Origin of the sequence: Flavobacterium succinicans LMG 10402 (assembly GCF_000611675.1) — a bacterium.
GTDB lineage: Bacteria > Bacteroidota > Bacteroidia > Flavobacteriales > Flavobacteriaceae > Flavobacterium > Flavobacterium succinicans.
Map to the genome: position 1 here is coordinate 115,344 of NZ_JATV01000008.1, position 56,473 is coordinate 171,816.

A 56,473-nucleotide genomic window follows, 5' to 3' on the forward strand; every position below is an offset into this window, starting at 1 on the left:
AAACTAACTTAAAAGCACGTCACGATAATTACTTGACACAATTGTTACGTACTGCTGCCTACGGCGCTTTGCCTGCTAGTTTAGGAAATGGTTTAATCGCTTATGCTAAAGAAAATGAAGCGAAAAGAGCTGAAATATTGCCAAGATTAACCGCAGCTATTGATGGCGCTTACGAAAGTTTATACGCTCCTTTAGAAAAAGAAGTGTTAACTGCACAATTGAATTTATATGCTGCTAAAGCGGCTGAATATGGATTAGCTCCAAAAGTGGCTGAAATGAAAGCTACTAACAATGGTGATTTCACAAATGACGTAAATAAAGCAGTGACTTCTAGTATTTTTAGTTCAAAAGAAGCTGTAGTGGCATTCTTGAAAGATCCTAAAGCCGAAACGATTACAAACGATCCTTTGTATGTTATTTCTAGCGATTTGGTGACCAAAATCAGAGCAAAATCTCCGGAACAAGCCAAAGCTGATGATGATTTTGCTATTGCTTTCCGCAAATTGGTTGAAGGTTTGAGAGAATCAAAATTGAATACGATTCAGTATCCAGATGCGAATTCTACTTTGCGTTTGACTTACGGAAAAGTTAAGGCGTTGCCTGCTGATAAACGTAATGATGCGAAAGTAAACAATTATACTACCATGGCTGGAATGGTAAACAAATACAAAGCAGGTGATGCAGAATTTGATTTGCCTTCACGTTTGTTAGAGTTGAACAAAGCCAATGATTTTGGTCAGTATGCTGACAAAGCAGGATACATGCCAGTAAATTTCTTGACAGATAATGATATTACAGGTGGAAACTCAGGTTCACCAGTATTGAACGGAAAAGGAGAATTGATTGGTGTTGCTTTTGATGGTAACATTGAAGCTATGGCTGGTGATGTTATTTTTGATAAAAAATTACAAAGAACCATCAATTTAGATATTCGTTTTGTGCTTTGGATTATTGATAAATATGCTGGAGCTCAAAATATTATTGATGAAATGACTATCGTAAAATAGTTCAAAATAAAATTGAAGGCAAGAAAGAATGTTGTGGCTCTTTAGCCCCGATAGCAGTGAAAATCCTCTAGACTCGTGACCAAACGAGGCTAGAGATTACTTCGTCAGTTCGCTTCGCTCGGGTGTAGCGGATAGAGGGACGATGACAACCAGAACGCCCATTTTTTCTGCTCCTAAAAACTTTAATAGATAAGACCGTCTTGATTAATTTCGAGGCGGTTTTGTTTTTGGGTATAGGTGTCAAACAAGAAGTCTAAAGTGTGTGGAATGACATTGGCCTCGATTTTGGGGTAATTCATAGGCAAGGTGAGCCAATTTTCTATAATCAAATCGAAATCTTGATCGACTTCATAAATGACGGGAATGCCCATTTTTTTTAAAGCAGCTGCGTTGCATTCCTGCTCGTAATGTTTACGAATGGGGATGGAAAGGATTTTTTTGCGTAGGTACAATGCCTCCGAAGGTGTTTCAAATCCGCCACCAGTGATGATGCCTTGGCATTTGATTACACTTTTGTTGAACAGCGCTTGGTCTACAGGATAATAAGTGATGTTTTTGACTCTATGCTTTGTTTTGACATCGCTTAAAAACCAGTGAAAGTGCTCGTTGGGTAATTTATGGAAGGCTTTTTCTAAACACTCTTTTTGAAAAGACGGTAGATAAACGGTGATATGTCCGCCATTTTTTGGGTCGGCGTGTAAGATTTCGTCTTTGATGATGGGAGGTAAAATGAAATCATCGTAGCGTTCAAAATGCAATCCAATATTTTGAGGAGCGGGCGCATAATGTCTGAAAATTAATTCACCGATTACATCTTTTCTTTCGGGTCGAGGAGTTAGTTTTGAGGTGAAACTGGCTTGATGACCAAAAGATACCGAGTGTTTTTTTTGTAATTTACAAGCCAATGAAGTGATAGAATCAAAATCATTGATGATGACATCGTATTGGTCTAGTGGTAGCGAGCGAGCGTCTTTGTAGATTTGATTGGGCTTTACTTTTTTGGCAATATTCCAATAATCTAGTCCACCGCATTGGCTGTAATGAAGACTCAATCCGTTGCTTCTGTATTTAATCGGAATGCTTGGATTTAAGGAAGCATAAGTGCCGCTTAAGAGAAAGTCAACTTCGCCATATTTTTGCAGATAAGGGTAGAGTTGAATGGCTCTGCTAATGTGACCGTTTCCTGTGGCTTGAATGGCGTAGAATATTTTCATTTTACGGATTAGGATAAGATTTTGACCACGATGTCGTTCTTTGTTTTTTCTTCGGAAGTGTCGGCATCTTTGTAATGTTCTTTAAGGTATTGGTAGATGCTCCATTTTCCTTTTTTGTATTCCAAAGCGGTTAGATTTTCGACCCAATCACCACTATTGAGGTAAGTAACTTGTCCGTGTTCGTTTTCGATGGTCTTCATTTGAGGTTTATGGATATGGCCACAGACCACGAAGCTGTAGCCTTTTTCTATGGCGATTTCGGCAGCAGTGGTTTCGAAATTACTGATAAATGCGACCGCTTTTTTTACACTGTCTTTGATGGTTTTGGAGTAGCTTCTTTTTTCTTTACCCAACAATTCTCGGAACCAATTGATACAACTGTTGATTAGAATCAACAAATCATAACCTTTGCCACCCAATTTAGCAAGGATTTTGGCATAGCCTCTGGTGGAAGAATCGAACACATCCCCGTGAAAGAACCACGTTTTTTTACCATCGATTTCTAAAATCAATTTGTCGACCAACTCAAAATTCCCTAAAACAAAATCTGAATATTTACGAAGGGCTTCATCGTGATTTCCTGTAATGTAGATGACTCTTGTGCCTAAATTCGATAGTTTTATGATTTGTCTCAAAACATTCATGTGTGCCACCGGAAAATAACTTTTGCTAAAATTCCACATATCGATAATATCGCCATTGAGAATTAAGATTTGCGGTTGAATGGATTTGAGGTATTGTAGTAATTCTTTGGCTTGGCAACCATACGTGCCCAAATGCACATCACTAATTACGACTAGAGGAATTTTTCGTTTACTTTTCATATAAAGTTTTTACGAAAATAGGGTAGTAGTGTTAGGGGAATGTGATTTTAATTTTTTCTTTGTATTATTTATTTCGTCATAGTTTATCTTGAATGTAAATTATGCGTCTGTTTACTCTAAAATTTATTTATTTTTGAAGAATGAAAAAATCAGTACTTTTTTTTATTCTATTTCCTCTTTTTATGGTTTCACAATCCAATTTGGATACAGGCGAAAAGTTATTTGAAGCCGGAAAGTATGCACAAGCAGCATCTTTGTTTGAATCAGTTTTGAAAACAAATCCAAATGATTTGAAAGCGATAGAATATCTTGGCGATATCGCAGGAAAACAAAAACAATGGGATAAAGCGCTAGGTTACTACAATAAGTTGAAAAAAGTAAAACCCAATGAAGCCGATTATCATTACAAATGTGGTGGAGTTATGGGTATGAAAGCCAAAGAGGTGAATAAATTCAAGGCTTTGGGAATGATTGGTGACATTCGTTCCTCTTTTGAAAAAGCCATTGCTCTCGAGCCTAAACATATTGAGGCGAGATGGGCTCTCATCGAACTCAATTTGCAATTGCCTGGAATTGTTGGTGGTAGTCAGTCGAAAGCAATACAGTATTCTAATGAGTTATTAAAAATTTCTCCTGTTGACGGTTATTTGTCACGTGGGCATATTGAGGAGTATTTCGACCGCAATTCGGCTGCTGAAATTCAATACAAAAAAGCGCACGAAATTGGCAATTCAAAAGTTACTTTTCAAAAATTATATCAATTATATTTGAAAAAATTAAACAACCCCAAGAAAGCACAAGAACTGAAATCCCCCTAGCCCCCAAAGGGGGAACTCATAACATTATAAATAAAATAGGAATAATTATACTCATTCATTATGAAATCGCCATGATTCCAAATCACAAACAAAGATGAAGAATGGCGATAGCATATTCCTTTCAAAAACAAATATTATCTACATATGAATTCAAATACAAACAATACAGCTGCTGTTTCCCCTTCGGGGGCTAGGGGGCTTCATTTTATAGCTATTGGCGGAAGTGCAATGCACAATTTGGCTTTGGCTCTTCACAACAAAGGATATCAAGTAACAGGTAGCGACGATGCTATTTTCGAACCTTCAAAATCTCGCTTGGAGAAAAAGGGAATTTTGCCTGCTGAGTTGGGTTGGTTTCCTGAAAAAATCACTGCTGATATTGAAGCGGTAATTCTAGGAATGCACGCAAAAGCCGATAATCCAGAATTATTAAAAGCGCAAGAATTAGGATTGAAAATTTATTCTTATCCTGAGTTTTTATACGAGCAGTCCAAAAATAAAACACGTGTTGTAATAGGAGGTTCACACGGAAAAACTACGATTACCTCAATGATTTTGCACGTGATGCACTATCATAACATAGAAGTTGATTATATGGTAGGCGCCCAATTGGAAGGCTTTGATACTATGGTGCATCTTACAGAAGAAAATGATTTTATGGTTTTGGAAGGGGATGAGTATTTGTCTTCACCAATTGATAGAAGACCAAAATTTCATTTGTACCAACCGAATATTGCTTTGATTTCTGGAATTGCTTGGGACCATATCAATGTTTTTCCGACCTATGAAAATTACGTGAATCAATTCGAGATTTTTATTGACAAAATCACCAATGGCGGGATTTTAGTGTATAATGCAGAAGATTCAGAAGTGAAAAGAGTGGCCGAAGCAGCTACGAATCCGATTCGCAAAATGGCGTATTCCACTCCAAATTATGAAGTAAAAGATGGAGTGACACTTTTAGAAACGCCAGAAGGTCCTATGCCAATTGAAGTTTTTGGAGCGCATAATTTGAACAATCTCGCTGGAGCCAAATGGATTTGTCAAAATATGGGTGTTGATGAAGCTGATTTTTATGAAGCGATTGCCAGCTTTAAAGGAGCTTCAAAACGATTGGAAAAAATTACCGAAGGTAAAGGGAAAGTGGCTTACAAAGATTTTGCGCATTCGCCAAGTAAAGTGGCTGCAACTACAAAAGCCGTAAAAGAACAATATCCTGAACGTACTTTGGTAGCTTGTTTGGAATTACACACTTACAGTAGTTTGAATGCCGAATTCTTGAAAGAATATGAAGGAGCCCTAGAATATGCTGATATTGCCGTGGTATTCTATTCTCCTGATGCCGTAAAGATTAAACAACTCGAGGAAGTGACGTATGAACAAATAGCTAAAGCTTTCAATAGAGAAGACTTAATCATTTATACTAATCCAGCCGAATTCAAGACTTTTTTATTTAATCAAAATTTAGAGAATTCCGCACTATTGCTAATGAGTTCTGGAAATTATGGTGGGTTGAATTTTGATGAAGTTAAAAATTTAATGTTGTAGAGTCGAATACATAAAATATTAATAAGGTGTCAGTTTTTGGCACCTTTTTTTATTTCTGGTATTGAAAGTGTCCTACTATCTTGTATTTGAATAAGCAATCTTCTAGGACTTGTCCGTATCCTACATTATGAACAATCAAAGGGCGTAAACCATCACTTGTTTTCTTATGAGTTACAATTCCTATGTGAGGAAGTTTTCCGTTAATCATCCAAGTGACAATATCTCCAGTTTTGTAATCCTGAGCGTTATCGGACACTAATAGTTTTTTGCCTTTTCTTTCAAAGAAAACTTCCAAATTTGGAACTCTTCTGTGGTCAATGTTGGTGTCGGTTTTCTTCATTCCCCATTTTTTTAGATTGGGATATTTTGAAAAATTTGCCTTCATATCCACGTGTACTTCTTTTTGCAAATCAATATTGAGTTTTCTATAGGCTCTTATTACTACATCGGTACAAACGCCTTTGTTTTTGGGAACATCTCCATTTGGATATTTTATAGAACAATATGTCGGATCATATTTGACATTCGGATTTATAATTGCTAGCGCAGCTTCCGAAAGTTGTATGGAAAAGGGTTTTGTATTTGATGTAAAAGCTGGATTTGTAGTAGTAGTCGAAAAATAATTTAGTAAGAAAATTAAATAAATTGCTTTCATTTTTTTACTTTTATTATAAAACGATGTTTTTTCAAAACTAGTATAGTGTTCAATTTTAATTATTTACCATTTGGAAGAAACTAATTTCCCTATTACCCATTGGTCTGAAGACGACAAACCTCGCGAAAAAATGATGCTCAAAGGTAAAAGTGCTTTAAGCGATTCCGAATTGGTAGCCATTTTGATTGGTTCAGGAAGTAGAAATGAATCGGCAGTGGGACTGAGTAAACGTATTTTAGCTAGCGTCAATAATAATTTGTCTTCTTTAGGAAAACAATCTTTGGCTCAGTTGATGGAATTTAAAGGGATAGGCGAAGCCAAAGCCATTACGATTGCAGCCGCTTTAGAATTAGGAAGACGAAGAAAAGAAGAGAATCCTCTCGAATTGGTAAAGGTAACTTCGAGTAAAGTGATGTATCAAGAAATGTATCCTATCATAGGTGAGTTAGCTCACGAAGAATTTTGGGTTGTATATCTTAATAATTCGAATAAGATTATTTTTAAAGCACAACTAAGTAAAGGAGGAATTACAGGGACGATTGTTGATGTGCGATTAGTATTTAAAATAGCATTAGAGCAAAATGCTGTAGCTATTGTTTTGGCACATAATCACCCGTCAGGAAAACTCCAAGCCAGTGAAGCCGATATTCAGGTAACTAAAAGAATTAAAAATGCTGGCCTACAGTTGGATATTCCTGTCTTAGACCATATAATTATCACTGAACATAGTTATTTTAGCTTTGCTGATGAAGGAATTTTATAATTAACGTATTTAATATGGACATTTGTCTTATATTTGCAGACAAATGTCTTTTTTATGGAAGCGATTAAATTAAATTCAAACACAGCTATTAATGCGATGGTTCGTTCTTTTGTTTCAAAGTTAGAACAAACTAGTGGCTACAAAGTTTTAAATAAAAAATTGACGTATGCTGATTTCTTAAAGAATAAAATGCTAATTGTTCACGCCATTCGCGAAGGGATTCCCTATGAATTTTTTAAATTGATTCAAGAACAAACTCCATTTAATGAAGAAGATTGGGCACTCTTTTTAGGGATCTCTACAAAATCTTTACAGCGTAGTCGTGCCAAGGATAGTTTTGTTTTCAAACCTTTACAATCCGAAAAAATATTAGAATTAGCCGAAGTAACCACTGTTGGAAGAGCAATTTTTGATTCAGAAGAACAGTTTTATAGCTGGCTAAACCTTCCTTCCTATGCTTTAGGTAATCTAAAACCAATTGAGTTATTGCGAGATTCTTACGGCAAAGAATTGGTCTTGCAAGAAATGATAAAAATCGATCAAGGTATTTTTGTGTAATGGAAGTTTTTCGACTAGCCCGAAAGAGATATCCCATAGAATTATCTGGAAAAGGCGCTTCAATGTGCGGTGCCAGATGGAATTCTAAAGGAACTGAAATCATTTACACAGCAGAAAGTAGAGCTCTTGCCATGGCAGAAGTTGTTGTGCATTTGTCATTAGCTACTTTGCCAAGTGATTTTGTAATGCTAACCATTTCTATTCCTGATGTTGTTGAAATTCAAGAAGTCAAAATTGTTGATTTGCAATCGGATTGGAATGTGTTTCCGTCCTCTTTTCATACCGCTGGAATAGGAGATCGTTTTATTCAACAAAATGATTTTGCGATACTCAAAGTACCTTCAGCAGTGGTCAAAGGAGATTTTAATTTCTTAATTAATCCGTTTCATCAGGATTTCAAACAAATTCAAATTACAGATCAGATTGATTTTCCTTTTGATAAACGAATATTCAAATAATAGTATGCTTTTAAAAAATATAACCGATGTCTTTTTTGATTTAGATCACACGCTTTGGGATTTTGACAAAAATTCTGAGATGGCTTTTGATGCTATTTTTAAAAAAAATCATCCTGATATAGATACAACTTTATTTATAGAAAAATATATTCCAATTAATCAAGCATGTTGGAAATTGTATCAAAAAGATCAAATTTCGCATAATCAATTGCGTTATGACCGTTTGAAATTGTCATTTGATGCCATGGATTATGCCATTTCTGACGCTGCAATTCATCAAATGGCAATTGACTATATTGAGTTGTTACCCGAAAATAATTTTTTATTCGAAGGAACTATTGATATTTTAGAATACTTGCATAAAAAATACACCTTGCATATTATTACCAATGGCTTTGCTGATGTTCAGGATAAAAAAGTTAGAAATTCTAATTTAGAAATTTACTTTAAAACTATTACCAATTCAGAAATGGCAGGTGTTAAGAAGCCGAATCCTATTATTTTTGAGCATGCTCTAGATGTAGCAAACACTAAAAAAGAGTATAGTGTAATGATTGGTGATTGCCTCGATGCTGATGTAAATGGAGCCCTCAATGCAGGTTTGGCGGCTATATTTTTTAATCCCAGCCAAGTGATTGTTAGTTCCGAAATCTTGCAAATAAAACAATTGTTAGAATTGAAAAATTTCTTGTAAATTTATAAAATTAGTAATGAGGTTTTTTCCTCATTTTTTACCCTAAAAATAATGATAATGAAAGTACGTTTTTTATTTCTTTTTGCACTTTTTACTAGTGTTGCTTTTGCCCAATCCATTAATAATTTTAAAGCCGTTATTGTTCCTTTGAAATTTGATTTTCAAAAAAATAAAAACGAGTATCGATTGTCAACGATGACTAAGCATAATTTGTCTAAAGCTGGTTTTGAAGTGTATTATAATGAAGAGCCAAATTCTTATGATAAATGTAGTTTATTGTATGTAGATGTCATTAATTTAAAATCATTTTTAGCCACTAAGATGTATTTTGTGCTAAAAGATTGTAATGGAAAAGAAATATTTAGATCAGCAACTGGCTATTCAAAAGAAAAAGAGTATCCGTTGGCTTATAAAGAGGTTTTAGAGGAAGCTTTTGCTTCTTTGTATGCTCGTAATTATAAATACGAGGGTAGTACTGCGGTGGTGGACTTGAATCCTAGTACTTCAAACGTTGCAGTACCAGCACCTATAGTTGCAACAAGTGCTGTTGTGCCTGCTGTCGTACCGATTTCTACAACTGCTGCTGCTGCAGGAGCAGAGGTGTATTATGCTCAACCTACAAGTAATGGATATCAATTGGTTGATACTACACCAAAAGTGATTATGAAATTATATAAAACCTCTAAGAGCGATTATTTTACAGCAATAAAAGGAAACGTGCAAGGGGTTTTGTTTTTAAAAGACAATAATTGGTTTTTTGAATACTATCAAAATGAACAACTAATGTCTGAAAAAATAGCGATTAAGTTTTAGTTAGTTTAGAATACCAACCGAACAAATAAAAAAACGAGAATGCTGATTAATCAAAGCATTCTCGTTTTTGTTTTATTTTATTTACTTCTAACCTCTAACTTCTAACCTCATTAGTATCCATACTTCTCCTTCCATCTATTCTTCAAAAACTCTCGGATACTATTTTCTCTCGAATTATTACCAGGAACATAAATAGGCGTGTTGCTTAGCGCGTCAGGAAGGAATTCTTGTTCGGCAAAATTGTTCGCGTAATCGTGTGAATATTTGTATTCTTCACCATAGCCCAATTCCTTCATTAATTTCGTTGGAGCGTTTCTTAAGTGCAAGGGTACAGGCAAATCTCCCGTTTGTTTTACGATTTGTTGAGCGGTGCCAATGGCCATATACGAAGCGTTACTTTTTGGGGAAGTTGCCAAATATACCGCACACTGACTCAAAATAATGCGACTCTCAGGGTAGCCAATCGTAGCCACCGCTTGAAAAGTATTATTAGCCATAATAAATGCCGTCGGATTAGCATTACCAATGTCTTCACTTGCCAAAATCAACATCCGTCTGGCAATGAATTTAACATCTTCGCCGCCTTCAATCATTCGTGCCAACCAATATACCGCTCCATTGGGGTCACTCCCTCGAATCGATTTTATAAAAGCGGAAACAATGTCATAATGTTGTTCTCCCGTCTTGTCATACAACACTGTGTTTTGTTGCACCAATTCCAAAACCCGCTCATTGGTAATAATAATCGGTTCCGAGGCCGAGGCATTGACCACCAATTCAAAAATATTAAGCAGTTTTCTACCATCGCCTCCAGATAATCGCAGCAAAGCTTCGGTTTCTTTTAACTCAATTTTTTTGCTGGCCAAAATGGCGTCCGCTTGCATCGCTCTTTCCAGCAGAGATTCTAAATCTTCTTTGGTAAAAGCATTCAAAATATACACTTGACAACGCGATAACAACGCGGGAATCACCTCAAAACTCGGATTTTCAGTCGTAGCACCAATCAAAGTAATCCATCCTTTTTCCACCGCCGCCAAAAGCGAATCTTGTTGCGATTTACTAAACCGGTGAATCTCATCAATAAATAAAATTGGATTTTTAGCCGTAAACAATCCGCCACTTTGTTTGGCTTTTTCAATCACATCCCGAATGTCCTTCACCCCAGAATTGATAGCACTCAATTCATAAAAAGGTCGTTTAGATTCCTGTGCAATAATCTGCGCCAACGTAGTTTTTCCAGTACCCGGCGGTCCCCACAATAGCAGCGAGGGGATGATTCCGTTCTTAATTTGTTGCGTCAACGAGCCGTTAGGCCCCACCAAATGCGTTTGACTAATATAATCCGTCAAGGCTTGTGGCCGAATGCGTTCTGCTAAAGGTGCTTCCATACCACAAAAATAAACATTTTTTATAGTTTTCAGGAGCCAATCCAGCTGTACATTACAAGTCCTCGCACCGCGCTCTGTTTTTCTAGGCATAAAAGGAGCTTCCTTTGGTCGCTCTTTTCTGCCAAGAAAAAAGTAGAGCGCGGCACTCCGGGCTTTCCATTCCTATCTGGGCTAAACCTACCACAACACATTAGGTATGACAATTTAGCATTTTCGCTATTTTGGATGTATTTTTGAGAGACCAATAGCATAGCATTTATCCTATGGAAGAAAACCATTTTCAATTTCGTAATCGCGTAGTCCTTTTACCGCTACTTTTTTTATTGACGATATGGTTGGTCTACTGGCTCGAAGTTCGTTTCCATTTCGATTTTGACAAAAATGGGATTTATCCACGTACTTTCTCGGGTTTACAAGGTGTACTTTTTAGTCCTTTCATCCATTCCGATTTATTGCATTTGTATAATAATTCCCTGCCATTACTCGTTTTGTTGACTGCCCTGTCTTATTTTTATCCTAAGCAAATGCTAGCTGTTCTTTGCTTCGGAATAGTATTGTCTGGTGTTATTACTTGGGTTATTGGCCGCCCTAATTATCATATTGGTGCTAGTGGACTCATTTATGTTTTAGTGAGTTTTATCTTCTTCAAAGGAATTCAAACCCAATATTATCGTTTGGTAGCACTTTCTTTAACTGTAGTTTTAGTTTATGGTGGTTTGATTTGGTATGTCTTCCCCGAAGTAGACAATACTATTTCTTGGGAAGGTCATTTAGCGGGTTTTATCACTGGATTTTTATTGTCTATTGTTTTCAAAGCCGAAGAATATCAAAAAATCTATAAATACGAATGGGAACGCCCAGATTATGACCCATCGGAAGATAAATTTATGCAACGCTTTGACGAAAACGGCAATTTTGTAAATCCGCCAAAACCAGAGGTAGAGGAGGAGGTTGATCCCATAATGGCGTATTTTACCTCCAATTTACCCATTCATTACGATTGTATACCCACACAAAAAAAGGAACCAAAACAAGAGTCCTGATTCCTTTAATATTAAGTAATTCGTGATTTTCTACCACGAACTGTATTCTATAATCTGCATTCTACAATCTAGCTACGCTGTCTCACCGCTTCATATAGGAAAGCACCACAAGCAACTGAAACGTTTAATGAACCAATGGTTCCAAACATAGGCAATTTTGCCTTCTCGTCAATGATTTTTAAAACCGATGGATTAATACCTCGGTCTTCGGCTCCCATTACAATAGCAGTAGGGCCAGAAAGGGTTACATCATACAAACTTTTTTCTGTTTTTTCAGTAGCTGCTACTGTGGTAATGCCGCTCGCTTGCAGCAAGAAAATAGCATCTTTTATATGGTCTACTTTGCAAATCGGAATGTTAAAAACAGCCCCTGCAGATGTTTTTACTGTATCTCCATTTACAGGTGCCGATCCTGATTTTTGAACGATTATTCCATTAACGCCAGTACATTCAGCTGTTCTAATAATAGCTCCAAAATTTCTAGCATCAGATATTCCATCCAATACTAAGAATAATGGATTTTTACCATTTTCAAGAACTGTTTCAATTAAAGATTCTAAATCAAAAAAGGAGATAGGAGAGATAGTAGCTACCGCACCTTGGTGATTATTAGGTGTGAGTCGGTTTAGTTTCTCAACAGGAACATAAGAGAAATTAATATTTTCTCTTTTCATGACTTTCATTAAGTCTTTCATTAGGTCGCCACTAGCTTCCTTTTGTATGTAAACTTTATCTACTGTTGCCCCTGCTTGAATCGCTTCAATGATGGCTCTTATCCCAAATATTTGATGTTCTTTTTCCATAGGGGCAAAGATATAAAAAAAAACCACTCCAAATTTTGGAGTGGTTTTAATTGTTGGTTACATGATGTTATTTAGTTGTCCCACCATACTTTAGTAAGAAGTGTCACGTAAGGAACAGGTATGCCTGGTCCAGCTTGAAGTGAAGCACGGTTTACATTAATTTCAATTTGTGGATAAGGCAATCTTCTAGGGGTAACTCCTCCAGTACGATTTGTTTTAGGAGTAGTTAGTATTGGAAATCCTGTTCTTCTCCAGTCTACAAATGACTCATAAGAAGCTTGGTACATAGTTATCCATTTTTGCTCCATAATTCTTGCTAAAGTGTTGTTAAAGGCCACTAGTGGATTTGTTATATAAGTAGCGTCTGTTACTCCTAAAGCTGCGAAGTCATTAGCAATAGCTTTTTCATAAGCTATTTTAGAGTTAGATAAATCATTAGCTCTAAAATAAATCTCAGCTTTAATAAATTCAACTTCAGCAGCGCTAAGTAAAATTACTGGAGAATTTATTGATGCATAGCTTGGTCCTACACGAGAAAACAGATTTTCCCCAGAGTCATCTGTATCGTTACCAGGTAGGTTTCCTAAGTATTGTCCAGCAAGCCCACTATTGTTATTTGTAACTGGTAAAAAGTATTTGCTAATTCTTGGGTCATTTAATGACTTCATGTTATCTACAAGAGTTTTACAAACAGCGTTATCTTTTCTGCCTGAAAGAACATCAAATTGGTGGATTGGATTTGCATTGTTTGCAACGGTACCAAAAGTTACTTTAGCATTATTAGTAACAGTAGCGATCAATGAAGGATTTGTTTGTAAAAAGCTTAAGGCTTGTGTTGGGTTTTTTTTGCTAAGATGATTAAGCAATCTTAGTTTTAACGAATTAGCAAAAGCTTCCCATTTTACAATATCTCCATTGTATATTAAATCTGCAGTTGAAGGTTTAGCTCCAGCTCCACTCTTTAAGTTTGCTATAGCTTGATCAAGAGTTGTAATTAAAGCGGGATAAATCACTTCTTGTTTGTCATAAGCTGGGGTAATATTGCCTAGAGCACCTTTTGAGCTTTCGTTGTACGGTATGTCACCAAAAAGGTCTGTGGCAACACTAAAAGTGTAAGCTTTAAGAACTTGGGATATACCTAAATATATTTTGTCACCACTAACGATTGTTCTATCCTCAATTGTTTTTAGATCCATTAAAACATCATAAAGATTTCCCCATAAGCCATCTGTGTCAGCAGATGTTATGTTGTATTGTCCATAATTTAATGGTTGTCCTCTATGTCCAGCATAATGTTGGACAATAGTCGCAGGAATTCTTGTACCATCGCCACCTAGGGTATAAGTAAGGTTAACCTCTGATGCTGATAGTAAAGTTGCTAATGGAGCTTCTGTAGGATTATTAGGGTCGCTATTTATATCTAGTTCGTGGTCGCAAGACACGAAAACCGCTGATAATGTTATTAAGCCAACCAAAAGAGATCGCTTAAAACTACTATTGTGATTTTTTTTCATTTTCATTAATTTTAGTATTAGAATTGTGCTTTTAGATTGAAACCAATTGTTCTTGTTGTTGGAAATGCAAATCTTGAAACACCCTGAGCGTTACCTGTTCCAAATGAACTTGATTCTGGGTCAACATGAGGTATGTCAGACCAGATAAATAAGTTACGACCATACATACCTAAATCTAAAGACTGTATGTGTTTGTTTTTTAGTTTGAAGGTATAGCCTAGAGTCACTTCTCGTAATTTAATCCAGTTGTTTTCATAGACATATTGTTCATTTGGATAAGCACCAATTCCATACCAAGTTGCATCACGTTTTACAACAACATCATTAGTTGCTCCAGTTGTAGCATTTACTCCAGGAAAAATGTAGTCGTCATTACGTGTTAAAGTATTTTTGCTAACACCATAAAAATCTAATAATTCTTCAGTACCATTGTACATATATCCACCTCGTCTCATGTCAACAAGTGCTGTTAGATAAATATTTTTGTAATTAAAAGAAGAACTTATACCTGCTGTCCAATCGGCTTCAGTATGACCAAGTATTATTCCATCTAATACAGATGGTATTCCTTCATCATCTACTAATATGTTGCCGTCTTTGTCTCTTGCATAGCCTGATCCTATTAAGGTGCCTAATCTTTCTCCTTTAACTGCATATACCGCAGGGTTTCCACTAAATCCTCCAAGATATACTCTGTCTACACCAGGGTATGTTTCATCTACATGAGATCTGATTCTGCTAAAGTTAAACGTTAAGTCCCATCTGAAATCTTTAGTTAAGATAGGTGTAGTTCTTAAAGCCAATTCAAAACCTTTTGAAGTTGTTTTTCCACTATTAATAATTGTTGCTGTAGCTCCTGTAGCAGGGGAAATATCTAATGGTATAATACCATCTGTATTGATGTTTCTGAAGTAAGTTGCGTCAACTCCAATTCTGTCTTTAAATAATTTTAATTCAACCCCAACTTCATATTCTGTAGTGAATTCTGGGCTCAAATTAGAATTACTTATTGTGTTTTGAATTGTGTAACCTGCTAAGTTGTTGAATGGGAACTCAATTCCTGTAGTAAATCCATCACCAAATATAGCTTTTCTGTATGCAGGCTGTGTAAGATATGGATTAGCATCTCTACCTGTTTTAGAGGCTCCAATACGTAATTTACCATAAGTTAGTGCGTCAGATTGTATTTTAAATGCATCAGTAAATATTAAGGAAGCACTAACTCCAGGATAGAAAAAACTTCTATTGTCTTTAGGTAAAGTTGAACTCCACTCGTTTCTTCCTATAATGTTTATAAAAACATAACTGTCGTAGCTCAAAGATAAGTCTCCGAACACCCCAAATAAAGTTCTTCTACTGTTAAAAATGTCTGGAGGGCTGCTTGTCTTAATGTTGTTAGTATTAATAATATTTGGCAATATTAATTCAGTTCCAACAATAGTAGATTGTTGGAAAGTTCTATTGTTGTAGTCTTGACCAGCAGTTAATGTAGCTTTAAATTTTTCAGTAATTTTTTTATTTAACGTAGCAATTAATGTTGATGTAGTTTCATTTCTGCTAATGTTGTCATAAGTTAAATTTCCTAAAGGATTTCCACCAGTGTAAATATCCTTAAACAACGTTCTTTTATCGGATAGATAATCATTACCAAGACGATAAGATATATTTAAATCTTTTAATATATCAAAAGCGAAGTTTACACCAGTTATGTATCTCTGACTATCTGATTTTGCAGAGTTTTTGTTTACTGTCCATAATGGGTTGTCAAAAGAGCCCCCTCTAAAGTTAATTTGTCTTCCGTCAGGTCTTTGGTATCCATAGCCTGTTAAGTTCCAGGTTACAGGAGCGTGAAATAATGCAAAAATTGGATTGCTTCCGTCTTGTCCAGCAAAAGAAAGGTCGCCTTTAGAAGTGTTGTAACTTAAGTTGACACCTGCAGTGAATTTTGAACTGAATTTATAATTGCTGTTGAAGCGGCCATTGAATTTTTCAAAACCCTGACCAGGAACGATGGAGGTTTGTTTTGATTGCCCAATTGATGCGAACATATCATGTGCTTCAGTAGCGTTTGAAAGTGAAATGTTGTTATTGTAAGTTATGCCAGTTTTTAAGAATTCTTTTCTAGGATCATAGACTTTTAGTTGGATTTGTTGTGGGCCTAATCCTAGAGCAGCTCCTGCAGCTGCACTTGTTACAGTTTGACCAGTTATTTTTGGTCCAAATGATCTTGAGGTACCCTCTGCATAATTTACACTGTTTGTTCCTTGTGCATATTCAGTTTGATAATCTGGTAATACTAATGCATTGTCAGCTGCAACTGAGCTAGTGTATTCAATAACTGGTTTTCCAGCTTTATTTGATCCAGTTTTGGTAGTTATTAATACAACTCCATTAGAACCACGGTTTCCGTATAAAACGGCGCCAGCAGCTCCTTTTAGTACGGTAATGCTTGCAATGTCATTTGGGTTGATGTCTGAAGCTCTGTTCGGGCTGTTGATTCCTGTTACGGTATTTGAATTACCATCATTGGCATTGCTCATCGGTATACCGTCAATAACGTAAAGGGGTTCATTACTATTAGTTAATGATTTATTACCTCCCCTAATTACCAGTCTACTTGCTTGACCAGGGGCACCTCCAGAGGCAGTTACTTGTACACCAGCTACTTTACCACTAAGTGCGCTAACAAGATTTTGATTATTTCCTTTGGTTATGTCAGAGCCAATGATTTTTGTAGATGCATAACCAATAGCTTTATCTGATTTTTTAATGCCCAAAGCGGTTACGGCGACACTTTCTAGCTCTACAGCTGCATCTCTTAGTTTTACGCTTATTGATGTAGAGCTAGCTAGAACTTCTTGAGTGTTCATCCCAACAAAGCTAAAAATCAATACTTGGCTTGGGCTTGCTTTAATGGCAAATTTACCATCAAAATCGGTTTGTGTTCCTTTTTTTGTTCCTTTAACTAACACACTCACGCCGGGTATTGGCAATCCTGCATTGTCAGAAACAGTACCAGAAACAGATCTTTCTTGCGCAAAGGTTACTTGCGTCATTAGCACCATTAAAAGGGCTAATAGTCCGTTGAACTTTAGTTTCATTATTTAATTGTTTTGAATTAGTTTGTCAAAACTCTTAATAATTTGTTAACAATCCTAATATATTTTAATTTTTTTTAACTCACGTTTTAAAATTTAACATTGTAGCATATGTTGAGGATAATGTTAAAAAAATTGAAATCATTATAGTTTTTTATGCTATTAGATATGGATAATTTTAATAATCCGCTTTTTGTATTTAATCCTAATCCAGCGCCAATACTGCTAATTTTGTTAAAATTATTAATAATTTTTGATTTGCTTTTGTCGTTAAATAATGTGTAGTCTAAAACAGAATGGATGTATAATGAAGCATTAATAAGGTATCTGTATTCGGTAAGTATCATGTGTACCTGATTTCCTTGTAAGCTATTTTCTGCAAAACCTCTTATGGAATACAGTCCGCCGAATCTAAAAAGTTCGTTGGTTAGATAGGTGTTGCTTTTTAAGAAATAATTTTGACTTCTTAGGTTAATGCTGTGCTTTGAATTAAAGTATAAGTTGTGTGCTAGATTGAATTGTATGAAATGTTGTTTTTGGTTTGGTGTAGAAGACAGGATGTTTGTTTGATTTCTTTTTCCAGTTCCAAAACGGAATTCAATTTTTGTTTTTTCAGGAAATAAATCGTGGTTAGGGTCTTTTTTTAGGTAATTAAGGCCAGTTGTAAAAAAATGGTTGGTGTAGTCGCTTACGGTAGTGTTGCTGTTTTGAATATCGCTAGAAGTTGTAGATTCGATACCGATATTTAGTCTAGTGTTGTAGTTGATGATGTAATTTAAGTTAACTAGTGATTTTGAGTTTTGAAACGTGCTGTCTTGTTTGAAAATGTGTAGTTGGGCGTTAAGTCCCAGTGATGTTCTGAATAGGTAGTCTAAAGTGAGTCCTGTTCGAAATGTTCTTTGGTTGTTGCCGTCGCTTTTCCAATAAATAAAGAATTTTTCACCTTGCTTTAGAATATTTTGGAGATGTATATCGAGATAGCCGTTAATGGTTGTTTTTTCTGCTTCATTGTTTCCTAAGCCAATATATCCGTCAAAAGTGTTTGCTTTTCTTTTTTCGGCATAAACATAAATTAGCGTCGAATCTTTGCTTAATAGTAATTCTGGTTTTTTGTTCTGATTGGCAAATGGATATTTGTCGAATTCCAATTGTATCTCTTTGAGTGAAGCTTGGTTGAATAATTTGTTTTTGAATTTCTTGTTTATTTGCGTTAGGTGGTTATTGGGGAAGAATTTTGCTTCATTGTTTTTAAGGATAATTTGATTGATTTTTCTTTGACTGTTTGGTTTGATGTTTAAATCAGCGTAAAGGTTGTTTTTAATTTTCTTGATATTTGTTAACTGTAGTTTGGCTAGAGGGTATCCGTTTTGTTCAACTTTTCTAAGGATTTCTTCTAAGAAAGTTGGTAATTCATTGTATTTGATGACTATGTTTTTGTTGGTTGAAAAATCATCAAGTATTGGATTTAGGAGTTCGTTTTCAGGGATATATACATAGGTTTGGTTTATCCTGTCATTTAATTGGAATTCAATTGAAAAGGTGGAATCGTTTTTTTGTATTAAATCTTTTGGATAGTGATCTAGGTAGCCAATTTTTTTTAGTTTTTCGGATAAGTCAGTGATTTCGTTTTTTAAAGATTTTATGTTTAGGTGTTGGCGGGTGTAGTTTAAGGAATCGATTGTTGTTGTTTCTTGATCTGACCCTCCATTTATTTTTAAAATAAATTTTTGCGCAAAAACGGTTGAGCAAATGAGGCTGCAGAAAAAGATGTAAATGACGTGTTTCAATTTTTTTTGGTTTGAAATAAATGTAACGCAAATATCTTATGAATGTTATGAAAATCATAATCTAAAATGAGGATCTTGAAAATTAATGCATTAAGGTTTGTATAGTGAAAAATATTTTATACATTTGCAACCCCGTAAAAAGCGGGAATTTAATATAATAAGAAATTTTTAGTATTAATTATGCCAACAATTCAACAATTAGTAAGAACAGGAAGAACTCAGATAACTAAGAAGAGTAAATCGGTTGCTTTAGATTCTTGTCCTCAAAGAAGAGGGGTTTGTACGCGTGTTTACACTACTACACCAAAAAAACCAAACTCTGCAATGCGTAAAGTTGCGCGTGTACGTTTGACAAATGGTAATGAAGTGAATGCTTACATCCCTGGAGAAGGACACAATTTACAAGAGCACTCGATAGTATTAGTTAGGGGTGGAAGGGTAAAAGATTTACCAGGAGTTAGATATCACATCGTTCGTGGTGCGCTTGATACATCAGGTGTAGCAGGAAGAACGCAAAGAAGATCTAAGTACGGAGCTAAACGCCCAAAAGAAGCAAAAAAGTAATTTAAAAAGTTAATTGCTTATAACTGATTTAGAATTTTATAATTCTAAAAAGATGTTATGTGCTAATGACAAAAAATTAAAAAAAAGACATGAGAAAAAGAGCGGCAAAGAAAAGACCACTTTTACCAGATCCAAGGTTTAATGATCAACTGGTAACACGTTTTGTGAACAACTTAATGTGGGATGGTAAAAAATCTACAGCGTTTAAAGTATTTTATGATGCAATTGACATTATAGAGTCTAAGAAACAAAACGACGAAAAAACTTCATTAGAAATTTGGAAAGATGCCTTGACAAACGTTATGCCTCACGTAGAAGTACGTAGCCGTAGAGTTGGTGGAGCTACATTCCAAATCCCAATGCAAATTAGACCAGACAGAAAAATATCTATGGCTATGAAATGGTTGATTCTTTATGCAAGAAGAAGAAACGAAAAATCAATGGCGCAAAGATTGGCTTCAGAATGTTTAGCTGCGGCTAAAGAAGAAGGAGCTGCTGTTAAGAAAAGAATGGATACTCACAAAATGGCAGAGGCTAACAAAGCTTTCTCTCACTTTAGATTTTAATTCGTAAAGAAATGGCAAGAGATCTAAAATATACAAGAAATATTGGAATTGCTGCTCACATTGATGCTGGTAAAACAACAACAACGGAGCGTATATTATTCTATACTGGAAAATCACACAAAATTGGTGAAGTACACGATGGTGCTGCAACGATGGACTGGATGGCACAAGAGCAAGAAAGAGGTATTACTATTACTTCTGCGGCTACAACTTGTGAATGGAATTTTCCAACAGAGCAAGGTAAAGCTTTGCCTGAAACATTGCCTTATCACTTCAACATTATCGATACTCCTGGTCACGTTGACTTTACAGTAGAGGTAAACCGTTCGTTGCGTGTATTGGATGGATTAGTTTTCTTATTTAGTGCGGTTGATGGTGTAGAGCCACAGTCAGAAACTAACTGGAGATTAGCGGATCAATACCGTGTGCCACGTATGGGATTTGTTAACAAAATGGACCGTCAAGGGTCTAATTTCTTAGCAGTTTGTCAGCAAGTACGTGATATGTTGAAATCTAACGCGGTAGCGATTACTTTGCCAATTGGTGAGGAAAATGATTTCAGAGGAGTGGTTGATTTGGTTAAAAATCAAGCTATTGTTTGGCATGATGCTACACAAGGTGCTACTTTTGATATTATTGATATCCCAGCGGATATGGTTGATGAAGTAAAAGAATACAGAGATATCCTTATCGAAGCGGTTGCTGATTATGATGAAAACTTGCTTGATAAATACATGGAAGATCCAGATTCTATTACAGAAGATGAGATTAACAATGCGTTAAGAGCAGCAACTATGGATATGGCTATCATTCCTATGATTGCTGGTTCATCTTTCAAAAACAAAGGAGTTCAATTCATGTTAGATGCAGTATGTAAGTACTTGCCATCTCCAATGGATAAAGAAGGTATTACGGGTATTCATCCAGATGATGCTGAATTATTGGAAGAAGATCAGACTCAAATCTTGCGTAAGCCAGATGTTAAAGAGCCTTTCGCAGCATTAGCATTTAAGATTGCTACTGACCCATTCGTAGGTCGTTTAGCATTCTTCCGTGCTTACTCTGGAAGATTGGATGCTGGTTCATATGTATTGAATACGCGTTCTGGTAACAAAGAAAGAATTTCTCGTATCTACCAAATGCATGCTAACAAACAGAACCCAATTGAATATATCGAGGCAGGTGATATTGGAGCGGCTGTTGGATTTAAAGATATCAAAACTGGAGATACATTGTGTGATGAAAAACACCCAATTATTTTGGAGTCAATGAAATTCCCTGCGCCAGTTATTGGTATCGCAATTGAGCCTAAAACTAAAGCTGACGTAGATAAAATGGGTATGGCTTTGGCTAAATTAGCTGAAGAGGATCCAACATTTACTGTAAGAACAGATGAGGCTTCAGGGCAAACTATTATCTCAGGTATGGGTGAGTTACACTTAGATATCTTGGTGGATAGAATGAAACGAGAATTCAAAGTTGAAGTAAACCAAGGTGAGCCTCAAGTTGAATACAAAGAAGCTTTTACGAAAACTGCACAACACAGAGAGACTTACAAGAAGCAATCTGGAGGTCGTGGTAAATTTGGTGATATCGTATTTGTTCTTGAGCCAGCTGACGAAGTAGATGGTAAAGTTCCTGTAGGATTGCAATTTATTAATTCTGTAAAAGGAGGTAACGTACCAAAAGAATATATTCCTTCTGTAGAAAAAGGTTTCCGTGAGGCTATGAAAACTGGTCCTTTAGCAGGATACCAAGTAGATAGTTTGAAAGTTACTTTATTAGATGGATCTTTCCATCCTGTGGATTCTGATGCTCTTTCTTTTGAATTAGCAGCTAGAATGGGTTATAGGGAAGTAGCAAAAGCTGCTGGAGCTGTAATTCTTGAGCCTATCATGAAAATGGAAGTTATTACGCCTGAGGAAAACATGGGAGATATCGTAGGTGATATTAACCGTCGTAGAGGTCAAGTGAATGACATGGGTGATAGAAATGGTGCAAAAACGATTAAGGCTGATGTTCCGTTATCAGAAATGTTTGGATATGTTACAACTTTAAGAACGTTATCTTCAGGTCGTGCAACATCTACAATGGAATTTTCACACTACGCTGAAACACCTTCTAATATTTCAGAAGCAGTTATCAAAAAAGCAAAAGGAAACGCATAATCTTTAAGAAAATGAGTCAAAAAATCAGAATAAAATTAAAATCTTACGATCATATGTTGGTAGACAAGTCTGCTGAAAAGATTGTAAAAACTGTAAAAACTACAGGTGCTGTGGTTACGGGTCCAATTCCATTGCCAACACACAAAAAATTGTTTACCGTTTTGCGTTCACCGCACGTAAACAAGAAGGCTAGAGAGCAATTCGAAGTAATGTCATACAAGAGATTGATTGATATTTATTCTTCTTCTTCTAAAACTATCGATGCTTTAATGAAACTTGAATTACCAAGTGGAGTAGAAGTTGAAATCAAAGTTTAAGTAGTTCTAAAGTAATTAAGGACGCTGTTTTTAGGCAAAAAAATATTTTTTGGATTGTGTGTAAATAAGTTATACCTTTGCACCCACTTAAAAAATAGGATTTGCTTAAAAGCTGCGTTCTATATTTATATTTTAATAATTAATAATTAATATTTATGTCTGGGTTAATTGGTAGAAAAATCGGCATGACTAGTATTTTCGATGAAAACGGGAAAAATATTCCTTGTACAGTAATCGAAGCTGGACCATGTGTTGTTACCCAAGTCAGAACCAAAGAGGTTGACGGGTACGAAGCGTTGCAACTTGGTTTCGATGACAAAAACGAGAAACATTCCACGAAAGCGGCTTTAGGTCACTTTAAAAAAGCGGGAACTGTTGCTAAGAAAAAAGTCGTTGAATTTCAAGATTTTGCAACTGAACAAAAATTAGGAGATCTTATAGATGTTTCTATTTTTGAAGAAGGAGAATTTGTGGATGTACAAGGTGTGTCTAAAGGTAAAGGTTTTCAAGGGGTTGTAAAACGTCACGGTTTTGGTGGTGTTGGTCAAGCAACTCATGGTCAACATAACCGTTTAAGAGCGCCAGGTTCTGTAGGAGCTTCTTCTTATCCATCTAGAGTATTCAAAGGAATGCGTATGGCTGGAAGAATGGGAGGAGAAAATGTAAAAGTTCAAAACCTTAGAGTTTTAAAAGTAGTTTCTGATAAGAACTTACTAGTTATTAAAGGATGTGTTCCTGGGCATAACAACTCTTATGTAATCATTCAGAAGTAATGGAAGTAAAAGTATTAGATTTCAACGGAAAAGATACTGGAAGAAAAGTTCAACTTTCTGATTCAGTATTCGCAATTGAGCCAAACAATCATGCAGTATACCTTGATGTTAAGCAGTATTTAGCTAATCAAAGACAAGGAACGCACAAAGCTAAAGAAAGAGCTGAAGTTGCGGGAAGTACACGTAAGATTAAAAAACAAAAAGGTACAGGTACTGCTCGTGCGGGTAGTGCAAAAAACCCATTGTTTAAAGGTGGTGGAACTGTTTTTGGACCAAGACCAAGAAGTTATTCATTCAAATTGAATAAAAACTTGAAGCGTTTGGCGAGAAAATCAGCTTTCTCTATCAAAGCAAAAGAGTCTAACATTATCGTTTTGGAAGACTTTAATTTTGAAACACCAAGCACTAAAAATTTCATTAATGTTTTGAAAGCTTTAGAGTTAGAAAATAAAAAATCACTATTTGTGTTAGGCAATACGAATAAAAACGTATATTTGTCCTCTCGTAATTTAGCGTCTTCAAATGTTGTAAGTAGCTTAGAATTAAGTACTTACGCGATTTTGAATGCTAATAATTTAGTGCTTTTGGAGAGTTCTTTGGAAGTAATTGAAGAAAATTTAAGTAAATAATAGGACTATGAGCATCATAATTAAACCTATAGTAACGGAAAAAGTAACCAAAGAAAGTGAAGTTTTGAATCGTTTTGGATTCGAAGTTAACAGAAAAGCAAACAAAATTGAAATTAAGAAAGCTGTTGAAGCTGCTTATGGAGTAAATGTTGTTAGCGTTAACACGATGAATGTGAGACCAGACAGAACTACTAAATACACTAAAAGTGGTTTAATCAGTGGAAAGACAAATGCTGTTAAAAAAGCAATTGTACAAGTACAAGAAGGAGAAACAATTGATTTTTACAACAATATCTAAGATAAAATGTCAGTAAGAAAATTAAAACCTATTACCCCAGGTCAGCGATTTAGAGTTGTGAATGGTTATGACGCTATTACAACTGATAAGCCGGAACGCTCTTTGATAGCGCCGATAAAAAACTCTGGAGGTAGAAATAGTCAAGGAAAGATGACCATGCGTTATACGGGTGGTGGTCACAAGCAGAGATATCGTATCATCGATTTTAAGCGTACAAAAGAAGGAATTCCTGCTACGGTAAAATCAATCGAATACGATCCAAATCGTACTGCTTTTATCGCTTTATTAGCTTATGCTGATGGTGAGAAAACTTATATTATCGCTCAAAATGGTTTGAAAGTGGGTCAGAAAGTAGTTTCTGGGCCAGAATCTCAACCAGAGATTGGTAATACTTTACCTTTAAGTAGAGTTCCACTAGGAACTGTTATTTCTTGTATCGAATTGAGACCAGGACAAGGAGCTGTAATTGCTCGTTCTGCTGGAACATTTGCTCAATTAATGGCAAGAGATGGAAAATACGCTACTATTAAAATGCCATCAGGAGAGACAAGATTGATCTTGTTGACTTGTTCGGCTACAATAGGAGCAGTTTCTAATTCAGATCATCAATTAGTAGTGTCAGGAAAAGCTGGTAGAACTAGATGGTTAGGAAGAAGACCTAGAACAAGACCTGTTGCAATGAACCCTGTAGATCACCCAATGGGAGGTGGTGAAGGACGTTCTTCTGGTGGACATCCACGTTCAAGAAATGGAATACCAGCTAAAGGTTATAGAACACGTTCTAAGAAAAACCCGAGTAACAAGTATATCGTAGAACGTAGAAAGAAATAATAAGATATGGCACGTTCATTAAAAAAAGGACCTTTCGTTCATTATAAGTTAGAAAAGAAAGTTGAAGAAAACATCGCTGGTGGAAACAAAGGAGTAGTAAAGACTTGGTCTAGAGCTTCTATGATTACTCCTGACTTTGTTGGACAAACTATCGCAGTTCATAACGGTCGTCAATTTGTACCTGTTTACGTTACAGAAAACATGGTAGGACATAAATTAGGAGAGTTTTCACCAACTAGATCTTTTAGAGGTCATGCTGGAGCAAAAAATAAAGGTAAAAAATAAGAAGCAATGGGAGTTCGTAAAAGAGAAACAGCAGATGCGAGAAAAGAGGCTAATAAGTCTATTGCTTTCGCGAAGTTAAATAACTGCCCTACTTCACCTAGAAAAATGCGCTTAGTAGCAGATCTAGTAAGAGGTCAGAAGGTAGAAAGAGCACTTAACATATTAAGATTTAGTTCTAAAGAAGCTTCAAGAAAATTAGAAAAACTATTATTATCTGCAATCAATAACTGGGAGCAAAAAAATAGTGAAGCTAGTTTAGAAGAAGCTGGTTTATTTGTTAAGGAAATCCGTGTAGATGGTGGAATGATGTTGAAAAGACTTCGTCCAGCTCCACAAGGAAGAGCACACAGAATAAGAAAACGTTCTAATCACGTAACAATCGTGTTAGGAGCTATCAATAACACACAAAGCAATTCTTAAGCAGCATGGGACAAAAGACAAATCCAATTGGAAATAGACTTGGTATCATCAGAGGATGGGACTCAAACTGGTATGGTGGAAATGATTACGGTGATAAATTAGCCGAAGATCACAAAATCAGAAAGTATGTTCATGCTCGTTTATCAAAAGCTAGTGTATCAAAAGTAATCATCGAGAGAACTTTGAAACTTGTAACCGTTACTATCACTACTGCTAGACCTGGTATCATTATCGGAAAAGGTGGACAAGAGGTAGACAAGTTGAAAGAAGAACTTAAGAAAATTACTGACAAAGAGGTTCAAATCAACATCTTTGAAATCAAAAGACCTGAACTTGACGCGTATCTAGTTGCTACAAGCATCTGTCGTCAAATCGAAAGTCGTATTTCTTACAGACGTGCTATTAAAATGGCAATCGCAGCCTCTATGCGTATGAATGCTGAAGGAATTAAAGTTTTGATTTCTGGTCGTTTGAATGGTGCTGAAATGGCACGTTCAGAAGGATTCAAAGAAGGTAGAATACCTCTATCAACTTTCAGGGCTGATATTGATTATGCACTTGCAGAAGCTCATACTACTTATGGTAGAATGGGAATCAAAGTGTGGATCATGAAAGGTGAAGTTTATGGAAAGAGAGATCTTTCTCCGCTTGCTGGCATGGACAAAAAACAAGCTGGTGGTAAAGGAGGAGATTCATCTAGAGGAGACAGAAAACCTTTTAACAAAGGTGGAAAACCAGACGCTCGTAAAAGAAAGTAAATTTTTAAACTAAAGAAAAATGTTACAGCCTAAAAGAACAAAGTATCGTAAGGTACAAAAGGGTAAAATGAAAGGGAATTCTCAAAGAGGACATGAACTTTCAAATGGAATGTTTGGTATTAAATCTGTACATGAAGATGGAATGTTCTTAACCTCTCGTCAAATCGAAGCTGCACGTATCGCTGCAACTCGTTATATGAAAAGAGAAGGACAATTATGGATTAAAATATTCCCAGACAAACCAATCACTAAGAAACCTCTTGAGGTACGTATGGGTAAAGGTAAAGGTGCCGTAGAATATTGGGCAGCTGTAGTTAAACCTGGAAGAATTATGTTCGAAGTTGGAGGAGTACCTTTGTCAGTTGCAAAAGAGGCGTTACGTCTTGCAGCTCAAAAGCTTCCAGTTAAAACTAAATTCGTTGTTGCAAGAGATTTCGAAGCATAATCTATATTATTATGAAACAATCAGAAATAAAAGATCTTTCTGCAGCGGAGTTGCAAGAAAAACTAAGTCAAACTAAAAAGGTTTATGCCGATTTAAAAATGGCTCACGCTATTTCTCCGATCGAAAATCCACTTCAAATTAGAAGTGTACGTAGAACGGTTGCTAGATTAGCTACAGAACTTACTAAAAGAGAGTTACAATCATTGTAATCTGCTGAAAGATGGAAAAAAGAAATTTAAGAAAAGAAAGAATTGGTGTAGTTACTTCAAACAAAATGGATAAATCTATTGTTGTTGCTCAAGTAACTAAAGTAAAACACCCATTATACGGTAAGTTCGTGTTGAAAACAAAGAAATTTGTTGCACACGACGAAACAAACGACTGTAACATTGGAGATACTGTAAGAATTAGCGAAACGCGTCCTTTGAGTAAATCAAAATGTTGGAGATTAGTTGAAATCCTAGAAAGAGCTAAATAATTATGGTACAACAAGAATCAAGACTAAAAGTAGCAGATAACACAGGAGCTAAAGAAGTTTTAACTATCCGTGTTTTAGGAGGTACCAAAAGAAGGTATGCCTCTGTTGGTGACAAGATTGTAGTTTCTATCAAAGATGCAACTCCAAACGGAAACGTTAAAAAAGGAGCTGTTTCAACTGCAGTTGTTGTACGTACCAAAAAAGAAGTGAGAAGAGCCGATGGTTCATACATCAGATTCGATGACAATGCTTGTGTGTTGTTAAACGCAGCTGGTGAGATGAGAGGAACTCGTGTTTTTGGTCCGGTAGCAAGAGAACTTCGTGAAAAACAATTCATGAAAATTGTATCATTAGCACCAGAAGTGCTTTAATTCGTTATAAGATGATAAAGCTAAAAATAAAATCAGGAGATATCGTAAGAGTAATTGCTGGTGACCATAAAGGTGAAGAAGGTAAAGTATTACGTGTTTACCGTGAGAAAAACAAAGCAATTGTTGAAGGTGTAAACATGGTTTCTAAACATACGAAACCTAGTGCAAAAAACCCTCAAGGTGGTATTGTAAAAAAGGAAGCTTCTATACAAATTTCTAACATAGCACTTATAGATCCTAAAACAAAGGAAACTACAAGAGTTGGTATTAGAGTAGAAGGAGATAAGAAAGTAAGATTTTCAAAAAAATCTAATCAAGTACTATAGTAATGGCATATATACCTAGACTAAAAGAAGAATATAAGAGCAGAGTAATTGCTGCTCTTAAAGAAGAGTTCGGTTACTCAAACGTAATGGAAGTTCCAAAATTGGAAAAAATTGTTTTGAGTAAAGGAGTTGGTGCAGCAGTATCTGATAAAAAACTAATTGACTATGCAGTTGAGGAGTTAACAAAGATTACTGGACAGAAAGCGATAGCTACTATTTCTAAAAAAGACGTTGCGTCTTTTAAACTTAGAAAAGGAATGCCAATTGGTGCAAAAGTGACTTTACGTGGTGAAAGAATGTATGAGTTTTTAGATAGACTTATTACTTCATCTTTACCTCGTGTTAGAGATTTCAGCGGAATCAAAGCTACTGGTTTTGATGGAAGAGGAAATTATAACTTAGGTGTTTTAGAGCAAATCATTTTCCCTGAAATTGATATTGATAAAGTAAACAAAATATCTGGTATGGATATTACCTTTGTTACTTCTGCTAAAACAGATAAAGAAGCAAAGTCATTGTTGGCTGAATTAGGTTTACCTTTTAAAAAGAATTAAGATATGGCTAAAGAATCAATGAAAGCCCGTGAGGTGAAAAGAGAAAAAACGGTAGCAAAGTATGCTGAGAAAAGAAAAGCTTTGATAGAAGCTGGAGATTTCGTAGGTTTGCAGAAATTACCGAAAAATGCTTCTCCAGTTCGTTTGCATAATCGTTGCAAATTGACAGGTAGACCAAGAGGGTATATGCGTCAATTCGGTATTTCACGTGTTACATTCCGTGAAATGGCTAACAATGGATTGATACCAGGTGTTAAAAAAGCATCTTGGTAGAAAAATAATATTCAGACGTGAGTAATCACGTCTGTTTTTTTCACATTTATAAACTGGTTTCAGGTTCGTTTAAGTTTATTCGAAAACCGTTACCGCAAATTAATACATATGTATACAGATCCGATTGCAGATTATTTGACGAGAGTTAGAAACGCTGTGGCTGCAAACCACAAAGTTGTTGAAATTCCCGCTTCTAATCTAAAAAAAGAAATAACTAAGATCTTATTTGATCAAGGTTATATCTTAAGTTACAAATTTGAAGACAACTCTGTTCAGGGTTCTATCAAAATTGCTTTAAAGTACGATAAAGTTACTAAAGAGCCTGTAATTAAAGATATCCAAAGAATTAGTAAACCAGGTTTACGTAAATACGCAGGTGCTTCTAAATTGCCGAGAATCCTTAATGGATTAGGTATTGCGATTGTTTCTACATCAAAAGGATTGATGACTGGAAAACAAGCTAAGCAATTGAATGTTGGAGGAGAAGTAATTTGTTACGTATACTAATTTTAAAGTCTAGATAAGATGTCAAGAATAGGTAAAAGCCCAGTAACTATACCTGCTGGAGTAACTGTTACAGTTGCTGATGGTGTAATTACAGTAAAAGGAAAGAACGGTCAATTGACACAGGAGTTTTCGGACGTAACTGTGACTGTTGAAGGAGATCAAGTTCAAGTAGAAAGATCTTCTGATCATAAAAACCAAAGAGCAAAACATGGTTTATATCGCTCATTAATCAATAACATGATTGTTGGTGTAAACGAAGGTTTTACAAAATCTTTAGAGTTGGTTGGAGTTGGTTATAGAGCTTCAAATCAAGGTCAAAAACTAGATTTAGCTTTAGGTTTTTCTCATAATATTATTTTGGAAATCGCACCAGAGGTTACTTTGGAAACTATTTCTGAAAAAGGAAAGAACCCAATTGTTAAGTTAACTTCTTTTGATAAACAACTTTTAGGACAAGTTGCTGCCAAAATTAGAGGTTTCCGTAAACCAGAACCTTACAAAGGTAAAGGGGTTAAATTTGTAGGTGAAGTATTAAGAAGAAAAGCAGGTAAATCAGCTTAAAAAATAAGATTATGTCATTAACAAAACCTGAAAGAAGACAGAGAATTAGATTCAGAATTAGAAAAACGATTAGTGGTGTTGCTGCTAAACCAAGACTTTCTGTTTTTAGAAGTAACAAAGAAATTTATGCTCAATTAATTGATGATGTAAACGGAGTTACTTTATTAGCTGCCTCTTCAAGAGAAAAAGAAATAGGAAAAGGTACGAACATTGAAGTGGCTACTGCAGTTGGTAAATTAGTTGCAGAGAAAGCTTTGAAAGCTGGTATTGAAACGGTAACTTTCGATAGAGGAGGTTATTTATATCATGGTCGTATTAAATCATTAGCGGAAGGCGCAAGAGCGGCTGGGCTTAAATTCTAATATAGTATGTCTAATAAGTACAAGAATATAGAGTTAGTAAAACCAAGTGGTTTAGAATTAAAAGATCGTTTGGTAAGTGTAAATCGTGTTACTAAAGTTACAAAAGGGGGTAGAGCTTTTGGTTTTTCTGCTATTGTAGTGGTTGGTGATGAAAACGGAGTAGTTGGTCACGGATTAGGAAAATCAAAAGATGTTTCTGAAGCTATTGCTAAAGCAGTAGAAGATGCTAAGAAAAATTTGGTTAGAATTCCTTTGAATGGTCAATCTGTTCCTCACGAGCAAAAAGGTAAATTTGGTGGTGCACGTGTATTTTTAATTCCTGCCTCTCATGGTACTGGAGTTATTGCTGGTGGAGCTGTTCGTTCAGTTCTTGAGTCAGTTGGAATTCACGATGTATTGTCAAAATCTCAAGGATCATCAAATCCTCATAATGTTGTTAAAGCAACTTTTGATGCTTTATTACAAATGAGAAGCGCTCACACTGTTGCAAAACAAAGAGGTGTTTCTTTAGAGAAAGTTTTTAAAGGTTAATTCAAGGAAATTATGGCTAAATTATTAGTAAAACAAGTACGTAGCAAAATCAACTGTCCACTTACTCAAAAGAGAGGATTGGAAGCTTTAGGTTTACGTAAAATGGGACAAGTTGTAGAGCATGATTCAAATCCTGCTATCCTTGGGATGATAAATAAAGTTAAACACTTAGTTTCTGTAGAAGAAATTAAATAACAAATACTGGTATGAATTTAAGTAATTTACAACCTGCTGAGGGTTCTACACACAATCAAAATAAGAGATTAGGTAGAGGTGAAGGTTCTGGTAAAGGTGGTACTTCTGCAAGAGGTCACAAAGGAGCTAAATCTCGTTCTGGTTATTCTAAAAAGATTGGTTTTGAGGGAGGTCAAATGCCACTTCAAAGACGTGTACCTAAGTTTGGTTTCACAAACATCAATCGTAAAGAATACGAAGGTGTTAATTTAGATACCCTTCAATTGTTAGTAGATAATGGTATTGTTACAGATGCTGTAGATATGTCAGTTTATGTTGCAAATCGTTTGGCTACTAAGAATGAGATCGTTAAGATTTTAGGAAGAGGTGAATTGAAGGCGAAATTAAAGGTATCTGCTCACAAATTTACTGCTACTGCAAAAGCGGCTATTGAAGCTGCTGGAGGTGAAGCTGTAACATTATAATTTTTCAACTCATATGAAGAAATTTTTTGAATCATTAAGTAATGTTTGGAAGATTGAGGAACTAAAAAACAGAATTCTTATTACACTAGGACTTCTTTTAGTTTATCGTTTTGGTGCACACGTTACATTGCCTGGTATTGATGCAACTCAATTAACAGGTTTAGCTGGTCAGACAAAAGAAGGTATCGGATCGATATTGGATATGTTTACTGGTGGTGCATTCTCTAAGGCATCAGTTTTTGCTTTAGGTATTATGCCTTATATTTCAGCATCTATTGTGGTACAGTTAATGGGAATTGCTATTCCTTATTTGCAAAAACTACAAAGTGATGGGGAAAGTGGCAGAAAAAAAATCAATCAGATTACGCGTTGGTTGACTATTGCTATTACCTTAGTACAAGGCCCAACTTATATCTACAATCTTTACAGAACATTACCAAGTAATGCCTTTTTGTTAGGGTTTAATTCTTTTGAATTCTTATTTTCTTCAGTTGTTATTCTGGTAACGGGAACAATTTTTGCAATGTGGTTAGGTGAAAAGATCACTGACAAAGGGATTGGAAATGGTATATCGCTTTTAATTATGGTAGGTATCTTGGCAAGGTTTCCACAAGCCTTTATACAAGAGTTTACTACGAGAGTGACAAACAATAATGGTGGACCGATGCTTTTAGTTATCGAGATAATCATTTGGTTGTTAGTTATTATTTCTTGTGTATTGCTAGTTATGGCAGTTAGAAAGATACCAGTACAGTATGCTAGACGTACTACATCTGGTGATTTTGAACAAGATATGATGGGAGGTAATAGACAGTGGATTCCATTGAAGTTAAATGCTTCTGGTGTAATGCCAATTATTTTTGCGCAAGCCATTATGTTTATTCCTGCTGCAGTAGCTGGTTTGTCAAAGTCAGAAACTTCACAATCAATTGTTAGTGCTTTTAGTGATATCTTTGGTTTTTGGTATAATTTTGTATTTGCTAGCTTAATTGTTATCTTTACATTCTTTTATACTGCAATCACAGTGCCTACTAACAAGATGTCTGATGATTTAAAAAGAAGCGGTGGTTTTATTCCAGGGGTTAGACCTGGGGCTGAAACATCTGATTATCTTGACAAAGTGATGTCTTTAATAACTTTCCCAGGATCTTTATTTCTTGCTTTAATTGCTGTGTTCCCAGCCATTGTCGTAAGTCTTATGGATGTACAACAATCATGGGCAATGTTTTTTGGAGGTACTTCATTAATCATTATGGTTGGTGTAGCTATAGACACAATGCAACAAATTAATTCATATTTGTTAAATAAACATTATGATGGTTTGATGAAAAGTGGTAAAAACAGAAAAGCAGTAGCTTAATTTTATGGCAAAACAATCAGCAATAGAACAAGACGGATCAATTATTGAAGCATTGTCAAATGCTATGTTCCGAGTAGAGTTAGAAAATGGACATATTGTAATTGCTCATATATCTGGAAAAATGCGTATGCATTACATCAAATTATTACCTGGTGATAAAGTGAAACTAGAAATGAGCCCTTATGATTTGTCAAAAGCAAGAATTACTTATAGATATTAAAGATATTCAAAATGAAAGTAAGAGCATCAGTTAAAAAAAGAAGCGCCGAGTGCATTATTGTGCGTAGAAAAGGCAGATTATACGTAATCAACAAAAAGAATCCTAGATTTAAACAAAGACAAGGATAATTATGGCAAGAATAGCAGGGGTAGATATCCCAAAAAACAAGAGAGGTGTTATAGCACTTACCTATATCTTCGGATTAGGAAAAAGTAGAGCAATTGAGATTTTAGAGAAAGCTCAAGTAAGCCAAGATAAAAAAGTTCAAGAGTGGAATGATGATGAGATCGGTGCAATTCGTGAAGCCGTTTCAGCTTTTAAAATTGAAGGAGAATTACGTTCTGAAGTATCTTTAAACATCAAACGTTTGATGGATATTGGTTGTTACAGAGGTATTCGTCATAGAACTGGTCTTCCATTAAGAGGGCAAAGAACTAAAAACAACTCTAGAACTAGAAAAGGTAAAAGAAAAACTGTTGCGAACAAGAAAAAAGCAACTAAATAATAAGTAATATGGCTAAAGCAACTGCAAAAAAACGTAAAGTTATCGTTGAATCAACGGGAGAGGCTCATATTTCTGCTACCTTCAATAACATCATTATTTCGTTAACAAACAAAAAAGGTGAAGTTATTTCTTGGTCTTCAGCTGGTAAAATGGGCTTTAGAGGTTCTAAAAAGAATACTCCATATGCAGCTCAAATGGCAGCAGAAGATTGTAGTAAAGTAGCTCTTGAGGCTGGTCTTAAAAAAGTAAAAGTATATGTTAAAGGACCTGGAAATGGACGTGAGTCTGCTATTCGTTCTTTGCATAATGGTGGAATTGAGGTTACTGAAATCATTGATGTAACGCCAATGCCTCATAATGGATGTCGTCCTCCTAAAAGACGTAGAGTTTAATACTCAAAATTTATTTATAGTATAACCTAGATAGAAAATAGATTATCGAAGGATAAGACCTGAATTCATAATCTCTATCTTAATCAAATTAAAATGGCAAGATATACTGGTCCAAGCACAAGAATCGCTCGTAAATTTGGCGAAGCAATTTTCGGAGATGATAAAGCTTTCGAAAAAAGAAATTACCCTCCTGGACAACACGGGATGGCTAAAAAAAGAGGAAAAAAATCTGAGTATGCTGTTCAGTTAATGGAAAAGCAAAAAGCTAAATATTCTTACGGAATTTTAGAAAAACAATTCAGAAATTTATTTGAAAAAGCATCAGCGACTAAAGGTGTTACTGGTGAAGTTTTATTACAATTATGTGAGGCAAGATTAGACAATGTTGTTTTTAGAATGGGTATTGCTCCTTCTAGAAGAGGTGCTCGTCAAATCGTATCACACAGACACATTACTGTTAATGGTGAAGTGGTTAATATTCCTTCTTACCACCTTAAGCCTGGTGATAAAGTTGCTGTTCGTGAAAAGTCTAAATCATTAGAAGCTATCGAACGTTCTTTGTCTAATTCAAGTCATGTTTATGAATGGATTACTTGGAATAATGATCTTAAAGAAGGAACTTTTGTTTCTGTACCTGCAAGACTTCAGATTCCTGAAAACATTAAAGAACAATTAATCGTAGAGTTGTACAACAAATAATAATTGACTTAGTCGAAATTTATGGCAATATTTAATTTTCAGAAGCCCGATAAAGTTATCATGATCGATTCAACCGATTTTGAAGGTAAATTTGAATTTAGACCTTTAGAACCTGGATATGGATTGACTGTTGGTAATGCACTTAGAAGAGTTTTGCTTTCAGCATTAGAAGGATATGCAATAACGTCTGTTCGTATCGAAGGTGTAGATCATGAGTTTTCCACTATTTCAGGAGTTGTTGAAGATGTTACCGAAATTATCTTGAATCTTAAGCAAGTACGTTTTAAACGTCAAATTGAGGATATTGATAATGAATCAGTTACTATTTCTGTTTCAGGTAAAGATCAGTTAACAGCTGGTGATTTTCAAAAATTTATTTCAGGTTTCCAAGTTTTGAATCCAGAACTTGTAATCTGTAATTTAGACAGTAAAATCAAATTAAGTTTTGATTTAACTATTGAAAAAGGAAGAGGTTATGTTCCTGCAGAAGAGAACAAGAAACAAAATGCACCAATTGGTACTATTTTTACAGATTCAATTTTTACTCCGGTAAAAAATGTAAAATATGCTATTGAAAACTTCCGTGTTGAGCAAAAAACAGATTACGAAAAATTAGTTTTTGAAATTAAAACTGATGGTTCTATTAATCCTAAAGATGCTCTTACTGAAGCTGCAAAAGTTTTAATTCACCATTTCATGTTGTTTTCTGATGAAAGAATTACACTTGAGGCTGACGAAATTGCACAAACAGAATCGTATGATGAGGAATCATTACACATGAGACAATTGCTTAAAACTAAGCTTGTTGATATGGATTTATCTGTTAGAGCTTTAAATTGTTTGAAAGCGGCTGAAGTTGATACACTTGGTGATTTAGTATCTTTTAATAAAAATGACTTAATGAAATTCCGTAATTTCGGTAAGAAATCTTTAACTGAACTTGATGAGTTAGTAGCAGTTAAGAATCTTACTTTCGGCATGGATTTAGCAAAATACAAACTAGATAAAGAGTAATCTAATCCACCTTATAGGTGTGATTAAATTTATAAAGCAATGAGACACGGAAAAAAATTCAATCACTTAAGCAGACAGACTGCACATAGAAAATCTATGTTAGCTAATATGGCTTGTTCTCTTATTGAGCACAAACGTATTAATACTACTGTTGCTAAAGCTAAAGCGTTAAAACAATTTGTTGAGCCGCTTATAACAAAATCTAAAGCTGATACTACACACAATCGTCGTATCGTTTTTTCTTATTTACGTAGCAAGTATGCTGTAACTGACTTGTTCAGAGATGTTGCTGCTAAAGTTGGTGACCGTCCAGGTGGTTATACTCGTATTATTAAAGTTGGAAATCGTTTAGGAGATAATGCTGATATGGCAATGATCGAATTAGTTGATTTTAACGAACTTTACAACGGAGGTAAAAAAGAAGTTAAAAAAGCAAAAAGCCGTCGTGGTGGTAAAGCTAAGAAATCAGAAGAAGCTGCTGAAGCTCCTGCTGATGCTGCTGAACCAACAGCTGAGGCAGCTGAATAATTATGAAAGTAATTTTTCAATAGAAAATAAGGATAAGCTATTTATAGTTTATCCTTTTTTTTTGGTTTTATGCATCTCATTTTTTATTTACTTATTGTAGATATAAATTGTTTTGCCTTCTTTTAAAATTTAAATTTGCAAAATTTTTAACTACTTATGAAATATACAACAAGACAACAAGCTCTTCTTTTACTTAGTGATGGTACCATTTTTCATGGAAAATCTATTGGCCTTAGCGGTGTCGCTTTTGGTGAAGTTTGTTTTAATACAGGAATGACTGGCTATCAAGAAATTTTTACTGACCCCTCTTATTTCGGACAATTGATGGTGGCTACTAATGCGCATATTGGTAATTATGGAGTTAATGAAAAAGAAGTGGAATCAGATGGTATTAAGATTTCTGGTTTGATTTGTAAAAACTTTAGTTTCAATCATTCAAGACCTGATGCTGCTGAAAGCCTTGAGAGTTATTTTAAGAATCAAAATTTGATTTGTATTTCAGATGTTGATACTAGAGCTTTGGTGAGCTATATTCGTGAAAATGGTGCTATGAATGCTGTTATTTGTACTGATGACACACCTGTTGATGAATTAAAGAAAACGCTTTCTGAGGTTCCAAACATGAAAGGATTGGAATTGGCTTCTAAAGTTTCGACTAAGGCTCCTTATTATTATGGAAATGAAAATGCAAAGTATAAGATTTCTGCTTTAGACCTTGGAATTAAGACAAATATTTTACGAAATCTAGCTAAGAGAGATTGCTACATTAAAGTTTTCCCTTTTGATGCATCCTATCAGGATTTATGCTCTTTTAATCCAGATGGTTTTTTCTTGTCTAATGGCCCTGGAGATCCTGATCCGTTGCATAGTGCAATAGCAGTAGCAAAACAAATTATTGCTGAGGACAAACCTTTGTTTGGTATTTGTTTAGGTCATCAAGTAATCGCCTTAGCAAATGGTGTTTCGACTTACAAAATGTTTAACGGTCATAGAGGGATTAATCACCCAGTAACAAATTTAGTTACAGGAAAAGGTGAAATTACTTCGCAAAATCACGGTTTTGCTGTGAATAAAGAGGAGCTAGAGCTACATCCTGATTTAGAAATTACCCATTTGCATTTAAATGATGGAACCGTTGCTGGAATGAGAATGAAGAGTAAAAACTGTTTTTCTGTTCAATATCACCCAGAAGCAAGTCCAGGGCCACATGATTCGTCCTATTTGTTTGATCAATTTATTGCTAATATTGAGTAAGCTGTAGGCTAAAACGTTATCGTTAATAAATTATCGAATATAGTAGTTTCTTTATTTAAGATTATCATTTAATTTCTGTAATTTTGAGTAAAATACAAATTAATAACATAAAATTTAAGGATAATGAGTATTATAGTTAAAATTTTCGCAAGACAAATCTTTGATTCTAGAGGGAATCCAACCATTGAAGTTGATGTAATTACTGAGAACGGTATTGTAGGTAGAGCAGCAGTTCCATCAGGAGCTTCTACAGGTGAACATGAAGCGGTAGAGTTGAGAGATGGAGGAAAAGCTTTTTTAGGAAAAGGAGTTTTGACAGCTGTAAATAATGTAAATACACTTATTGCTGAAGAATTGGTTGGTACTTCTGTTTTTGAACAAAACAAACTTGACCAAATGATGATTGATTTAGATGGCACACCAAATAAATCAAAATTAGGAGCTAATGCAATTTTAGGTGTTTCTTTGGCTGCTGCAAAAGCAGCTGCTAATGAATTAGGTTTGCCTTTATATCGTTATGTAGGTGGTGTTTCTGCTAATACATTACCATTGCCAATGATGAACATCATTAATGGTGGTTCTCACTCTGATGCGCCTATCGCATTTCAAGAGTTCATGATTATGCCTGTAAAAGCTACTTCATTTACACATGCTTTGCAAATGGGTACTGAAATTTTTCATAATTTGAAAAAAGTACTACATGATAGAGGATTGTCAACTGCTGTTGGTGATGAAGGTGGATTTGCTCCTAATTTAGCTGGAGGTACAGAAGATGCTTTGGATACTATCAAAAAAGCAGTTGAGGCTGCTGGTTATACATTTGGTGATGAAGTAATGGTAGCTTTAGATTGTGCTGCTTCTGAATTTTATGTGGATGGTAAATACGATTACTCTAAGTTTGAAGGTCCAAATGGTAAAGTAAGAACTTCTGCAGAACAAGTTGCTTATTTGGCTGAATTAGCAGCTAAATATCCAATTATTTCTATTGAAGATGGTATGCAAGAAAATGATTGGGATGGTTGGAAATTATTAACTGAAAAAATTGGTGATAAAGTTCAATTAGTTGGTGATGATTTATTTGTAACCAATGTAGAGCGTTTATCTACTGGTATTGAGAAAGGAATTGCTAACTCAATTTTAGTAAAAGTAAACCAAATTGGTACATTAACTGAAACTATTGCTGCTGTTAATATGGCTAAAAATGCTGGATATACTTCAGTAATGTCACACCGTTCTGGAGAGACTGAAGATTATACTATTGCTGATTTAGCTGTAGCTTTAAACTGTGGTCAAATTAAAACAGGATCTGCTTCACGTTCTGATCGTATGGCTAAATACAATCAATTGTTAAGAATTGAGGAGGAATTAGAGGCAACTGCTTATTTTCCAGGTCAAAAAGCATTTAATGTAAAATAATTTATTGGTCATTATCTCGTTATAATTAAGCCGTCTGTTTTTCAGACGGCTTTTTTTGTTAAGTTTTATAAGTTCTCTTGATTTTTTTTTTATTTAACACTAAATTGATTAGTTTTGACGAAATATAATTAATCAAAACTATCCAAAAAAATCATGTCAAAAATAGCTACATTAGAATTCGATGGCAATAAGTTTGAACTTCCTATTATTATTGGAAGCGAGAATGAAGCTGCTGTTGATATTAGTAAATTACGAGATATATCAGGAATGATTACTCTTGATCCAGGATATAAAAATTCTGGTTCATGTAAAAGTGAAATTACTTTTTTAGATGGTGAGCTTGGAATTCTTCGTTACAGAGGGTATGCTATTGAAGATCTAGCCAAAAGCGCACATTTTTTAGAAGTTTGTTACTTAATCGTTTTCGGAGAATTACCTACTAAGGATCAATTGTTTCAGTTTGAATCGGATATTCATCATCATACTTTAGTAAATGAGGAAATGAAGATTATAATTGATGGTTTTCCTAAAACTGCGCACCCTATGGGGGTTTTGTCAGCTCTAACAAGTGCGTTGACTGCTTTTAATCCAAAGTCTGTTAATGCAGATAACTCAAAAGAAATGTACGATGCAGTTTGTAAAACTATGGGTAAATTTCTTGTTATCGCTACTTGGACTTATAGAAAAAGCATGGGGTATCCTTTAAATTATTATAATAATGAAATAGGTTATGTTGAAAATTTCATGCGTTTAATGTTTGAAATTCCTACAGGACCTTATAAAGCAAATCCGATCATTGTTGATGCTTTGGATAAATTATTTATTTTGCATGCTGATCATGAACAAAATTGTTCTACTTCAACAGTACGTATGGTGGGTTCTTCACATGCAGGTTTGTTTGCTTCTATTTCTGCTGGTGTTTCTGCACTTTGGGGGCCGTTACATGGCGGTGCAAATCAGGCTGTACTTGAAATGCTTGAAGAAATTCATAAAGATGGTGGTGATGCCGATAAATACATTCAAAAAGCAAAAGACAAAAATGATTCTTTCCGTTTGATGGGATTCGGTCATAGAGTGTATAAAAGTTTTGATCCGAGAGCAAAAATCATTAAAAAAGCGGCGGATGAAGTGTTGGCTACTTTAGGTGTTGATGATCCAATTTTGGAAATAGCTAAGAAATTAGAAATTGCAGCTTTAGAGGATGAGTATTTCAAATCAAGAAATTTGTATCCTAATGTTGATTTTTATTCAGGTATTATTTATAGAGCATTAGGTATTCCAACAGAAATGTTTACAGTTATGTTTGCTATTGGTCGTTTACCAGGATGGATTGCTCAATGGAAAGAAATGCGAGAGAATAAAGAGCCTATTGGTCGCCCTAGACAAGTGTATGTCGGATATCCATTACGTGATTTTGTAAGTGTAGAGAAACGATAAAAATTTTTGATTGCAAAAAGCTCCACTAAATTGTGGGGCTTTTTTGGTTCATAATAAAATAGAAGTGTATGTTAAACTTGAATATTAAAAACGAAACAGGTAGGTTAAAGATGGTGATCTTGGGAGTTGCCAATAGCAATGGTCCAACTCCAAGTGTTGCAGAAGCTTATGATCCAAAATCGTTAGAGCATATCTTAGCGGGTACTTATCCACTAGAGGTTGATATGATCAAAGAAATGGAAGAATTGAATGCTGTTTTTCAAAAGTATGAAGTTACTGTACTTAGACCGCAATTGATTTCAAATTACAATCAAATTTTTGCTAGGGATATCGGGTTTGTAATTGATGATGTTTTTATCAAATCAAATATTTTGCCTGATCGGGAAAGAGAATTAGACGCGATTCAGTATGTTATTGACCAAATGAATCCTGAAAAAGTGGTTAGACCACCTGAGGAAGTACATATTGAAGGAGGAGATGTGATGCTTTGGGGTAATTATATTTTTGTTGGGACCTATAAAGGAAGTGATTATAAAGATTACATAACCGCCAGAACCAATTGGCAAGGGGTAGAATATATCAGGCAACTTTTTCCTAATAAAATTGTGAAAGAATTTGATTTGGTTAAATCTAAAATTGAAGCTAGAGATAATGCCCTACATTTGGATTGTTGTTTTCAGCCAGTTGGTCCTGATAAAGGAATCATTTACAAAAGTGGTTTTAGAGAAGAATCGGATTATTTGTTTTTGGTGAATTTGTTTGGGAAAGAAAATTTATTTCATATCACAAGAGAGGAGATGTATCATATGAATTCAAATGTTTTCTCCATAGCGCCTAATGTGGTGGTTTCTGAAAAAAACTTTACACGCCTAAATCAATGGTTGCGCGAGCAGGGATTTATAGTTGAAGAAGTAAATTATGCTGAAATTGCCAAACAAGAAGGCTTGTTGCGTTGTTCAACCTTGCCGTTATTGCGAGATTAATTGTTTTAGAGGGATTAATTGATTAATTTTAATTTTTTCAAAACACCAATACAAAATAAAATGAAACAGACTACAAATTCAATTCTGATGATACGTCCTGTTGCCTTTCGAATGAACGAGCAAACAGCCGTTAATAATTATTACCAAAAAGTTTTAGATGGACTTTTGCCTGCTACGGTAAATGCCCAAGCTCAAGAAGAGTTTGATGTTTTTGTAAAGAAATTACGTGCGGTTGGTGTACATGTAATTGTTGTTGATGACACACTTTCGCCTGACACACCCGATAGTATTTTTCCAAACAATTGGGTTTCTTTTCATGAAAATGGCGATGTTGTTTTGTATCCGATGTTTGCCGAAAATAGACGATTGGAACGAAGAGAAGAAATTTTCGATATTCTTGAAGATGAGGGCTTTGTTATTCATGAAATTATGGATTATACAGAAGCCGAAATGGATAGTATTTTCTTAGAGGGAACGGGAAGTTTATTGTTAGACCGCGCTAATGGCAAAGCCTATTGCGCCCTTTCGCCCAGAGCTGATGAAGAATTGTTTATCGAGTTTTGTGAGGATTTTGATTATGCTCCAGTAATTTTCGAAGCTTTTCAAACTGTCGATGGCGAGCGTAAACTGATTTATCATACCAATGTGATGATGTGTTTGGGAGAAACCTTTGCTGTGCTTTGTGCTGATGCAATTGATGATAAAAAAGAGCGAAAAATGGTGATTGATAGTTTAAAGAATGATGATAAAGAAATCATTTTGATTACTGAAGATCAAGTGAATAATTTTGCAGGAAATATGCTTGAGGTGAAAGGAGCAGATGATAGAAGGTATTTGGTGATGAGTGCTGCAGCTCATCATGCTTTAACGAAAAAACAAATAGCACAGTTGGAAGAACATGTTACTATTTTGAGTTCAAGCTTAGACACAATTGAAGCTTGTGGCGGAGGTAGTGCACGATGTATGATGGCAGAGATTTTCTTACCTAAAGCGTAATTCAAAATATTTTATAGCAAAAAAGTCAGTCATTTTCACGATGGCTGACTTTTTTTTGTCTTTATATTTTAAAAATTAGCTTTGAAGATGTTGATCAAAGCGCTAATAATGTATTCTATTCCAATAGCGATAACAATAAAACCAACAATTCTAGAGATCGCAACGATACCAGAAGCACCTAAAGCTCTGGCTAAAAAATGAGCACTTCTTAGAATGCCAAAAATAGTAATCGAGATAGCGACGATGGATCCGATGGCAATAATGATTTCTGTTGTAGAATTATGCTGGTTGTAAAAAGCGATGAGTAGTGACATTGATCCTGGTCCAGCAAGCATTGGAATAGCCAAGGGGGTTAGGGCAATATCGTTTCTTTTATGGGCTTCGTTTTCTATTTTTTTGTTAATTCCTCTTTTTTTGTTGAATTTTCCGGATAGTAAAGAAAAGCCAGAACTTACAATTACGATGCCTCCTGCAATTCGGAGGGAGTCGATGCTGATGCCAAAAAAAGTAAGTACATATTGTCCGATCAAGAAAGAAACCACTAGGATGATGCAGACGTTAATGGCGGTCCAAAGGGAGAGTCTGTTTCGCTCTGCAGGAGAGTCTTCTTGTGTGAGTCCTACAAAAATAGGCACAGTTCCGATGGGATTGAGTACAGAAAATAACGCAGCAAAGAGATAAATGAATAATTCCATATTGTAAAATTTTACACAAAGCTACAATTTTTACTAAGATAGCTTTTACTCCTTTGTTATTTTAATGTTTATGAATCGTCAGAGTGCTGCTGAATTTTTGATTACTTTTGCAAAATATTCTTATTCAAATGATAAAAAATAAAAAAACGGTGGTGCTTGGTGCTACTTCTAAGCCAGAGAAGTATGCTTACAAAGCGATTCAGATGTTGGTAGAAAAAGGACACTCGGTATTGGCTATTGGTCAAAATGCTGGCGAAGTAGCGGGAGTGAAAATCCGTACCAAAATGATTCCCTTGAAAAATATTGATACTGTTACTTTGTATCTGAATCCTGCGCGACAACGCGATTATTATAATTACATTGTGGAGGCTCAACCCAAACGAGTAGTTTTCAATCCTGGGACTGAAAATCCAGAGTTGTATCAATTGTTGGAGTTGAACGGTATTAAGGCTGAAGTGGCTTGTACTTTGGTCTTGTTGGCGACTAATCAATATTAAGGGACGATGTTGGTTGATTTGCGCTTTTTTGGGCTGTTTCAAATGCTTTTCTTTTTTTTGTTGTGCTGCTGTAATGTTAAACTTTAAGCAACTTTATGGATTGGATTTATCTCTCGGAGCCGCATCCTAGTGGCAAAGAGTTGCGGTACATTGAAGAAGCGTTGCAGAGCAAGAGAATCACGTCGGGTGGTCTTGGTGTACAGGGTTTTGAAGAGGATGTAGCGCGTTTTTTGGATACTGAAATGCTGGTTTGCGCGACCAATTCTGGTACTTCGGCTTTGCATTTGGGGCTTTTGCTTTTGGGTGTTCAAGCGGGAGACGAAGTGTTGTGTCAAACTTTTACTTTTTCGGCGTCGGTGAATCCTGTTTTTTATCTGGGAGCGACACCTGTTTTTGTGGATAGCGAACCCTTGACTTGGAATATGTGTCCTGAGGCCTTGGAAACTGCCATCAAGGATAGAATGAAAAAAGGCAAGAAGCCTAAAGCAATTATTGTGGTGGATTCATACGGGATGCCTTTTCAGGCGGACAGTATTCAAGCGATTGCCGCAAAATATTCGATTCCGATATTGGAGGATAGTGCCGAAGCCTTGGGAAGTCGATATAAAGGAAGGCCTTGTGGTACGCTGGGTGATTTGGGCGTTTTTTCGTTCAACGGCAATAAGATTATTACTACGTCAAGTGGAGGAGCTCTTTTGGTGGCTAATGAGAAGCAAAAAGAAAGAGCTGTTTTTTTGGCTTCGCAAGCTAGAGAAGAGGCGCCTCATTATGAGCATCATGAAGTGGGATACAATTATACTATGAGTGCGATGGCTGCTGCTGTTGGTAGAGGTCAAATGGAAGTTCTTGAAGATCGAATTGAGGCTAGGCGGGGAAATCATTTTTTTTATAAAGAAAACTTTGATGAAGTTGCTGGTATTTCTGTGTTTTCAGAGCCTGATGCGGATTATTTTTCGAATCATTGGTTGTCGGCTATTTTAATCGATGCTCAACTTACGAAAGGTTTGACTCCAACTTTTTTTAGGACATTTTTGGAAGAAAGAGCTATTGAAACACGTCCTTTATGGAAACCCATGCATCAGCAATCGGTGTTTTGTGCGTATCCGTATTATGGTGGAAAGGTGGCGGAGCATTTGTTTGCAACAGGACTTTGTTTGCCTTCCAGTTCTAGTCTCGATGCAGCAAGCCGCAATAAGATTCATTCTTGTGTAGGTCAATTGTTAACAGAATATGTTGGTTTGTAAAGGATGAATTGAGAGTTGACAGGGCTTGTTTGCGCTTATAACTAGGGTTTTTTGATTATATAATGTATTTTTGTTGTCATGGAATTTTCTTCAAAATTATTAGAACGAGCGGTTGGCGAAATGGCACAATTGCCAGGAATTGGAAAAAGAACGGCCTTGCGATTGGTGTTACATTTGTTGAAACAACCTAAAGATCAAGTGCAATTTTTATCCGAAGCCTTAACGAGTATGCGCAACGACATTCAGTTTTGTTCGAACTGTCATAATATTTCGGATACAGAATTGTGTCAGATTTGTGCCAATACGTCTAGAAATCATCAGTTAATATGTGTGGTTGAAGATGTTCGTGATGTAATGGCTATCGAAAATACAGGGCAGTTCAAAGGAGTGTATCATGTTTTGGGTGGAAAAATTTCGCCTATAGATGGTGTTGGGCCAAGCCAATTGACTATTAGTTCTTTGGTTGAAAAGGTCAAACTAGGTCAAGTTAAGGAATTGATTTTTGCCCTTAGCTCTACCATGGAAGGTGATACCACTAATTTTTATATATACAAACAAATTGCCAGCACTGGTATATTGTTTTCTACTATTGCAAGAGGTATTGCTGTTGGCGATGAGTTAGAATATGCCGACGAAGTGACGCTTGGAAGGAGTATTTTACAAAGGGTTCCTTTCGAATCTTCTTTCAAAACCTTGGGGTCTAATTAACTTTTTTGACCACCCTTTAATTGTCCATGAAAAACTATATTTGTAACAAAATTAAAAGTATGAACAAATCGATTGGCTTTTTGATGATAATGAGTAGTTTGCTTTTTACTTCATGTATTCCCATCAAAGATTTAACCTATTTACAGCAAAAAGAATCTGAGTCGCCAGAAAAAGCAATTATTGCCTCGGAATCTAAGCCTTATCGCTTGCAAACCAATGATGTTTTGAGCATTAATCTTAAGGCAATAGATCCTAAATTGGTAGCTATTTTTAATGCTAGTACACAAAATGGTGATGCGAACTTGAATCAAAACTCTGAAAGTGGTTTGTATTTTAATGGGTTTAGAGTGGATGATCACGGAAACATTCGTATGCCAATTTTGGGAGAAATTAATGTTTTGGGTTTTACTGTAGAAGAAGTACGAGTAAAAATTGAAAAACAATTGTTGGAAGAATACTTCAATAAAGAAGCGAATCTTTTCGTAAATGTTAAGTTGTCTGGTTTTCGATATACGATTAATGGTGAAGTTGGGAGTACAGGAACCAAAACGCTATTTCAAGAAAGAGTCAATATACTAGAAGCCATTGCCAATGCTGGAGATATTACCATGGTAGGAAATCGAAAAGAAGTAACCATCATGAGAACATCACCTACTGGAGTCGAAATGCATAACTTAGATTTAACAGATAGAAATGTAATTTATTCTCCTTATTATTATTTGCAGCCCAATGATTATATTTATGTAAAACCATTAAAACAAAAATCTTGGGGTACAGGTAGAACGGGTCTTGAATCCTTGGGTACCATAATTACAGTATTGTCTCTGGTAACTACTACTTTCTTATTATTAAAAAATTAAATTCATTTTTGTGAAATGCTTGATCTAAAAGACTTCTCTATTTTTGAAAATCAATCTACATTTGATTTTAAAGGACTTTTAATAAAAATTGCAGGTTATTGGAAGTGGTTTTTGATCAGTTTGGCGATCACTTTTTTTGTTGCTTATCAGGTCAATATTAGAAAAGAAAAAATCTACGGTTTAGATACTTTGATTTCCGTAAAAGAGGAGAACAATCCTTTATTTACTTCTAATACCAGCTTAACTTTTAATTGGGGCGGAGTTTCAGACAAAGTACAAACGGTAACCACTACTTTGCAGTCTCGTTCGCATAACGAATTGGTAGTCGAAAAATTGCAATATTATATTGACTATTTAGTCCAAGGCGAATACAATTTAGTGGATGCTTATGGAGCGGTTCCTTTTCGATTAGAATTAGATAAAAACAAAGGACAGTTGGCAGGAACCCTAATTAGTATCGTGTTTTTGTCGGAGTCGGAATATGAAATTAAAATTCCTTTCGAAGGGTCTTCGGTTGCTTTATTTCATTATGGAAGTAATACCATGTCCAACACCGCTGTGGCCAATGGTGAATTCAAAAAGCGTTACAAAGTTGGAGAAGCGGTACAACTTCCTTTTTTAAACTGGCGTCTTCAAATCAATGAGAATCCTGGATTTTATAAAGGGAATGAGTATTTTGTTCGTTTCAATAATTTTGATAGTACTGTTGCTAATTATCGCGGTATTGCCATCAAGGCCGATGACAAAGGAGGGTCTATTTTGACTTTAAGTCTGCAAGGCACCAATAAAGCTCGATTGGTAAATTATTTGAATGCTACCGTAAAAATGTTGATCAAGAGACAATTGGATAGTAAGAATCAATTTGCGACCAATACTATTGCTTTTATTGACAGTACTTTGGTGTCTATGGAATCGCAATTGAAAGAAACGGGGAATGAATTGAAAGCGTTTAGAAAAGATAAAAATATTATTAATATTGAGGATGGTGGTGCCAAATTTTCGGACAAAATTCTAGATTACGATGTGCAGAAAGATGAAATTGAGCGAAAAATGGCGTATTACAATTCGCTAAAAGCCTATTTGAAAAATAGTGTGGATTATTCAAAGCTTCCCGCACCTTCTGTAGCTGGAATTGAAGATCCTAACATTGTGGTTAATGTTTCTAAATTGATTGCTTTGTCTACGCAACGTTCCGAAATGGCTTATGCGGTAAAGAGCGAGAAGATTTTTAAAGATTTTGACAATCAGATGATGGCGGTTAAGAATGTTTTGCTCGAAAATATAGTAACCGCAAAACAATCATTACAATATGATTTGGCTACCATTAACAGTAAAATTGGCATTTCTGAAAATGAGATCAAACAATTGCCCGATGACCAGCAAGAGTTGATTAAAATAAAACGTAAATATGACTTAAATGATAATATTTACAGTACCTTTTTACAAAAGCGAACCGAAGCTGATATCGTAAAAGCTGCGAATCTATCTGATGTTCGTTTTATTGATCCCGCCAAAGATGTTGGAGGTGGTTTAATTGGCCCCAAGACTTCTGTAAATTATGTTCTGGCTTTCTTTTTAGGATTGTTGATTCCTTTGGTGGTTGTTTTAGTAATTTTCTTCATCAATAATTCTATCCAGAATACCGATGAGATAAATAGTCTCACCAAAATCCCTATCATTGGTGTCATTGGCGTAAACAATGAAAAGTCAGACTTAGCAGTATTTAGAAAGCCTAAATCGGCTTTGTCAGAATCTTTTAGAGCCATTCGCTCCTCATTGCAATTTTTATATAAAAAACAAAATGTTGATGGCGCTAAAACACTTATGATAACCTCTTCGGTAAGTGGCGAGGGGAAAACGTTTTGTTCAATCAATATTGCTACTGTTTTTGCATTAAGCGAGAAAAAGACAGTGATAGTAGGTTTGGATTTGAGAAAACCAAAGTTGTTTGACGAGTTTAATCTTAATAATTCTAGGGGAGTAGTAAATTATTTAATCAATCAAAATGGGTTAGATGAAGTAGTAAACAAAACAGAAATCCCTTATTTAGATGTAATTATATCGGGACCTGTTCCTCCTAATCCTGGGGAACTAATCATCAGCGAACGCATGGGCGATTTAATCGAGGAATTAAAACAACGCTATGATTATATTATCCTTGACACTCCTCCAGTTGGCTTGGTTTCGGATGCATTGGAGTTGGATCAGTTTTGTGATGTCACGTTGTATATTGTGCGACAAAATTTTTCCAAAAAAGATATGATTACGCTATTGAACAATAGGGTGAAACGAGGTGAATTAAAAAACACCAGCATTATAATGAATGGTTTTGAAAACAAAGCGCGATACGGTACCAGTTATGGCTATGGCTACGGTTATGGCTATGGGAATAACTCGTACGCAGCTGGATACCATGAAAAGGAAATTCCGAAAACTAGGATTGAAAAAATATGGGATTGGTTGAAAAAGGAAAGAAAAGTGTAATGAGTGAAACAATTTTAATTACTGGAGGCGCTGGATTTATAGGTTCTAATTTAACGGAGTATTTTTTGTCTAAGGGATACAAAGTGGTTGTTTTGGATAATTTTGCCACGGGACATCGACATAATCTTTCGGATTTTGAAAGCGATAGTAATTTTACCTTGATAGAAGGTGATATTCGGAATCCTAGCGATTGTGCTTTGGCAGTACAAAATGTAGATTATGTATTGCATCAAGCAGCGTTGGGTTCCGTGCCGCGATCCATAGCGGATCCTGTGACTACCAATGAGGTGAATGTTTCAGGTTTTTTAAATATGTTGGTTGCAGCTCGAGACGCTAAAGTAAAACGTTTTGTGTATGCCGCTAGTTCGTCTACCTATGGAGACTCCCAAGGATTGCCTAAAGTGGAAGCTGTGATAGGGAAACCACTTTCTCCTTATGCTATTACAAAATATGTAAATGAATTGTATGCCGAGATTTTTGGGAAAACCTACGGCATGGAAACCATTGGTTTGCGCTATTTTAATGTTTTTGGACGCAAGCAAGATCCTAAAGGAGCTTATGCTGCAGTGATTCCAAAATTTGTGATGCAGTTCATGCAGTTGGAAAGCCCTGTGATTAATGGCGATGGGAACTATTCCAGAGATTTTACCTATATCGACAATGTGATTCAGATGAATGAATTGGCCATGACGACTACCAATCCTGAAGCGATTAATACTGTTTTTAATACCGCTTTTGGGGATCGAAATACGCTGAATGATTTGGTTGGCTATTTGAAATTGTATTTAGGCGAATTAGACGAAAGAATACAAGATGTTGCCATAGCGTATGGCCCTAATCGTGTGGGTGATATTCCCCATTCACTCGCGAGCATTGATAAGGCCAAGCAATTGCTGGGCTATAATCCGAAGTTTTCTTTACAAGAAGGATTAAAAGAAGCCGTACAATGGTATTGGGAGAATCTTGGTAATTAGTGATTAGTAACTAGTAATTAGTGATTAGTAATTAGTGATTAGTAATTAGCGAGGAGTGAAATGTGAGAAGTAAGAAAGATGAAAGAAATGAAATGAAAAAATGAATATATGAAAATTACAAAAATATGTTGCATAGGAGCCGGATATGTTGGAGGGCCAACAATGGCGGTTATAGCACAAAAATGCCCACAAATTCAAGTTACCGTAGTCGATTTAAACCAAGAGCGTATTGCGGCTTGGAATAATGCTGACGTGAATACTATTCCCATTTATGAGCCTGGTTTAGCCGAGATCGTCAAGGAAGCCAGAGGACGTAATTTGTTTTTTTCAACTGAAGTGGAAAAAGCCATTGATGAAGCTCAAATGATTTTTATTTCGGTGAATACCCCGACCAAAACCTATGGTAAAGGAAAAGGGATGGCGGCTGATTTGAAATATATTGAATTGTGTGCCCGCCAGATTGCTAAGATTGCCAAAGACAATAAAATTGTAGTTGAAAAATCGACCTTGCCTGTGCGTACGGCTGAGGCGATAAAAAGTATTCTGGACAATACGGGCAATGGTGTGCAATTTCAAATTTTGTCCAATCCAGAGTTTTTAGCAGAAGGTACTGCTGTGAGCGATCTTTTGCATCCGGATCGCATCTTGATTGGTGGCGATACTACGGCTGAAGGGCAAGAAGCGATTCAAGCTTTGGTAGATGTGTATGCCAATTGGGTGGCACCCGAGAAGATTTTGACCACTAATGTTTGGTCTTCCGAGTTATCGAAATTAACAGCTAATGCCTTTTTAGCGCAACGTATTTCTTCTATTAATGCGATGTCGGAATTGTGTGAAAAAACAGGCGCAGATGTGAACGAGGTGGCCCGAGCGATCGGAATGGATTCTCGTATTGGACCCAAATTTTTGAAAGCCTCAGTAGGGTTTGGAGGATCATGTTTTCAGAAGGATATTTTGAACTTGGTCTATATTGCTAAATCGTATGGTTTGCATGAAGTAGCCGATTATTGGGAGCAAGTGATCATCATGAACGACCATCAAAAAAGACGTTTTTCTAATAAAATAGTGCAGACGTTATACAATACTGTAGCCGGTAAAAAAATCGCGTTTTTAGGTTGGGCCTTCAAGAAAGATACCAATGATACTAGAGAATCTGCCGCTATTTATGTGGCTGACGATTTGATTAATGAAGAGGCTATTATTTCGGTATATGATCCAAAGGTGCCGTTCAAAAAGATGTTAGCTGATTTGGATTACTTAGACTCCAGAACTTCGGAGCAAAATAGTCGTCAGATTGCAGCCGCTTCTTCTGCTTATGAAGCCTGTGAAAACGCACACGCTATAGCGATACTAACAGAATGGGATGAGTTTACATCCTATGACTGGAAAAAAATATATGATAGCATGCAAAAACCTGCTTTTGTTTTCGACGGCCGAAATATTTTAGATGCCGATCAGATGAGAGCCATTGGTTTTGTGTATTGTGGAATTGGGGCGTAGAATTTGGTTGGTTTATTGTTAATAGTTTGTTGTTTGTGGAGTTGTGAGTTGTGAGATGTGAGATGTGAGATGAGTTGTGAGTTGTTGGTTGTGGAGTTGTGAGTTGTTGGTTGTGAGTTGTTGGTTGTGGGGTGTTGGTTGTGAGTTGTTGGTTGTGGGGTGTTAGGGAGGGTTTTCGTTTTGCCCCGACCCTAAAGGGAGCCGAGAACAAGGCGTGTAGGTAAAACAAGGCCTTTCGACAGTACTTCGCTTCGCTCAATATAAACTACTCGAAGTGACACTTAAAGACAGATATTTGGTAAAAGAAGTCTCTTGAATACCACATGCTTAATTTGATTAAGCGGTTTGCTCCCCTCTTGAGAGGGGTTGGGGGTGTGTTTTAGAGATAGGAGATTTGATGTCAGGTACTTAAGCCTCGTTTTTTTTGTCCCGAGAGTCTATTTATTATCATGTAAATACTTTGTGTTCCATGGCGTAATCCTTAATAGGTCACAGATGGCAAGGATTAAACGGATTTAAAAAAAATGTGAACCTATTTTAGGACGACACAGTCTGGATGCCTCTTAATAGGCCACAGATGGCACAGATTAAACGGATTTAAAATACTTAAATGAATTGCATCTCGCTAAAGCGAGATTTTATAGTTATAAAGGTTGAGAGGCTTTAGCTGAAATTATTCTATTATTTTGGCTAAAGCCTATTCTTATTGAAATCTAATTAAGTTGAGGAATAAAGGATGCTATTATTGTTGATTTTTGATTGCAGATTTATGTACGGCAGTTGTGGGTTGTGAGATGTGAGATGTGAGATGTGTTCAGTTGTGGGTTGTGGGATTTGAGTTTTGAGGAAGTGAATAATGAGAAGTGGATATTGGGGATTGACAAAACACTAATTAATTTCTGCAAAATGTAAGATTAAGAATGGCTAAAGCCTATTCTTATTGAAATGTTATTAAGTTCAGGAATAAAGGATGCTATTATTGTTGATTTTTGATTAATGATTTTTGATTGCAGATTTATGTACGTCAGTTGTGGGTTTTGAGATGTGAGATGTGAGATGTGGGTTTTTGGTTGTGAGTTGTGGGTTGTGAGATGTGAGATGTGAGATGTGTTCAGTTGTGGGTTGTGGGATTTGAGTTTTGAGGAAGTGAATAATGAGAAGTGGATATTGAGGATTGACAAAACACTAATTAATTTCTGCAAAATGTAAGATTAAGAATGGCTAAAGCCTAGTCTTATTGATATGTTTTTAAGTTAGGGAATAAAGGATGCTATTATTGTTGATTTTTGATTAACGATTTTTGATTGCAGATTTATGTATGTCAGTTGTGGGTTTTGAGATGTGAGATGTGGGTTTTTGGTTGTGAGTTGTGAGATGTGTTTAGTTGTGGGTTTTGAGGAAGTGAATAATGAGAAGTGGATATTGGGGATTGACAAAACACTAATTAATTTCTGCAAAATGTAAAATTGAGAATGGCTAAAGCTCATTCTTGTTGAAATTTCGAAAAAAGATAGTATTTGCGCTCCGTTTAGAAAATCAAAATAAGGGCTTTCATTTGGTAGGACAGTCATTCATGCGTTATACTTACTTACCAACCTTTCGGTTTCTCTTTTTAATTGGTCAATCTAGTCCTAAAACAATCGTTAATAGGTAGGGAGTTCCTGTTTTTATTAAATACTTCATTTTTGCTGGGAAGTCTAATGCTGATTGTGGGTTTCAGAAGAGCTTTAGCTACTCTGTCGAAAAATTTAGAAACAATAGATGTTGTTATTTGTGTTAAAACATTTAATTTTATACTTAAATGAGTATTTATGGAAGATGATATCCGTTGGAAACAACGATTGGCGAATTATCAAAAAGCACTCGGACAATTGCAGAAGTTCATTGCAAAGGGAGATTTGAATGAATTGGAGGAGCAAGGGCTGATACAGGCCTTTGAATTCACACATGAATTGGCTTGGAATGTGATGAAGGATTATTTTATATACCAAGGTACAACTTCTATTACAGGCTCTCGCGATGCTACTAGAGAGGCTTTTCAAAAAGGATTGGTTCAGGATGGTGCTGAATGGATGGAAATGATAAAAAGCAGAAATCAATCGTCTCATACTTATAATGAAAGTACGGCTAAAGAAATTAAAGACAAAGTGTTTGTGGTATACTATGATTTGTTTGTTGCGTTTAACGAGAAAATGAAAACGCTCATATGATACAATTTGGCTTAAAAACAGAAGATATTGCTAAAATTAATCGCGTTTTTTCGGATTATGATGCCATTGAAAGTGTGTTTATTTATGGTTCAAGAGCGAAAGGTAATTTTAAGAATGGTTCGGATATTGATTTGACACTAGTGGAAGAAACGATGTCCTTTTCTGATTTTTTGGCTTTGGAGCAACAATTGGATGATTTGTTGTTACCCTATAAAATTGACCTTTCGCAAAAAAGAAAAATTGCTAATTCGGATTTGTTGGCACATATCGATAGGGTAGGACAGCTGTTTTATAGTAAAGAAGATTTTTAATCGCTTGTAACGTGTGAGTTGTGTGTTTTGAGTTATCAGTTGTGGGTTGTGAGATGTGAGTTGTTGTTTGTGGTTTATTGTTATCAGTTGTGGGTTTTGGGTGTCCCTTCATATAAATACTTTGTGTTCCATGGCGTAATCCTTAATAGGCCGCAGATGGAACGGATTAAACGGATTAAAAAAAAAATGTGAACCTATTTTAGGACGACACAGTCTGGATGCCTCTTAATAGGCCGCAGATGGCACAGATTAAACGGATTTAAAATACTTAAATGAATTGCATCTCGCTAAAGCGAGATTTTATAGTTATAAAGGTTGAGAGGCTTTAGCTGAAATTATTCTATTATTTTGGCTAAAGCCTATTCTTATTGAAATCTAATTAAGTTGAGGAATAAAGGATGCTATTTTTGTTGATTTTTGATTGCAGATTTATGTACGTCAGTTGTGGGTTGTGGGTTGTGAGATGTGAGATGTGAGTTGTGGTTTTTTGGTTGTGAGATGTGGTTTTTGGTTGTGAGTTGTGAGATGTGTTCAGTTGTGGGTTGTGGGGTGTGAGATGTGAGATGTGGGTTGTGGGTTTTTGGTTGTGAGATGTGGTTTTTGGTTGTGAGTTGTGAGATGTGTTCAGTTGTGGGTTGTGAGATGTGAGATGAGTGTACGTGGGTTGTGGATTTTTGGTTGTGAGTTGTGAGTTGTGAGATGTGTTCATTACACACTAATTGATTTCTATTCGCTTTCTGCAAAATGTAAAATTAAGAATGGCTAAAGCTCATTTTTATTGCTCTTTTTCAAATGAAAGGTAAGGTCTATTTCTATTGAAATTGTTCAAAAAATAGTATTTAATGTTGTTTTGAAGGGGGGGGCAAAGTAAGTTGATTCTTTATTGATCTCAAATAGAGTTTAAAGTTATACGCTTTAAGTGCATCTCGCTTTAGTTTCTAAAAATTTTCACACCGCAGATTCGCAGATTTTAAAAGATTAATAATTATAATAATTTGCGAATCTGCGGTTAAATTATATTCCAACCTTGCAGACTTTAAGTCGGCCAAACCAAATCTATTGCCTTTTAGTCCATAGTGGTTTAGTTATAAAATTTAATTGGTTGATCGTTTGATCGCTAATTTGTTTAAGGAGTAATCTGATGGTGTAAAATGTAAAATAATCAGTATTAATTCGGTGATTCCTTGCCGGATGTGGTCTCACTACTTTTAGTGATTTTTTATTTATTTAAAAAGGAATCAAAGGATGTTAGTGTTTCAAAAACAGAAGGTTGTATTCCAGGGCAATGGAGTGCAACCTTTTCCTTTTTTGGCGCTGGTTAATAACTGGTTTTAGCTGTTATGAAATTCTTATATTTGCAGACGCTGGTGTGAAACAGGGATGTTTTGGTTTTAATAAACTAGACGTCTTGAGGACTACTGGCTGCTGCGTTAGGGATTGTAGTGGAAATCCTTTTTGAGGCTTTTTCGGCCTCAAAAAGATTGTAGCGGAAAGCCCGACCCTTGTGGTAACGCCCCAAAAAAAGAAATTGAAGTAGCTTGTTTCTGGTGAGCTACAGCTAAAAAAAATACAATGGTGGATACAAAAATAAAAATTGCCGTAATTGGGTTAGGCTATGTAGGATTGCCGTTGGCGCGACTTTTTGCTACCAAGTACCAAGTGGTAGGATTTGATATCAATGAAGGGAGAATTGCTGAATTACGTCGGGGTACGGATTGTACTTTAGAGGTGTCGGATGCTGTGCTGCAATCGGTTTTGGTTGCTGATTTTGAGTCCGCTTCAACAGGTTTGCTGTGTTCTAATGTTATGGATGACATTGCGGATTGCACCTATTATATTGTGACGGTTCCTACGCCTGTGGATAAAAATAACCGTCCGGATTTGACTCCTTTGTACAAATCGAGTGCGACCGTTGGACAGGTCCTTAAGCAAGGAGATGTTGTTATTTACGAATCTACTGTTTACCCCGGTGTTACCGAAGAGGAATGTGTGCCTGTATTGGAGCGCGTTTCGGGTTTACGATTCAATGTTGATTTTTTTGCAGGTTATTCGCCCGAACGTATCAATCCTGGGGATAAAGAACATACGGTTGAGAAAATTTTAAAAATCACCTCTGGTTCCACTCCAGAAATTGGACAAAAAGTCGATGCCTTATACCAATCGGTTATTATAGCCGGTACGCATTTGGCCCCGTCTATCAAAGTAGCCGAAGCGGCCAAAGTGATTGAAAATTCCCAAAGAGATATCAATATTGCGTTTGTTAACGAACTGGCTAAAATCTTTAATTTATTAGACATTGATACCAGTGCCGTATTAAAAGCTGCGGGTACCAAGTGGAATTTCTTACCCTTCAAACCCGGTTTGGTAGGGGGTCATTGCATTGGAGTAGATCCCTATTATTTAGCACAAAAAGCCCAAGAGAAAGGGTATCATCCGGAAATTATTTTGGCTGGACGACGCTTGAATGATAGTATGGGCGAATATGTGGCCTCGCAAGTAGTGAAGTTAATGATCAAAAAAGGGGT

At 35.7% G+C, this 56,473-nt stretch carries 65 protein-coding genes (2 of these 65 only partly in view); 56 read left to right on the forward strand and 9 right to left on the reverse strand.

Annotated features, from left to right (window positions below):
- Positions 1-1,007 carry the 3' portion of a S46 family peptidase gene (locus AO58_RS0109490; protein WP_024981488.1) on the forward strand. Its footprint begins 1,138 nt before the window's first position, so only the last 1,007 of its 2,145 coding nucleotides appear in the window; its start codon lies off the left edge, out of view; its stop codon occupies positions 1,005-1,007.
- 182 nt (positions 1,008-1,189) lie between these two features.
- Here AO58_RS0109490 and AO58_RS0109495 read toward each other — a convergent pair whose 3' ends face one another.
- Both AO58_RS0109495 and AO58_RS0109500 read right to left on the reverse strand, forming a co-directional pair.
- Complete coding sequence (locus AO58_RS0109495; RefSeq protein ID WP_024981489.1) at positions 1,190-2,221, reverse strand: glycosyltransferase family protein; 1,032 nt, start codon at positions 2,219-2,221, stop codon at positions 1,190-1,192.
- An 8-nt stretch (positions 2,222-2,229) separates the two neighbouring features.
- Positions 2,230-3,045, reverse strand: a complete 816-nt coding sequence (locus AO58_RS0109500; protein WP_024981490.1) for a UDP-2,3-diacylglucosamine diphosphatase — start codon at positions 3,043-3,045, stop codon at positions 2,230-2,232.
- Between the two features lie 140 nt (positions 3,046-3,185).
- On the opposite strand from AO58_RS0109500, the gene AO58_RS0109505 reads away from it, so the two are divergent.
- Complete coding sequence (locus AO58_RS0109505) at positions 3,186-3,863, forward strand: tetratricopeptide repeat protein (RefSeq protein ID WP_024981491.1); 678 nt, start codon at positions 3,186-3,188, stop codon at positions 3,861-3,863.
- Positions 3,864-4,007: 144 nt separating this feature from the next.
- Positions 4,008-5,411, forward strand: coding sequence for a UDP-N-acetylmuramate--L-alanine ligase (locus AO58_RS0109510; RefSeq protein WP_024981492.1), 1,404 nt, complete (start codon positions 4,008-4,010; stop codon positions 5,409-5,411).
- A gap of 49 nt (positions 5,412-5,460) precedes the next feature.
- On the opposite strand, the gene AO58_RS0109515 is transcribed toward AO58_RS0109510, so the two are convergent.
- On the reverse strand, positions 5,461-6,066 hold the full coding sequence (locus tag AO58_RS0109515; protein ID WP_024981493.1) for a DUF1287 domain-containing protein: 606 nt from the start codon (positions 6,064-6,066) through the stop codon (positions 5,461-5,463).
- A 70-nt stretch (positions 6,067-6,136) separates the two neighbouring features.
- On the opposite strand from AO58_RS0109515, the gene radC reads away from it, so the two are divergent.
- The 5 genes from radC to AO58_RS0109540 are packed head-to-tail and all read left to right on the forward strand — an operon-like array spanning position 6,137 to position 9,352.
- The gene (gene radC / locus AO58_RS0109520) at positions 6,137-6,829 is read left to right on the forward strand and encodes a RadC family protein (protein ID WP_024981494.1); all 693 of its coding nucleotides are present in this window, start codon (positions 6,137-6,139) and stop codon (positions 6,827-6,829) included.
- Between the two features lie 54 nt (positions 6,830-6,883).
- Positions 6,884-7,387 (forward strand): Xre family toxin-antitoxin system antitoxin, encoded by a 504-nt coding sequence (locus tag AO58_RS0109525; RefSeq protein WP_024981495.1) that lies wholly within the window; start codon positions 6,884-6,886, stop codon positions 7,385-7,387.
- Positions 7,387-7,845 (forward strand): RES family NAD+ phosphorylase, encoded by a 459-nt coding sequence (locus AO58_RS0109530; protein WP_024981496.1) that lies wholly within the window; start codon positions 7,387-7,389, stop codon positions 7,843-7,845. The genes AO58_RS0109525 and AO58_RS0109530 overlap by 1 nt, the downstream gene beginning before the upstream one ends.
- Before the next feature lie 4 nt (positions 7,846-7,849).
- Positions 7,850-8,539 (forward strand): YjjG family noncanonical pyrimidine nucleotidase, encoded by a 690-nt coding sequence (locus AO58_RS0109535; protein ID WP_024981497.1) that lies wholly within the window; start codon positions 7,850-7,852, stop codon positions 8,537-8,539.
- Positions 8,540-8,596: 57 nt separating this feature from the next.
- Complete coding sequence (locus tag AO58_RS0109540; RefSeq protein WP_024981498.1) at positions 8,597-9,352, forward strand: hypothetical protein; 756 nt, start codon at positions 8,597-8,599, stop codon at positions 9,350-9,352.
- Positions 9,353-9,462: 110 nt separating this feature from the next.
- Here AO58_RS0109540 and AO58_RS0109545 read toward each other — a convergent pair whose 3' ends face one another.
- Positions 9,463-10,740: a replication-associated recombination protein A gene (locus AO58_RS0109545; RefSeq protein WP_024981499.1), complete on the reverse strand. Its 1,278-nt coding sequence runs from the start codon at positions 10,738-10,740 to the stop codon at positions 9,463-9,465.
- A 263-nt stretch (positions 10,741-11,003) separates the two neighbouring features.
- On the opposite strand from AO58_RS0109545, the gene AO58_RS0109550 reads away from it, so the two are divergent.
- The gene (locus AO58_RS0109550; RefSeq protein ID WP_024981500.1) at positions 11,004-11,783 is read left to right on the forward strand and encodes a rhomboid family intramembrane serine protease; all 780 of its coding nucleotides are present in this window, start codon (positions 11,004-11,006) and stop codon (positions 11,781-11,783) included.
- 68 nt (positions 11,784-11,851) lie between these two features.
- Here AO58_RS0109550 and rlmB read toward each other — a convergent pair whose 3' ends face one another.
- The 4 genes from rlmB to AO58_RS0109570 form a co-directional block, all read right to left on the reverse strand.
- Entirely contained in the window at positions 11,852-12,586 is a 735-nt protein-coding gene (gene rlmB, locus AO58_RS0109555; RefSeq protein WP_024981501.1) for a 23S rRNA (guanosine(2251)-2'-O)-methyltransferase RlmB, read from the reverse strand.
- A gap of 71 nt (positions 12,587-12,657) precedes the next feature.
- Complete coding sequence (locus AO58_RS0109560) at positions 12,658-14,100, reverse strand: SusD/RagB family nutrient-binding outer membrane lipoprotein (protein ID WP_035717618.1); 1,443 nt, start codon at positions 14,098-14,100, stop codon at positions 12,658-12,660.
- 17 nt (positions 14,101-14,117) lie between these two features.
- Entirely contained in the window at positions 14,118-17,201 is a 3,084-nt protein-coding gene (locus AO58_RS0109565) for a SusC/RagA family TonB-linked outer membrane protein (protein ID WP_024981503.1), read from the reverse strand.
- Positions 17,202-17,287: 86 nt separating this feature from the next.
- On the reverse strand, positions 17,288-18,985 hold the full coding sequence (locus tag AO58_RS0109570) for a BamA/TamA family outer membrane protein (RefSeq protein WP_024981504.1): 1,698 nt from the start codon (positions 18,983-18,985) through the stop codon (positions 17,288-17,290).
- A 180-nt stretch (positions 18,986-19,165) separates the two neighbouring features.
- Here AO58_RS0109570 and rpsL point away from each other — a divergent pair, with 180 nt between their 5' ends.
- The 37 genes from rpsL to ctlX all read left to right on the forward strand — a co-directional run bounded on the left by rpsL (position 19,166) and on the right by ctlX (position 42,465).
- Positions 19,166-19,549, forward strand: coding sequence for a 30S ribosomal protein S12 (gene rpsL / locus AO58_RS0109575; RefSeq protein ID WP_007136570.1), 384 nt, complete (start codon positions 19,166-19,168; stop codon positions 19,547-19,549).
- 89 nt (positions 19,550-19,638) lie between these two features.
- Complete coding sequence (rpsG, locus tag AO58_RS0109580) at positions 19,639-20,115, forward strand: 30S ribosomal protein S7 (RefSeq protein ID WP_024981505.1); 477 nt, start codon at positions 19,639-19,641, stop codon at positions 20,113-20,115.
- Positions 20,116-20,126: 11 nt separating this feature from the next.
- Positions 20,127-22,283, forward strand: coding sequence for an elongation factor G (gene fusA / locus AO58_RS0109585; RefSeq protein ID WP_024981506.1), 2,157 nt, complete (start codon positions 20,127-20,129; stop codon positions 22,281-22,283).
- An 11-nt stretch (positions 22,284-22,294) separates the two neighbouring features.
- Positions 22,295-22,600, forward strand: a complete 306-nt coding sequence (gene rpsJ, locus AO58_RS0109590) for a 30S ribosomal protein S10 (RefSeq protein WP_007803605.1) — start codon at positions 22,295-22,297, stop codon at positions 22,598-22,600.
- Positions 22,601-22,755: 155 nt separating this feature from the next.
- Positions 22,756-23,373 (forward strand): 50S ribosomal protein L3, encoded by a 618-nt coding sequence (gene rplC / locus AO58_RS0109595; protein WP_024981507.1) that lies wholly within the window; start codon positions 22,756-22,758, stop codon positions 23,371-23,373.
- Positions 23,373-24,002 carry a 50S ribosomal protein L4 gene (rplD, locus tag AO58_RS0109600; protein ID WP_024981508.1) on the forward strand — a complete coding sequence of 210 codons (630 nt, stop codon included), beginning with the start codon at positions 23,373-23,375 and terminating at the stop codon, positions 24,000-24,002. Before rplC ends, rplD begins: the two co-directional genes overlap by 1 nt.
- 7 nt (positions 24,003-24,009) lie before the next feature.
- Entirely contained in the window at positions 24,010-24,300 is a 291-nt protein-coding gene (rplW, locus tag AO58_RS0109605) for a 50S ribosomal protein L23 (RefSeq protein WP_024981509.1), read from the forward strand.
- Positions 24,301-24,306: 6 nt separating this feature from the next.
- Positions 24,307-25,131, forward strand: a complete 825-nt coding sequence (gene rplB, locus AO58_RS0109610) for a 50S ribosomal protein L2 (RefSeq protein ID WP_024981510.1) — start codon at positions 24,307-24,309, stop codon at positions 25,129-25,131.
- 6 nt (positions 25,132-25,137) lie between these two features.
- Complete coding sequence (rpsS, locus tag AO58_RS0109615) at positions 25,138-25,416, forward strand: 30S ribosomal protein S19 (protein ID WP_024981511.1); 279 nt, start codon at positions 25,138-25,140, stop codon at positions 25,414-25,416.
- A 6-nt stretch (positions 25,417-25,422) separates the two neighbouring features.
- The gene (gene rplV / locus AO58_RS0109620; protein WP_024981512.1) at positions 25,423-25,836 is read left to right on the forward strand and encodes a 50S ribosomal protein L22; all 414 of its coding nucleotides are present in this window, start codon (positions 25,423-25,425) and stop codon (positions 25,834-25,836) included.
- 5 nt (positions 25,837-25,841) lie between these two features.
- A complete protein-coding gene (rpsC, locus tag AO58_RS0109625; protein WP_024981513.1) occupies positions 25,842-26,594 on the forward strand; it encodes a 30S ribosomal protein S3 in 753 nt (250 codons plus the stop codon).
- A gap of 19 nt (positions 26,595-26,613) precedes the next feature.
- Complete coding sequence (gene rplP, locus AO58_RS0109630) at positions 26,614-27,039, forward strand: 50S ribosomal protein L16 (protein ID WP_017495016.1); 426 nt, start codon at positions 26,614-26,616, stop codon at positions 27,037-27,039.
- Positions 27,040-27,050: 11 nt separating this feature from the next.
- Complete coding sequence (rpmC, locus tag AO58_RS0109635; protein WP_024981514.1) at positions 27,051-27,248, forward strand: 50S ribosomal protein L29; 198 nt, start codon at positions 27,051-27,053, stop codon at positions 27,246-27,248.
- A gap of 11 nt (positions 27,249-27,259) precedes the next feature.
- Complete coding sequence (gene rpsQ, locus AO58_RS0109640; protein WP_024981515.1) at positions 27,260-27,517, forward strand: 30S ribosomal protein S17; 258 nt, start codon at positions 27,260-27,262, stop codon at positions 27,515-27,517.
- Positions 27,518-27,519: 2 nt separating this feature from the next.
- Positions 27,520-27,888, forward strand: coding sequence for a 50S ribosomal protein L14 (gene rplN, locus AO58_RS0109645; protein WP_007803649.1), 369 nt, complete (start codon positions 27,520-27,522; stop codon positions 27,886-27,888).
- Positions 27,889-27,899: 11 nt separating this feature from the next.
- Positions 27,900-28,214: a 50S ribosomal protein L24 gene (gene rplX / locus AO58_RS0109650; RefSeq protein WP_024981516.1), complete on the forward strand. Its 315-nt coding sequence runs from the start codon at positions 27,900-27,902 to the stop codon at positions 28,212-28,214.
- A gap of 2 nt (positions 28,215-28,216) precedes the next feature.
- Complete coding sequence (gene rplE, locus AO58_RS0109655; protein ID WP_024981517.1) at positions 28,217-28,768, forward strand: 50S ribosomal protein L5; 552 nt, start codon at positions 28,217-28,219, stop codon at positions 28,766-28,768.
- Between the two features lie 3 nt (positions 28,769-28,771).
- Entirely contained in the window at positions 28,772-29,041 is a 270-nt protein-coding gene (gene rpsN / locus AO58_RS0109660) for a 30S ribosomal protein S14 (protein ID WP_024981518.1), read from the forward strand.
- 108 nt (positions 29,042-29,149) lie between these two features.
- Complete coding sequence (rpsH, locus tag AO58_RS0109665) at positions 29,150-29,548, forward strand: 30S ribosomal protein S8 (RefSeq protein WP_024981519.1); 399 nt, start codon at positions 29,150-29,152, stop codon at positions 29,546-29,548.
- Positions 29,549-29,566: 18 nt separating this feature from the next.
- Positions 29,567-30,109: a 50S ribosomal protein L6 gene (rplF, locus tag AO58_RS0109670; protein ID WP_024981520.1), complete on the forward strand. Its 543-nt coding sequence runs from the start codon at positions 29,567-29,569 to the stop codon at positions 30,107-30,109.
- An 11-nt stretch (positions 30,110-30,120) separates the two neighbouring features.
- Positions 30,121-30,471, forward strand: a complete 351-nt coding sequence (gene rplR, locus AO58_RS0109675; protein WP_024981521.1) for a 50S ribosomal protein L18 — start codon at positions 30,121-30,123, stop codon at positions 30,469-30,471.
- A 6-nt stretch (positions 30,472-30,477) separates the two neighbouring features.
- A complete protein-coding gene (gene rpsE / locus AO58_RS0109680; RefSeq protein ID WP_024981522.1) occupies positions 30,478-31,002 on the forward strand; it encodes a 30S ribosomal protein S5 in 525 nt (174 codons plus the stop codon).
- 12 nt (positions 31,003-31,014) lie between these two features.
- On the forward strand, positions 31,015-31,197 hold the full coding sequence (gene rpmD, locus AO58_RS0109685) for a 50S ribosomal protein L30 (RefSeq protein WP_024981523.1): 183 nt from the start codon (positions 31,015-31,017) through the stop codon (positions 31,195-31,197).
- 11 nt (positions 31,198-31,208) lie between these two features.
- Positions 31,209-31,661: a 50S ribosomal protein L15 gene (gene rplO, locus AO58_RS0109690; protein ID WP_024981524.1), complete on the forward strand. Its 453-nt coding sequence runs from the start codon at positions 31,209-31,211 to the stop codon at positions 31,659-31,661.
- Positions 31,662-31,674: 13 nt separating this feature from the next.
- Positions 31,675-33,021: a preprotein translocase subunit SecY gene (secY, locus tag AO58_RS0109695; RefSeq protein WP_024981525.1), complete on the forward strand. Its 1,347-nt coding sequence runs from the start codon at positions 31,675-31,677 to the stop codon at positions 33,019-33,021.
- 4 nt (positions 33,022-33,025) lie between these two features.
- Positions 33,026-33,241 (forward strand): translation initiation factor IF-1, encoded by a 216-nt coding sequence (gene infA / locus AO58_RS0109700; RefSeq protein ID WP_007136545.1) that lies wholly within the window; start codon positions 33,026-33,028, stop codon positions 33,239-33,241.
- Positions 33,242-33,252: 11 nt separating this feature from the next.
- Complete coding sequence (gene ykgO, locus AO58_RS17765; RefSeq protein ID WP_002987490.1) at positions 33,253-33,369, forward strand: type B 50S ribosomal protein L36; 117 nt, start codon at positions 33,253-33,255, stop codon at positions 33,367-33,369.
- A 2-nt stretch (positions 33,370-33,371) separates the two neighbouring features.
- On the forward strand, positions 33,372-33,746 hold the full coding sequence (gene rpsM / locus AO58_RS0109705; protein WP_024981526.1) for a 30S ribosomal protein S13: 375 nt from the start codon (positions 33,372-33,374) through the stop codon (positions 33,744-33,746).
- An 8-nt stretch (positions 33,747-33,754) separates the two neighbouring features.
- Positions 33,755-34,138, forward strand: coding sequence for a 30S ribosomal protein S11 (rpsK, locus tag AO58_RS0109710; protein WP_024981527.1), 384 nt, complete (start codon positions 33,755-33,757; stop codon positions 34,136-34,138).
- A 93-nt stretch (positions 34,139-34,231) separates the two neighbouring features.
- Positions 34,232-34,837: a 30S ribosomal protein S4 gene (gene rpsD, locus AO58_RS0109715; RefSeq protein WP_024981528.1), complete on the forward strand. Its 606-nt coding sequence runs from the start codon at positions 34,232-34,234 to the stop codon at positions 34,835-34,837.
- Between the two features lie 21 nt (positions 34,838-34,858).
- Positions 34,859-35,851, forward strand: a complete 993-nt coding sequence (locus AO58_RS0109720; RefSeq protein ID WP_024981529.1) for a DNA-directed RNA polymerase subunit alpha — start codon at positions 34,859-34,861, stop codon at positions 35,849-35,851.
- 39 nt (positions 35,852-35,890) lie between these two features.
- On the forward strand, positions 35,891-36,379 hold the full coding sequence (rplQ, locus tag AO58_RS0109725) for a 50S ribosomal protein L17 (RefSeq protein WP_024981530.1): 489 nt from the start codon (positions 35,891-35,893) through the stop codon (positions 36,377-36,379).
- Between the two features lie 156 nt (positions 36,380-36,535).
- Entirely contained in the window at positions 36,536-37,633 is a 1,098-nt protein-coding gene (gene carA / locus AO58_RS0109730; protein ID WP_024981531.1) for a glutamine-hydrolyzing carbamoyl-phosphate synthase small subunit, read from the forward strand.
- 123 nt (positions 37,634-37,756) lie between these two features.
- Entirely contained in the window at positions 37,757-39,049 is a 1,293-nt protein-coding gene (eno, locus tag AO58_RS0109735) for a phosphopyruvate hydratase (RefSeq protein WP_024981532.1), read from the forward strand.
- 153 nt (positions 39,050-39,202) lie between these two features.
- Positions 39,203-40,486 (forward strand): citrate synthase, encoded by a 1,284-nt coding sequence (locus AO58_RS0109740; protein ID WP_024981533.1) that lies wholly within the window; start codon positions 39,203-39,205, stop codon positions 40,484-40,486.
- 68 nt (positions 40,487-40,554) lie between these two features.
- Positions 40,555-41,469 (forward strand): dimethylarginine dimethylaminohydrolase family protein, encoded by a 915-nt coding sequence (locus AO58_RS0109745; RefSeq protein ID WP_024981534.1) that lies wholly within the window; start codon positions 40,555-40,557, stop codon positions 41,467-41,469.
- 60 nt (positions 41,470-41,529) lie between these two features.
- Positions 41,530-42,465: a citrulline utilization hydrolase CtlX gene (ctlX, locus tag AO58_RS0109750; RefSeq protein WP_024981535.1), complete on the forward strand. Its 936-nt coding sequence runs from the start codon at positions 41,530-41,532 to the stop codon at positions 42,463-42,465.
- Positions 42,466-42,533: 68 nt separating this feature from the next.
- On the opposite strand, the gene AO58_RS0109755 is transcribed toward ctlX, so the two are convergent.
- Positions 42,534-43,160: a MarC family protein gene (locus AO58_RS0109755; RefSeq protein WP_024981536.1), complete on the reverse strand. Its 627-nt coding sequence runs from the start codon at positions 43,158-43,160 to the stop codon at positions 42,534-42,536.
- Positions 43,161-43,291: 131 nt separating this feature from the next.
- Here AO58_RS0109755 and AO58_RS0109760 point away from each other — a divergent pair, with 131 nt between their 5' ends.
- From AO58_RS0109760 to AO58_RS0109805, 10 genes are all read left to right on the forward strand, one after another.
- Positions 43,292-43,657 carry a CoA-binding protein gene (locus tag AO58_RS0109760; protein ID WP_024981537.1) on the forward strand — a complete coding sequence of 122 codons (366 nt, stop codon included), beginning with the start codon at positions 43,292-43,294 and terminating at the stop codon, positions 43,655-43,657.
- Between the two features lie 95 nt (positions 43,658-43,752).
- Entirely contained in the window at positions 43,753-44,901 is a 1,149-nt protein-coding gene (locus AO58_RS0109765) for a DegT/DnrJ/EryC1/StrS family aminotransferase (RefSeq protein WP_024981538.1), read from the forward strand.
- A 78-nt stretch (positions 44,902-44,979) separates the two neighbouring features.
- Positions 44,980-45,609: a recombination mediator RecR gene (recR, locus tag AO58_RS0109770; RefSeq protein WP_024981539.1), complete on the forward strand. Its 630-nt coding sequence runs from the start codon at positions 44,980-44,982 to the stop codon at positions 45,607-45,609.
- Between the two features lie 59 nt (positions 45,610-45,668).
- On the forward strand, positions 45,669-46,469 hold the full coding sequence (locus tag AO58_RS0109775) for a polysaccharide biosynthesis/export family protein (RefSeq protein ID WP_024981540.1): 801 nt from the start codon (positions 45,669-45,671) through the stop codon (positions 46,467-46,469).
- Positions 46,470-46,484: 15 nt separating this feature from the next.
- The gene (locus tag AO58_RS0109780; protein ID WP_024981541.1) at positions 46,485-48,953 is read left to right on the forward strand and encodes a polysaccharide biosynthesis tyrosine autokinase; all 2,469 of its coding nucleotides are present in this window, start codon (positions 46,485-46,487) and stop codon (positions 48,951-48,953) included.
- A complete protein-coding gene (locus tag AO58_RS0109785; RefSeq protein ID WP_024981542.1) occupies positions 48,953-49,927 on the forward strand; it encodes an SDR family oxidoreductase in 975 nt (324 codons plus the stop codon). The genes AO58_RS0109780 and AO58_RS0109785 overlap by 1 nt, the downstream gene beginning before the upstream one ends.
- A 108-nt stretch (positions 49,928-50,035) precedes the next feature.
- Positions 50,036-51,427: a UDP-glucose 6-dehydrogenase gene (locus AO58_RS0109790; protein WP_024981543.1), complete on the forward strand. Its 1,392-nt coding sequence runs from the start codon at positions 50,036-50,038 to the stop codon at positions 51,425-51,427.
- Positions 51,428-53,238: 1,811 nt separating this feature from the next.
- The gene (locus tag AO58_RS0109795) at positions 53,239-53,637 is read left to right on the forward strand and encodes a nucleotidyltransferase substrate binding protein (protein WP_024981544.1); all 399 of its coding nucleotides are present in this window, start codon (positions 53,239-53,241) and stop codon (positions 53,635-53,637) included.
- Complete coding sequence (locus tag AO58_RS0109800) at positions 53,634-53,948, forward strand: nucleotidyltransferase domain-containing protein (RefSeq protein ID WP_024981545.1); 315 nt, start codon at positions 53,634-53,636, stop codon at positions 53,946-53,948. Before AO58_RS0109795 ends, AO58_RS0109800 begins: the two co-directional genes overlap by 4 nt.
- Before the next feature lie 1,572 nt (positions 53,949-55,520).
- A protein-coding gene (locus AO58_RS0109805) for a nucleotide sugar dehydrogenase (protein WP_170852016.1) crosses the window boundary here: on the forward strand, positions 55,521-56,473 show its 5' portion. The gene runs 337 nt beyond the window's last position; 953 of the gene's 1,290 nt are visible here — the first part of the coding sequence; the start codon lies at positions 55,521-55,523; its stop codon lies off the right edge, out of view.

What these genes read in the sequence shown, in the direction of transcription:
- AO58_RS0109495 (WP_024981489.1), bottom strand. Translation starts at nt 2,221, where the DNA reads ATGAAAATATTCTACGCCATTCAAGCCACAGGAAACGGTCACATTAGC.
- AO58_RS0109500 (WP_024981490.1), bottom strand. Translation starts at nt 3,045, where the DNA reads ATGAAAAGTAAACGAAAAATTCCTCTAGTCGTAATTAGTGATGTGCAT.
- AO58_RS0109505 (WP_024981491.1), top strand. Translation starts at nt 3,186, where the DNA reads ATGAAAAAATCAGTACTTTTTTTTATTCTATTTCCTCTTTTTATGGTT.
- AO58_RS0109510 (WP_024981492.1), top strand. Translation starts at nt 4,008, where the DNA reads ATGAATTCAAATACAAACAATACAGCTGCTGTTTCCCCTTCGGGGGCT.
- AO58_RS0109515 (WP_024981493.1), bottom strand. Translation starts at nt 6,066, where the DNA reads ATGAAAGCAATTTATTTAATTTTCTTACTAAATTATTTTTCGACTACT.
- AO58_RS0109525 (WP_024981495.1), top strand. Translation starts at nt 6,884, where the DNA reads ATGGAAGCGATTAAATTAAATTCAAACACAGCTATTAATGCGATGGTT.
- AO58_RS0109530 (WP_024981496.1), top strand. Translation starts at nt 7,387, where the DNA reads ATGGAAGTTTTTCGACTAGCCCGAAAGAGATATCCCATAGAATTATCT.
- AO58_RS0109535 (WP_024981497.1), top strand. Translation starts at nt 7,850, where the DNA reads ATGCTTTTAAAAAATATAACCGATGTCTTTTTTGATTTAGATCACACG.
- AO58_RS0109540 (WP_024981498.1), top strand. Translation starts at nt 8,597, where the DNA reads ATGAAAGTACGTTTTTTATTTCTTTTTGCACTTTTTACTAGTGTTGCT.
- AO58_RS0109545 (WP_024981499.1), bottom strand. Translation starts at nt 10,740, where the DNA reads ATGGAAGCACCTTTAGCAGAACGCATTCGGCCACAAGCCTTGACGGAT.
- AO58_RS0109550 (WP_024981500.1), top strand. Translation starts at nt 11,004, where the DNA reads ATGGAAGAAAACCATTTTCAATTTCGTAATCGCGTAGTCCTTTTACCG.
- rlmB (WP_024981501.1), bottom strand. Translation starts at nt 12,586, where the DNA reads ATGGAAAAAGAACATCAAATATTTGGGATAAGAGCCATCATTGAAGCG.
- AO58_RS0109560 (WP_035717618.1), bottom strand. Translation starts at nt 14,100, where the DNA reads ATGAAAAAAAATCACAATAGTAGTTTTAAGCGATCTCTTTTGGTTGGC.
- AO58_RS0109565 (WP_024981503.1), bottom strand. Translation starts at nt 17,201, where the DNA reads ATGAAACTAAAGTTCAACGGACTATTAGCCCTTTTAATGGTGCTAATG.
- rpsL (WP_007136570.1), top strand. Translation starts at nt 19,166, where the DNA reads ATGCCAACAATTCAACAATTAGTAAGAACAGGAAGAACTCAGATAACT.
- rpsG (WP_024981505.1), top strand. Translation starts at nt 19,639, where the DNA reads ATGAGAAAAAGAGCGGCAAAGAAAAGACCACTTTTACCAGATCCAAGG.
- fusA (WP_024981506.1), top strand. Translation starts at nt 20,127, where the DNA reads ATGGCAAGAGATCTAAAATATACAAGAAATATTGGAATTGCTGCTCAC.
- rpsJ (WP_007803605.1), top strand. Translation starts at nt 22,295, where the DNA reads ATGAGTCAAAAAATCAGAATAAAATTAAAATCTTACGATCATATGTTG.
- rplC (WP_024981507.1), top strand. Translation starts at nt 22,756, where the DNA reads ATGTCTGGGTTAATTGGTAGAAAAATCGGCATGACTAGTATTTTCGAT.
- rplD (WP_024981508.1), top strand. Translation starts at nt 23,373, where the DNA reads ATGGAAGTAAAAGTATTAGATTTCAACGGAAAAGATACTGGAAGAAAA.
- rplW (WP_024981509.1), top strand. Translation starts at nt 24,010, where the DNA reads ATGAGCATCATAATTAAACCTATAGTAACGGAAAAAGTAACCAAAGAA.
- rplB (WP_024981510.1), top strand. Translation starts at nt 24,307, where the DNA reads ATGTCAGTAAGAAAATTAAAACCTATTACCCCAGGTCAGCGATTTAGA.
- rpsS (WP_024981511.1), top strand. Translation starts at nt 25,138, where the DNA reads ATGGCACGTTCATTAAAAAAAGGACCTTTCGTTCATTATAAGTTAGAA.
- rplV (WP_024981512.1), top strand. Translation starts at nt 25,423, where the DNA reads ATGGGAGTTCGTAAAAGAGAAACAGCAGATGCGAGAAAAGAGGCTAAT.
- rpsC (WP_024981513.1), top strand. Translation starts at nt 25,842, where the DNA reads ATGGGACAAAAGACAAATCCAATTGGAAATAGACTTGGTATCATCAGA.
- rplP (WP_017495016.1), top strand. Translation starts at nt 26,614, where the DNA reads ATGTTACAGCCTAAAAGAACAAAGTATCGTAAGGTACAAAAGGGTAAA.
- rpmC (WP_024981514.1), top strand. Translation starts at nt 27,051, where the DNA reads ATGAAACAATCAGAAATAAAAGATCTTTCTGCAGCGGAGTTGCAAGAA.
- rpsQ (WP_024981515.1), top strand. Translation starts at nt 27,260, where the DNA reads ATGGAAAAAAGAAATTTAAGAAAAGAAAGAATTGGTGTAGTTACTTCA.
- rplN (WP_007803649.1), top strand. Translation starts at nt 27,520, where the DNA reads ATGGTACAACAAGAATCAAGACTAAAAGTAGCAGATAACACAGGAGCT.
- rplX (WP_024981516.1), top strand. Translation starts at nt 27,900, where the DNA reads ATGATAAAGCTAAAAATAAAATCAGGAGATATCGTAAGAGTAATTGCT.
- rplE (WP_024981517.1), top strand. Translation starts at nt 28,217, where the DNA reads ATGGCATATATACCTAGACTAAAAGAAGAATATAAGAGCAGAGTAATT.
- rpsN (WP_024981518.1), top strand. Translation starts at nt 28,772, where the DNA reads ATGGCTAAAGAATCAATGAAAGCCCGTGAGGTGAAAAGAGAAAAAACG.
- rpsH (WP_024981519.1), top strand. Translation starts at nt 29,150, where the DNA reads ATGTATACAGATCCGATTGCAGATTATTTGACGAGAGTTAGAAACGCT.
- rplF (WP_024981520.1), top strand. Translation starts at nt 29,567, where the DNA reads ATGTCAAGAATAGGTAAAAGCCCAGTAACTATACCTGCTGGAGTAACT.
- rplR (WP_024981521.1), top strand. Translation starts at nt 30,121, where the DNA reads ATGTCATTAACAAAACCTGAAAGAAGACAGAGAATTAGATTCAGAATT.
- rpsE (WP_024981522.1), top strand. Translation starts at nt 30,478, where the DNA reads ATGTCTAATAAGTACAAGAATATAGAGTTAGTAAAACCAAGTGGTTTA.
- rpmD (WP_024981523.1), top strand. Translation starts at nt 31,015, where the DNA reads ATGGCTAAATTATTAGTAAAACAAGTACGTAGCAAAATCAACTGTCCA.
- rplO (WP_024981524.1), top strand. Translation starts at nt 31,209, where the DNA reads ATGAATTTAAGTAATTTACAACCTGCTGAGGGTTCTACACACAATCAA.
- secY (WP_024981525.1), top strand. Translation starts at nt 31,675, where the DNA reads ATGAAGAAATTTTTTGAATCATTAAGTAATGTTTGGAAGATTGAGGAA.
- infA (WP_007136545.1), top strand. Translation starts at nt 33,026, where the DNA reads ATGGCAAAACAATCAGCAATAGAACAAGACGGATCAATTATTGAAGCA.
- ykgO (WP_002987490.1), top strand. Translation starts at nt 33,253, where the DNA reads ATGAAAGTAAGAGCATCAGTTAAAAAAAGAAGCGCCGAGTGCATTATT.
- rpsM (WP_024981526.1), top strand. Translation starts at nt 33,372, where the DNA reads ATGGCAAGAATAGCAGGGGTAGATATCCCAAAAAACAAGAGAGGTGTT.
- rpsK (WP_024981527.1), top strand. Translation starts at nt 33,755, where the DNA reads ATGGCTAAAGCAACTGCAAAAAAACGTAAAGTTATCGTTGAATCAACG.
- rpsD (WP_024981528.1), top strand. Translation starts at nt 34,232, where the DNA reads ATGGCAAGATATACTGGTCCAAGCACAAGAATCGCTCGTAAATTTGGC.
- AO58_RS0109720 (WP_024981529.1), top strand. Translation starts at nt 34,859, where the DNA reads ATGGCAATATTTAATTTTCAGAAGCCCGATAAAGTTATCATGATCGAT.
- rplQ (WP_024981530.1), top strand. Translation starts at nt 35,891, where the DNA reads ATGAGACACGGAAAAAAATTCAATCACTTAAGCAGACAGACTGCACAT.
- carA (WP_024981531.1), top strand. Translation starts at nt 36,536, where the DNA reads ATGAAATATACAACAAGACAACAAGCTCTTCTTTTACTTAGTGATGGT.
- eno (WP_024981532.1), top strand. Translation starts at nt 37,757, where the DNA reads ATGAGTATTATAGTTAAAATTTTCGCAAGACAAATCTTTGATTCTAGA.
- AO58_RS0109740 (WP_024981533.1), top strand. Translation starts at nt 39,203, where the DNA reads ATGTCAAAAATAGCTACATTAGAATTCGATGGCAATAAGTTTGAACTT.
- AO58_RS0109745 (WP_024981534.1), top strand. Translation starts at nt 40,555, where the DNA reads ATGTTAAACTTGAATATTAAAAACGAAACAGGTAGGTTAAAGATGGTG.
- ctlX (WP_024981535.1), top strand. Translation starts at nt 41,530, where the DNA reads ATGAAACAGACTACAAATTCAATTCTGATGATACGTCCTGTTGCCTTT.
- AO58_RS0109755 (WP_024981536.1), bottom strand. Translation starts at nt 43,160, where the DNA reads ATGGAATTATTCATTTATCTCTTTGCTGCGTTATTTTCTGTACTCAAT.
- AO58_RS0109765 (WP_024981538.1), top strand. Translation starts at nt 43,753, where the DNA reads ATGGATTGGATTTATCTCTCGGAGCCGCATCCTAGTGGCAAAGAGTTG.
- recR (WP_024981539.1), top strand. Translation starts at nt 44,980, where the DNA reads ATGGAATTTTCTTCAAAATTATTAGAACGAGCGGTTGGCGAAATGGCA.
- AO58_RS0109775 (WP_024981540.1), top strand. Translation starts at nt 45,669, where the DNA reads ATGAACAAATCGATTGGCTTTTTGATGATAATGAGTAGTTTGCTTTTT.
- AO58_RS0109780 (WP_024981541.1), top strand. Translation starts at nt 46,485, where the DNA reads ATGCTTGATCTAAAAGACTTCTCTATTTTTGAAAATCAATCTACATTT.
- AO58_RS0109785 (WP_024981542.1), top strand. Translation starts at nt 48,953, where the DNA reads ATGAGTGAAACAATTTTAATTACTGGAGGCGCTGGATTTATAGGTTCT.
- AO58_RS0109790 (WP_024981543.1), top strand. Translation starts at nt 50,036, where the DNA reads ATGAAAATTACAAAAATATGTTGCATAGGAGCCGGATATGTTGGAGGG.
- AO58_RS0109795 (WP_024981544.1), top strand. Translation starts at nt 53,239, where the DNA reads ATGGAAGATGATATCCGTTGGAAACAACGATTGGCGAATTATCAAAAA.
- AO58_RS0109800 (WP_024981545.1), top strand. Translation starts at nt 53,634, where the DNA reads ATGATACAATTTGGCTTAAAAACAGAAGATATTGCTAAAATTAATCGC.